Annotated in this window: 57 protein-coding genes, 2 tRNA genes and 2 rRNA genes; 4 read left to right on the top strand and 57 right to left on the bottom strand. The window is 43.6% G+C overall.

The annotated features are described in order from the left end of the window. The 19 genes from AM506_RS18550 to spoIIE all read right to left on the bottom strand — a co-directional run. Nucleotides 1–162 (bottom strand): 16S ribosomal RNA (locus AM506_RS18550); the annotation flags it as partial. A gap of 423 nt (nt 163–585) precedes the next feature. After that, nucleotides 586–2,082, bottom strand: a complete 1,497-nt coding sequence (gene lysS / locus AM506_RS18555) for a lysine--tRNA ligase (RefSeq protein ID WP_200908467.1) — start codon at nt 2,080–2,082, stop codon at nt 586–588. 238 nt (nt 2,083–2,320) lie between these two features. After that, nucleotides 2,321–2,545, bottom strand: coding sequence for a helix-turn-helix domain-containing protein (locus tag AM506_RS18560; RefSeq protein ID WP_060674178.1), 225 nt, complete (start codon nt 2,543–2,545; stop codon nt 2,321–2,323). Next, nucleotides 2,497–3,021 (bottom strand): 2-amino-4-hydroxy-6-hydroxymethyldihydropteridine diphosphokinase, encoded by a 525-nt coding sequence (gene folK / locus AM506_RS18565; RefSeq protein ID WP_060674179.1) that lies wholly within the window; start codon nt 3,019–3,021, stop codon nt 2,497–2,499. The genes AM506_RS18560 and folK overlap by 49 nt, the downstream gene beginning before the upstream one ends. Before the next feature lies 1 nt (nt 3,022). Then, complete coding sequence (gene folB, locus AM506_RS18570) at nt 3,023–3,382, bottom strand: dihydroneopterin aldolase (RefSeq protein WP_060674182.1); 360 nt, start codon at nt 3,380–3,382, stop codon at nt 3,023–3,025. Continuing rightward, a complete protein-coding gene (gene folP / locus AM506_RS18575; protein ID WP_082386446.1) occupies nt 3,375–4,148 on the bottom strand; it encodes a dihydropteroate synthase in 774 nt (257 codons plus the stop codon). Before folP ends, folB begins: the two co-directional genes overlap by 8 nt. A 52-nt stretch (nt 4,149–4,200) precedes the next feature. Then, nucleotides 4,201–5,070 carry an aminodeoxychorismate lyase gene (pabC, locus tag AM506_RS18580; RefSeq protein WP_060674186.1) on the bottom strand — a complete coding sequence of 290 codons (870 nt, stop codon included), beginning with the start codon at nt 5,068–5,070 and terminating at the stop codon, nt 4,201–4,203. A gap of 3 nt (nt 5,071–5,073) precedes the next feature. Continuing rightward, nucleotides 5,074–5,658 carry an aminodeoxychorismate/anthranilate synthase component II gene (gene pabA / locus AM506_RS18585; RefSeq protein WP_060674188.1) on the bottom strand — a complete coding sequence of 195 codons (585 nt, stop codon included), beginning with the start codon at nt 5,656–5,658 and terminating at the stop codon, nt 5,074–5,076. Further along, on the bottom strand, nt 5,655–7,058 hold the full coding sequence (gene pabB / locus AM506_RS18590; RefSeq protein ID WP_060674190.1) for an aminodeoxychorismate synthase, component I: 1,404 nt from the start codon (nt 7,056–7,058) through the stop codon (nt 5,655–5,657). The genes pabA and pabB overlap by 4 nt, the downstream gene beginning before the upstream one ends. 158 nt (nt 7,059–7,216) lie before the next feature. Further along, a complete protein-coding gene (gene cysK, locus AM506_RS18595; protein ID WP_060674192.1) occupies nt 7,217–8,146 on the bottom strand; it encodes a cysteine synthase A in 930 nt (309 codons plus the stop codon). A 231-nt stretch (nt 8,147–8,377) separates the two neighbouring features. Continuing rightward, complete coding sequence (locus tag AM506_RS18600) at nt 8,378–9,259, bottom strand: peptidyl-prolyl cis-trans isomerase (protein WP_060674193.1); 882 nt, start codon at nt 9,257–9,259, stop codon at nt 8,378–8,380. A gap of 24 nt (nt 9,260–9,283) precedes the next feature. Further along, nucleotides 9,284–10,165, bottom strand: coding sequence for an Hsp33 family molecular chaperone HslO (gene hslO, locus AM506_RS18605; protein ID WP_060674195.1), 882 nt, complete (start codon nt 10,163–10,165; stop codon nt 9,284–9,286). Between the two features lie 19 nt (nt 10,166–10,184). Then, on the bottom strand, nt 10,185–10,952 hold the full coding sequence (locus AM506_RS18610; RefSeq protein WP_179126166.1) for a type III pantothenate kinase: 768 nt from the start codon (nt 10,950–10,952) through the stop codon (nt 10,185–10,187). Nucleotides 10,953–11,217: 265 nt separating this feature from the next. Then, the gene (gene ftsH, locus AM506_RS18615; protein ID WP_060674197.1) at nt 11,218–13,179 is read right to left on the bottom strand and encodes an ATP-dependent zinc metalloprotease FtsH; all 1,962 of its coding nucleotides are present in this window, start codon (nt 13,177–13,179) and stop codon (nt 11,218–11,220) included. Between the two features lie 103 nt (nt 13,180–13,282). Then, the gene (hpt, locus tag AM506_RS23195) at nt 13,283–13,831 is read right to left on the bottom strand and encodes a hypoxanthine phosphoribosyltransferase (RefSeq protein WP_034762998.1); all 549 of its coding nucleotides are present in this window, start codon (nt 13,829–13,831) and stop codon (nt 13,283–13,285) included. 3 nt (nt 13,832–13,834) lie between these two features. After that, complete coding sequence (tilS, locus tag AM506_RS18625; RefSeq protein ID WP_060674199.1) at nt 13,835–15,238, bottom strand: tRNA lysidine(34) synthetase TilS; 1,404 nt, start codon at nt 15,236–15,238, stop codon at nt 13,835–13,837. 68 nt (nt 15,239–15,306) lie between these two features. After that, entirely contained in the window at nt 15,307–16,314 is a 1,008-nt protein-coding gene (locus AM506_RS18630; protein WP_060674268.1) for a protein kinase domain-containing protein, read from the bottom strand. Next, a complete protein-coding gene (locus tag AM506_RS18635; protein ID WP_060674201.1) occupies nt 16,283–17,023 on the bottom strand; it encodes a VWA domain-containing protein in 741 nt (246 codons plus the stop codon). Before AM506_RS18635 ends, AM506_RS18630 begins: the two co-directional genes overlap by 32 nt. Nucleotides 17,024–17,114: 91 nt before the next feature. Next, nucleotides 17,115–19,601, bottom strand: coding sequence for a stage II sporulation protein E (spoIIE, locus tag AM506_RS18640; protein WP_060674203.1), 2,487 nt, complete (start codon nt 19,599–19,601; stop codon nt 17,115–17,117). 290 nt (nt 19,602–19,891) lie between these two features. Here spoIIE and AM506_RS18645 point away from each other — a divergent pair. Together AM506_RS18645 and AM506_RS18650 are read left to right on the top strand one after the other, a co-directional pair. Beyond that, a tRNA-Met gene (locus AM506_RS18645) sits at nt 19,892–19,968 on the top strand. A gap of 9 nt (nt 19,969–19,977) precedes the next feature. Further along, nucleotides 19,978–20,049, top strand: a tRNA-Glu gene (locus tag AM506_RS18650). Between the two features lie 52 nt (nt 20,050–20,101). On the opposite strand, the gene AM506_RS18655 is transcribed toward AM506_RS18650, so the two are convergent. The 27 genes from AM506_RS18655 to metG all read right to left on the bottom strand — a co-directional run bounded on the left by AM506_RS18655 (nt 20,102) and on the right by metG (nt 46,984). Next, nucleotides 20,102–20,572 (bottom strand): DinB family protein, encoded by a 471-nt coding sequence (locus AM506_RS18655; protein WP_060674205.1) that lies wholly within the window; start codon nt 20,570–20,572, stop codon nt 20,102–20,104. A gap of 165 nt (nt 20,573–20,737) precedes the next feature. Further along, nucleotides 20,738–21,163 carry a S1 domain-containing RNA-binding protein gene (locus tag AM506_RS18660; protein ID WP_060674207.1) on the bottom strand — a complete coding sequence of 142 codons (426 nt, stop codon included), beginning with the start codon at nt 21,161–21,163 and terminating at the stop codon, nt 20,738–20,740. Nucleotides 21,164–21,237: 74 nt separating this feature from the next. Then, nucleotides 21,238–21,627 carry an FtsB family cell division protein gene (locus AM506_RS18665; RefSeq protein ID WP_060674209.1) on the bottom strand — a complete coding sequence of 130 codons (390 nt, stop codon included), beginning with the start codon at nt 21,625–21,627 and terminating at the stop codon, nt 21,238–21,240. A 43-nt stretch (nt 21,628–21,670) separates the two neighbouring features. Then, a complete protein-coding gene (gene yabQ / locus AM506_RS18670) occupies nt 21,671–22,324 on the bottom strand; it encodes a spore cortex biosynthesis protein YabQ (protein WP_060674211.1) in 654 nt (217 codons plus the stop codon). Continuing rightward, complete coding sequence (yabP, locus tag AM506_RS18675) at nt 22,321–22,620, bottom strand: sporulation protein YabP (RefSeq protein ID WP_060674270.1); 300 nt, start codon at nt 22,618–22,620, stop codon at nt 22,321–22,323. The genes yabQ and yabP overlap by 4 nt, the downstream gene beginning before the upstream one ends. A 99-nt stretch (nt 22,621–22,719) precedes the next feature. Further along, nucleotides 22,720–22,986, bottom strand: a complete 267-nt coding sequence (locus AM506_RS18680) for an RNA-binding S4 domain-containing protein (protein ID WP_034763029.1) — start codon at nt 22,984–22,986, stop codon at nt 22,720–22,722. A gap of 22 nt (nt 22,987–23,008) precedes the next feature. Continuing rightward, entirely contained in the window at nt 23,009–24,469 is a 1,461-nt protein-coding gene (mazG, locus tag AM506_RS18685) for a nucleoside triphosphate pyrophosphohydrolase (RefSeq protein WP_060674213.1), read from the bottom strand. Between the two features lie 13 nt (nt 24,470–24,482). Continuing rightward, the gene (locus AM506_RS18690; protein ID WP_235576155.1) at nt 24,483–26,099 is read right to left on the bottom strand and encodes a putative polysaccharide biosynthesis protein; all 1,617 of its coding nucleotides are present in this window, start codon (nt 26,097–26,099) and stop codon (nt 24,483–24,485) included. A gap of 157 nt (nt 26,100–26,256) precedes the next feature. Next, nucleotides 26,257–26,793 (bottom strand): stage V sporulation protein T, encoded by a 537-nt coding sequence (gene spoVT / locus AM506_RS18695; RefSeq protein ID WP_060674215.1) that lies wholly within the window; start codon nt 26,791–26,793, stop codon nt 26,257–26,259. A gap of 298 nt (nt 26,794–27,091) precedes the next feature. After that, nucleotides 27,092–30,622, bottom strand: a complete 3,531-nt coding sequence (gene mfd / locus AM506_RS18700) for a transcription-repair coupling factor (protein WP_060674217.1) — start codon at nt 30,620–30,622, stop codon at nt 27,092–27,094. An 85-nt stretch (nt 30,623–30,707) separates the two neighbouring features. After that, nucleotides 30,708–30,938: an anti-sigma-F factor Fin family protein gene (locus tag AM506_RS18705; protein WP_034762976.1), complete on the bottom strand. Its 231-nt coding sequence runs from the start codon at nt 30,936–30,938 to the stop codon at nt 30,708–30,710. Nucleotides 30,939–31,051: 113 nt separating this feature from the next. Further along, the gene (gene pth / locus AM506_RS18710) at nt 31,052–31,609 is read right to left on the bottom strand and encodes an aminoacyl-tRNA hydrolase (RefSeq protein WP_060674219.1); all 558 of its coding nucleotides are present in this window, start codon (nt 31,607–31,609) and stop codon (nt 31,052–31,054) included. Nucleotides 31,610–31,692: 83 nt separating this feature from the next. After that, on the bottom strand, nt 31,693–32,346 hold the full coding sequence (locus AM506_RS18715) for a 50S ribosomal protein L25/general stress protein Ctc (RefSeq protein WP_060674221.1): 654 nt from the start codon (nt 32,344–32,346) through the stop codon (nt 31,693–31,695). Between the two features lie 238 nt (nt 32,347–32,584). Beyond that, entirely contained in the window at nt 32,585–33,544 is a 960-nt protein-coding gene (locus AM506_RS18720) for a ribose-phosphate diphosphokinase (RefSeq protein ID WP_060674223.1), read from the bottom strand. A gap of 13 nt (nt 33,545–33,557) precedes the next feature. Then, nucleotides 33,558–34,931 (bottom strand): bifunctional UDP-N-acetylglucosamine diphosphorylase/glucosamine-1-phosphate N-acetyltransferase GlmU, encoded by a 1,374-nt coding sequence (glmU, locus tag AM506_RS18725; protein WP_060674225.1) that lies wholly within the window; start codon nt 34,929–34,931, stop codon nt 33,558–33,560. 619 nt (nt 34,932–35,550) lie between these two features. Next, nucleotides 35,551–35,844, bottom strand: a complete 294-nt coding sequence (gene spoVG, locus AM506_RS18730) for a septation regulator SpoVG (RefSeq protein WP_032085215.1) — start codon at nt 35,842–35,844, stop codon at nt 35,551–35,553. 170 nt (nt 35,845–36,014) lie between these two features. After that, on the bottom strand, nt 36,015–36,389 hold the full coding sequence (locus AM506_RS18735; protein ID WP_060674227.1) for a RidA family protein: 375 nt from the start codon (nt 36,387–36,389) through the stop codon (nt 36,015–36,017). A gap of 15 nt (nt 36,390–36,404) precedes the next feature. Further along, nucleotides 36,405–37,241, bottom strand: a complete 837-nt coding sequence (gene purR / locus AM506_RS18740; protein ID WP_060674229.1) for a pur operon repressor — start codon at nt 37,239–37,241, stop codon at nt 36,405–36,407. Nucleotides 37,242–37,312: 71 nt separating this feature from the next. Then, nucleotides 37,313–38,167, bottom strand: coding sequence for a 4-(cytidine 5'-diphospho)-2-C-methyl-D-erythritol kinase (gene ispE / locus AM506_RS18745; protein ID WP_060674231.1), 855 nt, complete (start codon nt 38,165–38,167; stop codon nt 37,313–37,315). A 231-nt stretch (nt 38,168–38,398) separates the two neighbouring features. Then, nucleotides 38,399–38,581, bottom strand: coding sequence for a small, acid-soluble spore protein, alpha/beta type (locus AM506_RS18750; protein ID WP_060674233.1), 183 nt, complete (start codon nt 38,579–38,581; stop codon nt 38,399–38,401). 119 nt (nt 38,582–38,700) lie between these two features. Further along, complete coding sequence (gene veg / locus AM506_RS18755) at nt 38,701–38,970, bottom strand: biofilm formation stimulator Veg (protein WP_032085220.1); 270 nt, start codon at nt 38,968–38,970, stop codon at nt 38,701–38,703. 802 nt (nt 38,971–39,772) lie between these two features. Next, entirely contained in the window at nt 39,773–40,666 is an 894-nt protein-coding gene (yabG, locus tag AM506_RS18765; protein ID WP_060674237.1) for a sporulation peptidase YabG, read from the bottom strand. Between the two features lie 226 nt (nt 40,667–40,892). Beyond that, entirely contained in the window at nt 40,893–41,771 is an 879-nt protein-coding gene (rsmA, locus tag AM506_RS18770) for a 16S rRNA (adenine(1518)-N(6)/adenine(1519)-N(6))-dimethyltransferase RsmA (RefSeq protein ID WP_060674239.1), read from the bottom strand. Then, entirely contained in the window at nt 41,764–42,324 is a 561-nt protein-coding gene (rnmV, locus tag AM506_RS18775) for a ribonuclease M5 (protein WP_060674241.1), read from the bottom strand. Before rnmV ends, rsmA begins: the two co-directional genes overlap by 8 nt. A gap of 118 nt (nt 42,325–42,442) precedes the next feature. Next, nucleotides 42,443–43,678, bottom strand: a complete 1,236-nt coding sequence (locus tag AM506_RS18780) for a G5 and 3D domain-containing protein (protein ID WP_152968632.1) — start codon at nt 43,676–43,678, stop codon at nt 42,443–42,445. A gap of 250 nt (nt 43,679–43,928) precedes the next feature. Then, nucleotides 43,929–44,696: a TatD family hydrolase gene (locus tag AM506_RS18785; RefSeq protein WP_060674243.1), complete on the bottom strand. Its 768-nt coding sequence runs from the start codon at nt 44,694–44,696 to the stop codon at nt 43,929–43,931. A 326-nt stretch (nt 44,697–45,022) separates the two neighbouring features. Continuing rightward, nucleotides 45,023–46,984, bottom strand: a complete 1,962-nt coding sequence (gene metG, locus AM506_RS18790; protein ID WP_060674244.1) for a methionine--tRNA ligase — start codon at nt 46,982–46,984, stop codon at nt 45,023–45,025. Nucleotides 46,985–47,475: 491 nt separating this feature from the next. On the opposite strand from metG, the gene AM506_RS18795 reads away from it, so the two are divergent. Further along, nucleotides 47,476–47,757 carry an AbrB/MazE/SpoVT family DNA-binding domain-containing protein gene (locus AM506_RS18795; RefSeq protein WP_034762946.1) on the top strand — a complete coding sequence of 94 codons (282 nt, stop codon included), beginning with the start codon at nt 47,476–47,478 and terminating at the stop codon, nt 47,755–47,757. Nucleotides 47,758–47,813: 56 nt separating this feature from the next. Here the strand turns inward: AM506_RS18795 and rsmI are convergent, their stop codons facing one another. From rsmI to AM506_RS18845, 10 genes are all read right to left on the bottom strand, one after another. After that, nucleotides 47,814–48,686: a 16S rRNA (cytidine(1402)-2'-O)-methyltransferase gene (gene rsmI, locus AM506_RS18800; RefSeq protein ID WP_060674246.1), complete on the bottom strand. Its 873-nt coding sequence runs from the start codon at nt 48,684–48,686 to the stop codon at nt 47,814–47,816. 26 nt (nt 48,687–48,712) lie between these two features. Further along, nucleotides 48,713–49,468 carry a tRNA1(Val) (adenine(37)-N6)-methyltransferase gene (locus AM506_RS18805; protein WP_060674249.1) on the bottom strand — a complete coding sequence of 252 codons (756 nt, stop codon included), beginning with the start codon at nt 49,466–49,468 and terminating at the stop codon, nt 48,713–48,715. 124 nt (nt 49,469–49,592) lie between these two features. Then, nucleotides 49,593–49,967 carry a DNA replication initiation control protein YabA gene (gene yabA, locus AM506_RS18810; RefSeq protein WP_060674250.1) on the bottom strand — a complete coding sequence of 125 codons (375 nt, stop codon included), beginning with the start codon at nt 49,965–49,967 and terminating at the stop codon, nt 49,593–49,595. A 14-nt stretch (nt 49,968–49,981) separates the two neighbouring features. Further along, on the bottom strand, nt 49,982–50,809 hold the full coding sequence (locus AM506_RS18815) for a PSP1 domain-containing protein (protein ID WP_060674252.1): 828 nt from the start codon (nt 50,807–50,809) through the stop codon (nt 49,982–49,984). Nucleotides 50,810–50,816: 7 nt separating this feature from the next. After that, nucleotides 50,817–51,800: a DNA polymerase III subunit delta' gene (holB, locus tag AM506_RS18820; RefSeq protein WP_060674254.1), complete on the bottom strand. Its 984-nt coding sequence runs from the start codon at nt 51,798–51,800 to the stop codon at nt 50,817–50,819. 17 nt (nt 51,801–51,817) lie between these two features. Then, nucleotides 51,818–52,258, bottom strand: a complete 441-nt coding sequence (locus tag AM506_RS18825) for a YaaR family protein (protein ID WP_060674256.1) — start codon at nt 52,256–52,258, stop codon at nt 51,818–51,820. Between the two features lie 17 nt (nt 52,259–52,275). After that, nucleotides 52,276–52,605 carry a cyclic-di-AMP receptor gene (locus AM506_RS18830; protein ID WP_034762933.1) on the bottom strand — a complete coding sequence of 110 codons (330 nt, stop codon included), beginning with the start codon at nt 52,603–52,605 and terminating at the stop codon, nt 52,276–52,278. Nucleotides 52,606–52,739: 134 nt separating this feature from the next. After that, entirely contained in the window at nt 52,740–53,372 is a 633-nt protein-coding gene (gene tmk, locus AM506_RS18835) for a dTMP kinase (RefSeq protein ID WP_060674258.1), read from the bottom strand. A 15-nt stretch (nt 53,373–53,387) separates the two neighbouring features. Then, nucleotides 53,388–54,806 (bottom strand): aminotransferase class I/II-fold pyridoxal phosphate-dependent enzyme, encoded by a 1,419-nt coding sequence (locus AM506_RS18840; protein ID WP_060674260.1) that lies wholly within the window; start codon nt 54,804–54,806, stop codon nt 53,388–53,390. 164 nt (nt 54,807–54,970) lie between these two features. Beyond that, nucleotides 54,971–55,171 carry a sigma factor G inhibitor Gin gene (locus AM506_RS18845; protein ID WP_060674262.1) on the bottom strand — a complete coding sequence of 67 codons (201 nt, stop codon included), beginning with the start codon at nt 55,169–55,171 and terminating at the stop codon, nt 54,971–54,973. A gap of 211 nt (nt 55,172–55,382) precedes the next feature. On the opposite strand from AM506_RS18845, the gene AM506_RS18850 reads away from it, so the two are divergent. Next, complete coding sequence (locus tag AM506_RS18850) at nt 55,383–55,643, top strand: hypothetical protein (protein ID WP_152968633.1); 261 nt, start codon at nt 55,383–55,385, stop codon at nt 55,641–55,643. Nucleotides 55,644–56,333: 690 nt separating this feature from the next. Here the strand turns inward: AM506_RS18850 and rrf are convergent. After that, nucleotides 56,334–56,445 (bottom strand): 5S ribosomal RNA (gene rrf / locus AM506_RS18855); the annotation flags it as partial.

The following is a 56,445-nucleotide window of genomic DNA, read 5'->3' on the forward strand; positions in this document are numbered from 1 at the left end:
CGGTTTCCCGGAGTTATCCCAGTCTTACAGGCAGGTTACCCACGTGTTACTCACCCGTCCGCCGCTGATATCAGGGAGCAAGCTCCCATCAATCCGCTCGACTTGCATGTATTAGGCACGCCGCCAGCGTTCGTCCTGAGCCAGGATCAAACTCTCCGATAAAAGTTTGAATAGCTCTTTAAAAATAAATCTAGAATTAACGTTGACGTATTGTCTTGTTTTGTTCAGTTTTCAAGGTTCAATGTGTATGTGCTTCTGTTTGAAGCGACCCTTTAAATATTACATTATCGACTCTTCTAAGTCAATAACTTTTTTTAAAAAGTTTTTCGTGTTGTGTGTCGCGTTTTGCGGCAACAGATAATACTATACCACCATAAAAACCTTGGGGCAAGAGTTTTTATGATTCTTTTTTAACTTCTATAGAATATCAGTCTAATGACATTGTTTCCTTTCATTTTTGCGTAAAAGAAAGAGTGCCTTTAGTCCCGATAGAGTGTTTGCACCAAATTATTATCTGCCATCCTTTTCGATACGATTCAAAAAAAACAGCCGAGGCTGAAACCCCGGCTGTTCCTATATATCTTATTAGTCACGGTGACGCATTAATGGGAATAATAGCACGTCCCGGATGGATGGGGAATTGGTTAACAGCATAACAAGTCTGTCGATACCGATTCCGAGGCCACCAGTTGGAGGCATTCCGTATTCAAGAGCCTCGATGAAATCATTATCCATCATGTGGGCTTCGTCGTTTCCTTCTTCTCTTTCTTTTAATTGTGCCTCAAAGCGTTCTCTTTGATCGATCGGATCATTGAGCTCCGTGAAGGCATTGGCATGTTCACGGCCAACGATGAATAGTTCAAAGCGGTCTGTAAAGCGTGGGTCTTCGTCATTCTTCTTCGCAAGTGGAGAAATTTCCACGGGATGACCATAGATGAAGGTTGGCTGAATTAACTTATCTTCCACCTTTTGTTCGAAGAATTCATTGACGACGTGACCATATTGCATATTGTCTTTGATTTCGATGCCGTGTTCTTTTGCAAGGGCCCGTGCATCTTCATCGGACATTTCCTGCCAGAAGTCAACACCCGTTTGCTCTTTAACGGCATCTACCATATGAAGGCGAGTCCATTCCGGCTCAAGATTGATTTCATTGTCAGCGTATTGAACCGTAGTAGATCCGAATACTTCTTTCGCAATGTGAGCAACAAGGTTTTCAGTCAAAGCCATGATATCACGGTAATCTGCATACGCTTCGTAAAGCTCGATCATCGTGAACTCAGGATTATGTCTTGTTGAAACTCCTTCGTTACGGAATACACGTCCAATTTCGTATACTTTTTCAAGTCCACCGACGATCAGGCGTTTTAAATGAAGCTCGATGGCGATACGCATATAAAGCGGCATATCAAGAGCGTTATGATGTGTATTGAACGGACGGGCAGAAGCCCCACCTGCGATTGCGTGCATCATTGGTGTCTCTACTTCCAGGTAACCGTTGTTATCCAGGTATCTTCTCATAGATTGAATGATGCGGCTGCGGGCGATGAACGTTTCTTTGCTTTCCTGGCTTGTAATCAGGTCCAGATAACGCTGACGGTAACGTTGTTCAACGTCTTTTAATCCGTGAAATTTTTCAGGAAGCGGGCGAAGTGCCTTCGTCAGCAGGTGGAATTCTTTCGCTTTAACAGAAAGTTCCCCTACTTTTGTTTTGAATACAGTACCTGTGATCCCTACGATATCACCAAGGTCTGCTGTATTGAAAACCTCATATGCTTCTTCACCGATGGCATCTTTACGAACATAGATTTGAACTTGTCCAGCCAGGTCCTGAAGGTGGGCAAATCCCGCTTTTCCTTTTCCACGCTTCGTCATGATACGGCCTGCAATCGTGACGGTGATATCTTTCTCTTCCAGTTCCTCTTTAGAAAACTCATCGAATTGAGATTTGATATCCGATGAACTGTGTGTACGATCATATCGTTTACCGAATGGATCCTGTCCTTTTTCACGGATGGCTTCCATCTTTTCGCGTCTTACGCGAAGCTGGTCATTGATTTCTTCGTGACTCATGTGTTTCACTCCTATTCTATCTGCTTGCTTTAGTAGACTAATACGGTTATATACCATACTATTTTACACAATATCTATGTTTGTAACACCCCTAAAGTACGAGTAATTTCAGAAACGTACGTCGAGATGCACGAAAACCTATCGAGAAATCTAAAAAAGGCCGATCCAATTGGGTGACAGTGTCACATATTGGTTACAGCCTTATCTAGAATAACATAAAAAGGAATACAGGTGAATCAAGGGGCATTTACTGACTACGGCCGGTTTCTTCTTGGGGGATAAGATCGTCCAGGGGGATGTTCAGTACTTCTGCAACATTCACCAAGAAATCCTCTTTCGGTATCCGACTCCCTCTTTCCACTTCTCCAAGGACCGACACGGAGATGGAAAGCTCCTTGGCCAAACTTTCCTGAGTATATCCTTTTAGCTTTCTGAATGCACGAATGCGTCTTCCCCATTTATCTGTTTCCATAACCGAACTCCTTCTTTGTCAGGTATTTCGTCCAGAAATTCAGCGAACGGGGCATTAAAAGAAGGATGCTCAATCCGCGGAGCCACCTCTAATAACGGGATTAATACAAATGCTCTTTCTTGCATCCTTGGGTGAGGGATGAGTAGATTCTCTGTTTCGACCGTATCACGATTAAAGAGTAGGATGTCCAGGTCTATTATTCTCGGACCCCATTTGAACTCCCTTTCCCTTCCAAGGTCGATTTCCACCTGCAAGCACTGATGTAATAGAGTTTCTGGACTTAAACTGGTACGAATTTCGATGACCATGTTCAAAAATTCATCTTGTTCTGTAAATCCTACCGGGTCTGTTTCATACAGAGAGGATTGTTTCGTTACCTCTATCTTACCATGACTGCCTAAGATGTTTATGGCTTTTTCTAAATAACCCGCCCTGTCTCCCATATTGGAACCAAGTGAAATATATGCAGTATTCATCCTATCGACTCCTATTAATCTCCACCGCCACCGATTGGTAATGACCTGGAATGGGTGGATCAGGCTTGATTAGTGTGATTTTACAGCTCTTGACAGCATTGAATGTTTCCAGGATTCGGGAAGAGATGTCTTCAGCCACGGCTTCGACTAAATTCCTTGGCTCTCCCTCCACAACCGATTTAGTGATGGAATAAATCTCCGCATAGTTAACGGAGTCTTCAAGCTGATCGCTTTGACCGGACTTCCTTAAATCTAAATGCAACTCTACACTAACACGAAAACGTTGTCCAAGTTTGTTCTCTTCCTGGAATACACCGTGATAGCCGTAAAACTCCATTTCATTTAACAGAATCTTATCCATATATTTTCTCCTTTCCTACGAGGACATCCATCATTTTTGCCATACGTGCCATCTCCTTTACATCATGAACACGTACGATGTGACAGCCTTTTTGAATACCGTAGCAAACTGTTGCCCCCGTCCCTTCCATCCTTTCCTCGACAGGGAGGTCAAGGACATGTCCGATGATGGATTTCCGTGACGTTCCAAGCAGAACCGGATAGCCAAGTGAGACGATGACATCCAGATGCCTCATCATATCTATGTTCAATTGTACTGTTTTGGCAAAACCAATGCCAGGATCGAGGATGATTTGTTCATCCTTTACTCCCGCTTCCTTAGCGATGAAGATGCTCTCCTGCAAATCTTGAATCGCATCCCGTACGAAATGGCTGTATTCCCGATTATCCCGGTTATGCATGAGAATGATCGGGGCACCGGTATCCGCCGCTACCCGTGCCATTTCAGGGTCCTTTTTCGCACCCCATACATCATTAATGATACTTGCGCCTGCTTCAAGCGCTTTTCTTGCCGTGGCAGCCTTATACGTGTCAATGGAGATTGGTACGTTCACTTCCCGGGAGATTGCTTCAATAATCGGCACAACCCGAGAAATCTCTTCTTCGGCAGGTACGACCTCATGGCCAGGCCGGGTCGACTCACCACCTATATCAATGATGTCTGCACCCATCTCCACCATTTCTTTCGCACGTTCCACAGCCCGGTCCAGCTCATTGAAAGACCCGCCATCCGAGAACGAATCGGGAGTGATATTAAGTATCCCCATGATAAGCGTCTTCTGTGTAAAATCCAGTTCGTATTCTCCGCACTTCACTGCGTCATCCCCCTCGCTTCATTTCCTGTATTGAATTCAAGTGTCGTTTATATATTGTGTACTGCTCATGAAAGAGTCCAACAACCTTTCCATGTCGTCCCGGTAACCGTATGGAATCCATTTTGTTTACCGGTATGATCTCTTGAACGGAATTCGTGAAAAACACTTCATCCGCTTCAATCATTTCCTTTTTTTCAAACATCCCGACCTGTACCGGTATATTCAATCGATCGGCAAGAGCCAGGATGAACTGCCTGGTGATCCCGTTTAACAGTCCGGTTTCCACCGACGGCGTATATAATTCTCCGTCCTTTACCCAGAAGAGGTTGGAGGTGATCCCTTCACAGAGGAACCCTTCTTTTGTCAGAAAGATGCCTTCTTTATCTGGCGATGCTCCGATTTCCCTTTTTGCCGCCATATTGTTCAGGTAATGATGGGATTTGAGACGTTCTCCCGTTTCCGGAGTGTTTCTTCTAAGCTTTAGGAATACCCCTTCTTTTTCCTTTAAAGGGGAGGGTGGCGGTAATTCCTTTTGAAAAAGTATGACGGTTGCATCCTCATAAGGAGTCGTCTTCAAGCCGATTTCTCCAGGCCCACCTGACACATTGAAACGGCAATACGCATCCTTAAGGTCATTTTTCTTTAACAGCTCCGAGATGGTCCGCCTGATCTTTTCCTCTTCCAGGTCGGCTTCAATATTCAATTCCTTTAACCCCCGGGAAAGTCTGTTCAGATGATCCTTTAGCAAAAATGGATGGCCGTCATAGGTGCGAAAGGTTTCAAACACTCCCATGCCGTACAAGTAGCCGTGATCAAATGGAGAAATGGCCGCTTCTGACTGGTGAACGATATCCCCGTTAAGATATAGATACATGGGTCACGCCATCCCTACTTTTTTATACGCGTTCAGAAAGTTGAGGAGCAGCCGCTTCCCCTGCTCAGTCATGATGGATTCTGGGTGGAACTGCACTCCCTCCACGGGAAGGTATTTATGTCTGATCGCCATGATTTCTCCCTGCGCGGTTTCGGCAGATATGTCGAAGCAATCCGGAAGAGTCTCCCGTTTAACGATCAGGGAATGATACCTCGTTGCATTGAAAGGTTTCGGCATCCCTTCAAATACGGTTTTCCCGTCATGTATCATCGGGGAGACCTTTCCGTGCATCAACCGTTCGGCTCGAATGACGTCTCCTCCGAAAACCTGGGCGATGGACTGATGTCCGAGACAAACGCCGAAGATCGGAATCTTCCCGGCAAATGCCCGGATCGCTTCCAGGCTGACACCCGCTTCGTTCGGGCTGCACGGACCCGGAGAAATCATCAAATAATCCGGGGACATAGCTTCAATTTCATCGAGGGTGATCTCATCGTTCCGCTTCACGATCAGTTCTTCCCCAAGTTCCCCTAAGAATTGTACAAGATTATAGGTGAATGAATCGTAGTTATCAATCATGAGAATCATAGATTTTCTCCTTCCGCCATACCCTTCGCTACCCAGAGGGCTTTCGCTTTCTTGAGGGATTCTTTGTATTCGTAGGCTGGATTTGAATCAATCACCACTCCTGCTCCTGCCTGGATGTGACCTTTTCCTTCTTTCACAAGCATCGTCCGTATGACGATGTTCAATTCCATATCGCCATTGACCCCGATCCAGCCAATTGAGCCTGTGTAAATCCCCCGCCTGACCGGTTCAAGCTCTTCGATGATCTCCATCGTCCTCACTTTAGGCGCACCTGTGATCGTCCCCCCGGGAAAAACAGAACGAATGACGTCCGCCCCCGTTTTGGTTTCATCCAGTTTCCCCCTGACATTTGATACGATGTGCATGACATGGGAATATTTTTCGATCACCATGAACTCGTTGACTTCGACTGTCCCGTATTGGCATACCTTCCCCAGGTCATTCCGCTCCAAATCCACAAGCATCACATGCTCGGCTCTTTCTTTTTCATTATGGATCAGTTCCAGGGCAAGTCTTTCATCCTCTTCGGCATTCTCACCACGGGAACGGGTACCTGCAATCGGCCTTGTGCTTACTTCCGTTCCTTTTTTCTTCACGAGCAGCTCAGGTGACCCGGACACAATCTGGAAATCCGGGCTGTGGATATAACTCATATAGGGAGAGGGGTTTAATTCCCGAAGCTTTTTATAAACCTCATATGGCTCTGTTCTCAACTGTTGAGACTGGCGGACAGATAAATTCACCTGAAAGACATCCCCCTGTGAGATATAAGATTGAATTCTTTTCACTGCCTCTGAAAACTCTTCCTCATCCATCGACACTTCAATATCCGCCCTGTCTAGAGGCAGAGGATTGCTCTTCGTATCATTGATGGAGGAGAGGGCACCCGTCCAGGAGGATGTCCAGCGTGAAAGCTCCACCTTTGCCGATTCCGTCTCTTGATCGGATAAAATCATCGTCCATAAACAATTCTCCTGATGATCGAAAACCGCCCACTCCTTCAGGTAATAAAAATACAGGTCGGGGATCTCCAGATCATCCCGCCACAGTGAAGGAAGTTTCTCGATCTTTCTTGCATAGTCATAACTAAGAAAACCGATCACTCCCCCCTGGAAGTCAGGGAGATCCTCTTTTCTTTCCGTTCGATAGGGGGTCATCCATTTTTCCAACTCAATCAACGGATCTCCTTGGATCACTTCAGTGCCAGATGAGTCTTTTATACTCAAGCCCTCCGGAATACTGTGTAAAATGACGTCAGGTCGCAGTCCAGCCACACTATATCGTCCACCCCGGCCACTTTCCAACAAAATATGATGTGTTTGATGCTGACTAAGCTGTTCGTATGCTGAGAAGAATTGTTCTTTGGTTGTATGGTTTTTATGAAAATACAGGTGCTGCACGGACCCCTCACACTCCTAATGTTTATCTCCTTTCATGATACATGAACTTCGAGGAGGTTTCATCGTTAAAAATTTGAAATCATGTGCGGTCTGATCGATTTTTCAGCATTAAAAAAGATCCCGAAGCAACTTACACTTCAGGATCCTGCATTTACATTCTATTCTTCATCAAATTGGTAAAGAGGGGTGCTTAAATAGCGTTCTCCGTTACTAGGGATGATGGCCAGCACTTTTTTTCCCTTCCCTAACTTCTTCGCTACTTCAAGAGCGGCGTAGATGGCGGCCCCGGAGGAAATTCCGCCAAGGATCCCTTCTTCTTTTGCCGCTCTTCTTGCAAAGTCAAATGCTGAATCCTTATCGACCTGTATGACATGGTCATATACATCAGTATCTAAAATCTCAGGGATGAATCCGGCTCCGATTCCCTGGATCTTATGAGGACCCGGCTTCCCTCCTGATAAAACAGGGGAATCCGACGGCTCGACTGCGTATAATTCAACCGATGGATAATGCTTTTTCAACACTTCCCCAACGCCTGTAATCGTTCCGCCCGTCCCGATACCTGCGATGAAGGCATCAAGCTGATCACCCATCTGTTCCACGATTTCCGGTCCGGTCGTTTCACGATGAACCTTAGGATTAGCTTCATTTTTGAATTGCTGCGGCATGAAGAAGCCTTTTTCTTTCGACAGCTCTTCCGCTTTGCGAATGGCGCCACCCATTCCTTCAGAACCCGGTGTCAATACAAGTTCTGCACCGTAAGCCCGTAACAGATTGCGCCTTTCTGTACTCATCGTGTCAGGCATGACGAGCAAAGAACGGTATCCTTTAGCGGCAGCGACCATGGCAAGGCCGATGCCCGTGTTACCGCTTGTCGGCTCAACGATCGTATCTCCGGGTTTGATCGTACCTGCAGCTTCCCCTGCTTCAATCATTGCCAGGGCGATCCGGTCCTTCACGGAACTGCCCGGATTCATATATTCTAATTTCAAATAAACATCCGCACTATTCTCATCCACTAATCGATTCAGTTTTACCACTGGAGTCTGACCTATTAATTCTGAAATTGAATTGGCTACTCTCACCATTCGTTCATCACTCCTAATTCCAAGTAAATTTGTTGGTTTTAATAAAATGTAACAATATTCAATATATTTGTCAACGATAATGCTTTTCTTTCCAGGGCACTTCTCCATGTGCACACTTCCGCGATTGCACACCCTCACTCACCTACATTTATATGCACCTTGCACTTATCCTATGTTTCGTTTAAAGGAATCGAAGTATGTAAAAGGAGCTGACCGAAGCCAGCTCCTTCATTATTCCTGTTTGCCATAAAACCACTCGACGTTCACTTCATCCCAAAAGGATTCAGGCTTTAACGGTGTTTCGACTTGTTCTAAAGCAATCTGTCTGCGAATTTGTGATTTTACTTCCTTAAACGAAAAATCTCTCTCCTTCAGGATACCGTCTACGTAATAAAACACATATTCTGAATCCTGTTGAATCGGGGAGGTCCATTCACCCTGTGATAACTGTTCTACCTCCGATTTCGCTTCCGGAGAAAGAATATCCCCATCAATGGGGACATACCCGATGTCCCCTCCTAAATGTGCGCTTTGCTCATCGGTAGACCGCTCCATGGCCAATGCTTCAAAGTTAGATCCGCCATCGAGTTCCTTCAGAACCTGTTCCGCTTCTGTTTGATCCGCTACCTTCAGCTGCTTCAGCTTATACATTTTAGGGATTGAATACTGGTCCTCGTTCTGAGTATAGAATTTTTTCATCTCTTTTTCAGGAACCTGGACATCCTTCGTGATGAGCTCCTCTAATAATAATTCAGATTTGATCTGCTTTTTCAGCGTATTTTCATCTTCAAGGTTTTCTTCATCATAGGCATTATAAACGGATTGAATAAGATAGTATTCCTGTTCTACTTCTTTATTTGAAACAGAGATATCGTATTTCTTTGCTAAGTGGTCAATCACTTTTTGATTGACCATAGTTCTCAGTTCTTCTTTTCCATGTTGCTGCTCCAGTTCATATAACCAATCCTCACGGGTCACGGATTCTCCGCCGACCGATGCGACTACTTCCGGAGTACCGACTTTCCCTGAGGACCAGTTCCACACAAGCGTGATCAGATTCGTGACAAGCAGTACCCCTATGATCACCATGAGTACAGACCGTTTAATTCTCATTCTCCCATTCTCCCTGGATGTAATTTATTCCTTAGCGCTTGATTTCAGTTCTTCTAATTCTTCTTTAGAAAAAATATAGGCTTCATTACAGAAGTGACAGCTTGCTTCCGCACTTCCATCTTCATCGATCATCTCTTGAATTTCCTGTTCCCCTAAGCTGATGATCGCATTCGAAAAGCGCTCTTTGTTGCATTGGCACTTAAATGCCACCGGAAGCGTTTCAAGTACCTTGACTTCCCCTTCTCCAAGCACTTCTTCCAATACCTCTTCAGGTGTCAGGCCTTTTTCGATCAATTTAGAGATTGGAGGGATCTTCGCCAGACGCTCCTCAATCTTTGTGATTGTCTCATCTTCCGTTCCCGGCATAAGCTGGAGGATGAATCCTCCTGCAGCAAGAATCGAGTTGTCTGGATTGACCAACACTCCGACCCCTACAGAAGAAGGCACTTGTTCCGACGTGACGAAATAATAGGTGAAATCTTCCCCAAGTTCCCCCGATACAATGGGAACCTGACCTGAGAAATAATCCCTCATACCGATATCTTTCACCACCGATAACGTACCTTCCGTACCGACCGCCCTGCGGACATCAAGCTTTCCATGCTCATTCAAATCAAAGTGGACATGGGGATTGGTCACGTATCCTCTGACCTCGCCTTTTGCATTGCTGTCCACAAGGATGGCTCCGATCGGACCGCCGCCTTCTACTTTGATCGTTAATTTATTTTCACCTTTGAGCATGGCGCCCATCATCACACCGGCACTGATGCTTCGACCCAGTGCTGCAGATGCAGTCGGCCATGTACCATGTCTTCTTTGTGCTTCCCCTACTGTATCCGTGCTTTTGACAGCATACGCACGTACTTGCCCGTCATAAGCTAACGCCTTTACTAAATAATCACTCATGGTTGCAGCCCCTTTCACTTTAATTCATATTTCTCTTGTAAATTAATTTCAGCCCTTTTAACGTCAGGAATGGATCTACTACGTCTATGCTATTGGATTCTTTCGAAATCAGCGTGGCTAATCCTCCCGTGGCAATGACCGTTGGTTCTTTCTTACTTTGCGCTTTCATTCTTTGAACGATACCTTCGACTTGTCCGACATATCCATAAAGAATACCCGCCTGCATAGCTGTTACGGTATTCTTTCCAATGATCTGTTCTGGACGAGCGATTTCAATCCTTGGCAGTTTGGCAGCCTTCGAGTACAGCGCCTCCGTTGATATTCCTATTCCCGGGGCAATCGCGCCACCCATATATTGTCGTTCTTCATTGATATAGCAATACGTCGTCGCTGTACCGAAGTCAACGATGATGAGCGGGCCGCCGTATTCATGAATGCCGGCGACTGCATTGACGATTCGATCCGCTCCGACTTCCCTGGGATTTTCATACTTGATGTTCAAGCCTGTCTTAATCCCGGGTCCAACAACAAGTGGAGTAATATGAAAATACTTCTCACACATGCGTTCCAAACTGAACATGATCGGAGGGACAACAGAAGAAATGATGATTCCGTCAATTTCCTCAAACGTCAAATTCACATGCTCAAATAGATTCTTTACAAGCATGCCGAACTCATCTTCGGTTTTATGTCGATTCGTTTCAGCTCTCCAATGATATTTTAAATGGTCATTTTCATATACACCAAACACAATATTGGTATTCCCTACATCCATTACAAAAATCAATATCCTCACCTACTAAGCCAATTGTTTTCACACTGCCAACATCATACCATAATTTATTTAGAATAGGTACAAAAGCGGAACCGGCTTGGTCAGACCCGACAAGCATAAGGCGACTTCACCGGAAAGGCGTTTTTTGCCTTTTTGGTGAAGTTGACTTATGACCTCGAGGGGCTAGCCGGTGGAGCTGGATGAGTATAAAAGCAACCGGCTGGTCAGGATTCCACAACAAAAAGGATGCACCCATAAATGGATGCACCCTTCATTATTATGTGCGATCAGAATTAGTGTCGTCTTCTTTTGAAGTCGTGTCTTCTACAATCGCAGTGTCTTCATTTTTCTTTTGGATGTTCACCTTCACGTCACTGTTTTCCTGATCGGATTCATATGTGCGTTCAGGCAATTTGCCGTGATCCATCAGAGACTTGATTTGCGCTGCGTCTAATGTTTCTATATCCAATAAAGTTTTGGCAATGAGTTCAAGCTTTTCACGATTTTCAGTAAGAATTCGCTTCGCTCTCTCATAGCTTTCTTTGATGAGACGCTGCATTTCTAAGTCAATTTCATACGCGATGGCATCTGAATAGTTTTGTTCACTATTGATGTCACGTCCAAGGAACACTTGACCACCCTGGGATTGACCGAACTGAAGTGGTCCGAGCTTATCACTCATACCATATTCAGTGACCATTTTACGGGCGATTCCAGTTGCACGTTGGAAGTCATTGTGTGCACCAGTGGATACATCTCCGAAGATGATTTCCTCTGCCACACGACCACCAAGTAATCCGGTAATCTTATCAAGAAGCTCAGGCTTCGTCATGAAGTAACGATCTTCTTTAGGAAGCATGACAGCGTAGCCGCCAGCCTGCCCACGAGGAACGATGGTTACCTTATGTACCATGTCAGCTTCATCAAGGACTAATCCGATCACGGTGTGACCCGCTTCGTGGAATGCCACGATTTTACGTTCTTTTTCAGATATGACTTTGCTCTTCTTGGCAGGACCTGCAATGACACGGTCCGTTGCTTCGTCGATATCGCGCATATCAATTTTCTTCTTATCTTCACGAGCCGCCACAAGTGCCGCTTCGTTCAGAAGGTTTTCCAAATCGGCTCCGGAGAAGCCTGGTGTTCTCATGGCAATCGCTTTTAGATCCACTGAATCATCAAGCGGTTTATTATGAGAATGTACTTTAAGAACAGCTTCACGACCTCTAAGGTCAGGACGATCTACTGTGATTTGACGGTCGAAACGTCCTGGACGCAATAATGCCGGATCCAGAATGTCAGGTCGGTTCGTAGCAGCGACGATGATGATACCTTCGTTCGCTCCGAAACCGTCCATTTCAACAAGTAACTGGTTCAGGGTTTGTTCACGCTCATCGTGACCTCCGCCCAATCCTGCTCCACGTTGACGACCGACTGCATCGATCTCATCAATGAAGATGATACAAGGGGCGTTCTTCTTCGCGTTTTCAAATAAGTCACGTACTCGAGATGCACCGACACCGACAAACATTTCAACGAAGTCGGAACCACTGATTGAGAAGAAAGGAACTCCCGCTTCTCCAGCTACAGCTCGTGCAAGTAGGGTTTTACCTGTACCAGGAGGTCCCACTAGAAGGACACCCTTCGGAATGCGGGCACCCACTTCAGAGAACTTGCGTGGATCCTTTAAGAATTCCACTACCTCTACAAGCTCCTGCTTTTCTTCATCTGCACCCGCTACATCTTTAAAGCGGACTTTCTTCTTCTCTTCACTGTAAAGCTTAGCTTTACTCTTACCGAAGTTCATGACACGGCTTCCACCGCCTTGAGCTTGGTTAAGTAAGAAGAAGAACAGGATGAAGATGATGACAAACGGAATGATGGTTGTGAAGAAAGATACCCAGCCGCTTGTTTCCTTGGCCTGTAATACTTCCACATCGATACCTTGCTCCGATGCCGCAGTATTGATCTTATCCATCAGCTTTCCATCTGTGGTAAGGACATAGGTCAAGAAGTACTCTCCTTCTTTAGCCCCTTCCATTTGTCCTTTTACTTCATAAACACCTCTGCCGGGCTGAATTGAAAAAGAAGAAACATCTCCGTCTTCAAGGTTATTAATAAATGTACTGTACTCGATATTTTTGGTTGGCTCGTTGTTGTTACTGAAATAACTCACCACACCTATAATCACTAAAAAGACTAGTAAATAGAATATGGTGTTTCGAAAGATCCGGTTCATCCCTTACCTCCTCCCACGGGTAAACAAACTAAGTAAAATAGTATCATAGAAAATCATGGCATTACAACAAATTGCACTTACAAGATTCCTCTTTAGAATATACTTATTCTCCAGTTGTATACACTCTTGGTTTTAAAACACCGATATACGGCAGATTACGATATCTTTCAGCGTAATCGAGACCATATCCGACGACGAACTCGTCAGGGACAATAAAGCCGACGTAGTCCGCTTTGATATCTGCTTTACGACCGGTTGGTTTGTCAAGCAGAGTCACAATGCTGATGGATTTTGCCTTACGATAGCGGAAAAGCTCCACCAGATAGCTTAACGTCAATCCGCTGTCGATGATATCTTCAATGATGAGGATATCCCGGCCTTCCACTTTTGTATCTAAATCTTTCACAATCTTTACTTCTCCTGAAGAGACAGTAGAATTCCCGTAGCTGGATACATCCATGAAATCCATTTCCATATGAGTATCCATGCGCTTGCAAAGGTCAGCCATGAAAGGCATCGCACCTTTTAAAACGCCAATTGCCAAAGGAAAACGATCTTGATATTCCTCTGTTAATTGTGCACCTAATGCTTTAATTTTTTCTTGAAGTTCTTCTTCTGAAATTAACACTTTCTCAATATCTTGGTTTAACAATGTTCAACTGCCTCCTAGAAGATGATTGCTTGTAAATTGTAGTACTAAACTATTTTCCTGCTCTTCTCCCAAATCGTAAATAGACTTCTTCATTCCCGGAACCCAGAGGATCTGTTGTTCAGCGTCCACTACAACCGGCCACTCCTCACGAAGGTGAGCGGGAAGTTTATGATCGATAAAGAGGGTTTTCAGCTTCTTGGAGCCTGCCATCCCCTTCACTTTCATTCTATCCTCTTTTCTTCTCGTTCGCACGTAAAGAGGGAGGGACACAGCACTTGGATCAAGATAGATCACATCACTGGTACGATCCGGAGTGTGCGGGGAAGAATAAAGATGAAACTGATATTCACCTTGAATGTCCAGCCCCTTATCAACCTGCAGCTCATAACAATATGGACCCTCGGTTAAGGCTAATTCTCCAAAGTGAAAATAGCATGTATGATACGCACGTGTTACCTTAAGCCCCTTTGGTAAGTCTATGCTGGCATTCGGCGCTTTTCCTTTTAAAATACCCAATACACCGTAAATATGTATAGACGATAAGGAAGATGGTCTTAATTTGTAAAGATAGTTTAATATTAGATTAATCCCTCTTCTTTGTAAAGGCTGAGCCATTGCAAGAAAACCATCGATATGTATTGAGGAGTGATCCCCGGTGTTATTCCATACCTTATTCAACTTTTCCTTTGTTAATTCCTCTAAATATGCCTCATCTTCTGCTATTTCTTCACTAAATCGTTGAAATTGAAGATGGACATGAGGGTTTTCCTGTTTTAAGAATGGAAGGATTCTCTTTCTAAACCGATTCCTTGTATAAACTTCCTTCTGGTTACTGGGATCTCTCCGCGGTTCTAGATCATGTCTAACACAATAATCCTCGATCTCCATTTTAGTCACAGCGAGGAACGGCCGGATTATGTCACCGTCAGCAAATGATCGTTTCAGGGGAATGCCGGCTCTACCCGCCCCCGATGCCCCTCTTGTCAACTTCATCAGGATCGTCTCCACTTGATCATCCCCGTGATGACCCAAGGCCAGTTTGGTGGCTGACACCTCTCTCATGACATCCTCCAGAAACCTATAGCGAGTCTTTCGGGCGATATCCTGCATGCTTCCATTTGCGGCTTCGATTTCTTTCGAAACATTCACCCGTTTTCCGTAGAAGGGGATATTTCGCTCGTGACAGAAATCCTCGACGAACTGAAGCTCCTGAAAGGATTCGTCCCCCCTGAACATATGATCCAGATGGGCTGCGGCCACTTCCACTTCTAATCCTCCTTTGTTCGACTCAAGAAAATGCAGCAGCGCCAGGGAATCTGGACCGCCTGATACCGCTACCAGAATGCGGTCGCCCTTTTGAATGAGCTGGTGATCTTGAATAAATCGTTTTGCTGTATGCTCTAACATTGTGCTTCCTCTTCCTAAAACCATTTTCCCCATTGTATCAATTTCTATAGATTTCTCACACCGTTATGCTACAACAATTCTCCATAAATATACAAAACGTATAGGAGCGAGACAATGATCACAACAAGAACAGTCTCCAGAAAGTGACTTGATTTATTATTCCGCTTGTTCTGGTATCTGCTTGGATGGGGGGAAGATGTTCTTAAAGTAGCACTTTGCGGCACTGTTCGTTGGGCCTTCGGTTTCGGTTTCAGCTGCTGCACCGGTTGAGCATGCGAGAGTCCATGTAAAAGACTCTCTCTCATTTCGCTGGCGGTTTGAAATTGGCCATCGAGGGCATCCAGGATCGTCCCTGCGAATTTTTTCAGCTGATCCTTCGAATCCACAGCCTGCCTCAGTTGTTTTATATTCCCTTCCCCGGTCTTAGTGAAACGCGTTGGATAGGCCAAATTGATAAGGATCATCCCTACTGAGAAAAGATCATAGGAAGGTTCCGCCCTCCTGGATCCCCCAATCCAATACCCCCTATCAAAAAACTCCGTAAACTCTTTGATCGCCCGGCCATTAAGGGTGGTTCCCCCAACATCAATACAGCGAATCCTGTAAGGGGGACCTGTCACAATCAAGTTTTCAGGTTTTAGATCCCCAAAAACCCATCCTTCCTTATGAATCCTCTCCAAGTCTGTCAGGAGCTGAGCAACGAGGACACCTGTCCAGGAGAATCCCTTCGATTGAACAAATGACAAGAGATCGGTTCCCTGTATATATTCCATCACGTAGAAATGGATTTTCTGCCCCCTTAATTCCCAATCGTCCACATCAAGAAGCTTGGGCCCAAGGGGAGAACCTTGGACCTTTGAGAAAGCTTTTAATACATTGACTTCAGATGTAATCGACACATTGCTGTCACTCATTTTTAACGCCTGGTATCCTGAGGACCCTTGCACAAGATAGACAATCCCGTTCGCCCCGTACCCCAATTCTTTTACAATCGTATAGATATGTTTATACCACTTACCTCTTATAACTGTTCCAGGGGGGAAACTAAATGGTTTCTTCGAAGTATTGTTCATCATCGCCACGAGAGAGCAATCCCCTTAATGAACGTTTTTTCTTAAAGTGTGTAATGGCTTCTGAGATCGCCGGTCCGGTTGGAGTGATTCCGCCTGGAGACAATTTAGAGAAAATACTCGTCAGTGTTTCGAGTCTTGGTGTCCAATCCAGCAATTTTTCGACATCTTGTCGTTTCCCGGGAAATACAAACACAGAAAACTTGTTATCACCCATCCGTGCATTCAAGCTTAATGATAGATCCAGCAAGGCTTCTTTAACCGTCGGAAGCTTGTGCTTCATGCTTGCAGACGTATCGACAAGAATCAACACTTCCATATCGACGGATTCACCCAATTCATCCACTACTTCCATAACCTCTCCACGCTGTTCGGGAGGAAGTTCTTCCATGGAGGCAGATTTCCCGAGGATTTGTTTCAACTCTTTATTCACGACTCCCTGCAAGGTCTGTGTCATGGCTTTACGAGTGACCATCTGTACCGTTTGGGAAAGCGTTTCTGCATATACGATCTGGCTCACCCCACCCCCCGATAGAGCAATCCCTTCAATTTCCTGCATTCCATTATCATCTATGACGTCATTATCCATTACACCAATTACATTGACCGAGATTCCCTGCTCCTTGGCAAGGGCTGCCATCGCAATTGGATCTTCTCCTTGATTTGAGCAACCATCCGTAATTAAAAGAATTTGACGAAGTGTACCTGGCTTCATCAGAATCCCCTCCTCATTCTAAAGTTGATATCATCTTCGCCGAATAAGGAGGGATTTATACTCTAGTTAACTATTTTAAAGGGTGCTTACCCTAGGAAATTTTATCTTTCGTCTTCGATTTTTGCATGGGGATGGATGACCACTTCGGTATGTTATGTTTGATTTTTGAAACCACAATCGTCATATCATCCTCTATTAAACCTGAGCTCGACCTGATGACCTCCTCCATTAGTATATCTGCCACTTCCTGTGGATCATCGGTTTCGAGTTCCTTTATCTTTCTCTTCATCCACAGGTCATAATTTTCTACATGTTTCGGCCCCTCAAAGGCACCGTCACTCATCATGATGAGAAGATCTCCTGCTTTCAGCTGCTCCGAGACGACATCGACATCAAAGTCCTGCTGAAGCATTCCCATCGGCAAGTTGCTGGCTTCCACCTTGAGGATTTTATCCCCCCGCTTAATGAAGCTTGGTGTCGAACCTATTTTTAAGAACCTTGAAGACGCATTCTGCAGGTCGATCATGGCTAAATCCAATGTGGAGAAAATTTCATCATTCGTTCTGAGGGAGAGAATCGAATTGATGGACTTGATCGCCACCTGTTCTTCAATCCCCGACTCGAGGATCTTTTTCAATAGTCTCAGTGTTTCATTGCTTTCGTAATGGGCCCGTTCTCCGTTCCCCATCCCGTCACTGATCGCAACGGCATACTTCCCCCTTCCCAATTCAATCATGGAATAACTGTCTCCTGAAACCAGTCCGCCTCCTTTTGCCGCATGGGATGCCCCTGTATCGACGACAAATTTCTTGGCAGATTGAAAGGTTACATGACACTGACCATTCGGAAATTGAGCACATTCCTCCTTTTGTACAACGATGTTTTCACCCAGAATATCGGATAACATAGGTGCGATGAGCTTTTCCCCCTGTCCGTGACCTCCGCAATAAGGCATCGTCATATCGATATCGACATTCCCTTGCTCCAGGTTATAGATTTCAATGTTTTCGATCTCGATCCCGAACTCTCCGATACTCGCCAGGATCTGCTCTTCCTGAATATGATGATTCTCCCTTTCCCTCTGGATTTCTTTCGCGAAATTCCCCATGACTTCGGACACACCAAGCAGCTGGTCAGCCACAAGCTTCCTGCTTTCCTGAACCTGTTTCTTCAATTTCAGATTGGCCTGATAGAAAGTGAGCTCCTGATAGATCGTATCCTTCAATTTCTTCTCTCTCGTACAATGCTTCTCTACTTCTCTTTCAAGTTTCGGGGAAAGGGGGACCCTTCCCTGATCGTACTCGGTCATCACATCTTTCATGAGATTATAGGTTTTATCAAAATTTCGCGCCCAGCACTGATCCTTCTTAAAGCAGGTTTGACACGTTTTCTCCGTGACATTGCTTAGAAAATAGTCGAATTCTTTATCTTCCTCCTCTTCAAACCGGTCTTCAATTTGTTGAAAGCTATTTGAAAGAGCCTGAAACACTGACGAAAATTGAGTGACCCGGTGAGCGGTCACATCCCTCACCCGGCGCATATAGCCCTGCTGGTCCTGCTGATATTCAGCTGTACCAGGTATATGCCTCGCAATTTTAGACGTTAAACTTTGAGGGGTCAGAAATAGAAGTAATATGGCTACCCCAGATTCATAGAGAGTTTTCGTAATGACTGTATCCGAATCCCCGTACATGCCCATTAGTAATGTAGCGATTAACAAACCGATTGCCGCTCCGAATTTCTTCCCCTCTTTCATGAGTCCGCCCAGAAGACCGGAAAAAGCAAGCAAGCTCATTTGATAAAAGCTCGAAACGTTGGCTAAACTGAAGACGAGGCCGGTCACGACCCCTACCGTCGAGCCCATTGTAGCCCCTGCTATAAAGGAAAACAGCAGTACCAGATATCTTGATAACACATGTTCCACAGACAGATTGTATAATGACCATCCGATCGTTCCCGTCATGATCGAGGCGAGGAGGATGATCAAACTGACCACTTCTTCTGTTTTCAGTGATTTCCTTCTGCGCTGAACCGTTACAAGGGGGATGCTCTGGATGAAGATATAGGTTAAGAGAAACGCAAGGCTCGCTTCAATTACCGCCATGACCCCGTTATAGATCGTCAAGGCTTGTCCCTGTTGGACATAATCGAACCCAAGCTTGGCAGCCATCACCGTAAAGAACACATAAAATGCGACAGCCCTCACATTATTCTTGTGATATTTCTGCGATAATCGATACGTTAACAGGAATAATACCGCACTGACAAACGTATAACTGATACTAGGAATGGATAAGGTGAGCGCTCCTGCCAGCAATCCGATAAGTGCGATCGGTGACTTCTCTCTCCTGATGATATAAACCGACGCAAAGAACGGCAGAGCAAAAGGTGTCAGATGTGAAAGGATTAAGGCTCTTCCGAGGAGAAACCCGATGACGAATAAAGCAACCCCCTTTTCTACGAATAGCCACTCAAGCTTTGAATAAATGGACCGGATCCCCTTGGACAGTTCCACCTTCGTTTGTTCAATGTCAACGTTCTGAACAGGTTCGATGATCGACTGATCGACTTTCCCCATGTATGAAACACTCCCCATTTCTTTTTTGTTCAGTATAAATGGTACAGGCTCAAAACTTTGTCAAAATGAGGGAATGCATTCCAAGAATGTTTCGACGTCTTTCTATGGTTTCCGGTAAAATATTCAGAATATTCAAGCTCCCTTTCCTTTCGAGTTTGGATTTTTTCTTTTCAAATGCTTATGCAACCGTGCTTAAGGGAATTTTGACAATTTCTTTTATAATTGGTTATTGACAAGCAAACCCTTTCTGGGTATCATAGTTTTTGTGCCAAAAAGGCGCATATCCATATGGCGGTGTAGCTCAGCTGGCTAGAGCGTACGGTTCATACCCGTGAGGTCGGGGGTTCGATCCCCTCCGCCGCTACCATATTGTTCTGGCCCGTTGGTCAAGCGGTTAAGACACCGCCCTTTCACGGCGGTAACACGGGTTCGAATCCCGTACGGGTCATAGAAAAAAGACTATCATGATGATAGTCTTTTTTGTTTATTCTATTATCCGGTCAAACCTTTTCGGCAGATACCACTTCTTCGATCTGCTCTTGATGGTGCTTATCGTGACCGATGAAGTCTTCAAAAAATTCTTCCAGGGTAAAGCTTTGATCCCCGACTTTAAATGATTGTTCAAAATCATCTTCCGAGAGGCTTTTTACATATGTGATCATGCGTTCCCTTGTTTTGATCCCTTCTTCAATCAAATCTTCCTTGTTCACTACGCGATGGGCATATTCTTCCGCTTCTCCATTGAATTTCTGAAAATCAGGAAAAGGTGAAAGTTCCGTCCCTTCTGCAACATGAGGGAGAATCTCCTGTAAAGAATATTGATCCCATTTAATGATGTGGGATACATTGGCAGCGATCGACCATTTATCTTCCTCCATAGGCTTGAACCATTCATATTCACTGAGCAGCTTCAATTCCTCCAACCACGTCTTAAATGACTCATAATGATCGATAATCTGTTCGTTTTTCATCCATCCTGCCCCCACTAAAGTTATTTATCTCTAACTATTCGATAGGAGCAGGTGAAATTCCTGTGTAATGGTTTCTATCCAAATATAAAAAAACAGGCATACTCATCAAAATGAGTATGCCTGTTTTCCGTTCACAACCTGCTATATGGGTTAATAGACAGCAAGTTAACCTTTTTTCGCCCCTTTTCCACCACGACGAGATTCAGTGTTCTTCTTTAAAGATGATAAACGATCCTCACTGTCTTTCAAGAAACGTGCCATCTTTTGTTCGAAACTTTCTTTCGTACGTGTGTCGTTCGGTTTGTTATTACTACGCGGGCGTTGAGGACGCTGAGGGCGCTGAGGGCGTTGTGGTTGCTCTTTCGCTTTACGGATGGACAAACCGATTTTTCCATCTTTCTCAACATTAATAACCTTAACTGTTACTTCGTCGCCGACTTTAAGGTGTTCGTTAATATCCTTAACATAGTTGTCTGCAACTTCACTAATGTGAACTAAACCTGTTGAACCTTCCGATAATTCCACGAACGCTCCAAAATTTGTAATACCTGTTACCTTACCCTGTAACTTGCTGCCTACTTCGATTGACATAAAAGAAATGCTCCTCCTTAAAATTATAAAAGATAAACCTTATTATATATTATAGCCAATTAAAAAAAAGAGTGTCAATAAGACACCTCTTCTTCTTTCTCTTTATCTGGTTCAGGTATGTTGAAAATAATCTCACCTTCATCTGATAAAAAGTAATCCCGGCGCGCCAGTTTGGCTATATATTCATCATCGTTAAGCTTCACAATCTCTTCTTCCAAGGCAGATTGCTTATCTTTCAGGTCTTCTAACTTTTTTTCTAATTGCGCTTTTTCCGTTTGTTTATCTTCTAAAACCTGGGCTCTGGAAATGAGGGTCGAGATTAAAAATCCACTAATTGCCAACACTAAAACAAAGAAAACCGCTAATCGACGGACCAAACGCTTTTTTCTCTTAGAAGAAGATTTATGCATATGCTCCTGATGACGGACATATTCATTTTCCATTGGTGTCACGTTTTTTCTCATTCCCAAACCTCCTTTACAATATGGAGTGGCAAAGCCTTAAGCCCTATTCTTTATCTTTAGGTTTCTTTTTGAACTTTTCTACCACTCTATATACTTTTTTGATGTACGCTTTAAAAATTCCTGCCACTTTATTATATAACTTCTCGACTCTTTTTGTAAGATTTTTCGGCAATAAATTCCAAATACCCTTCAATATCCACCATATTGGTGTGGTTACGAGCTTAATCGCCCACTGCACCACCTTCAAGATTACCTTTAAAAGGAATAATATGACGGATAAGAGCCCTTTTCCTATAGATAATACAATCGTGATCAGAAGCACGATCATCCATTTTATCGGTGAATAAATCAATCTTTTCACCATTTTCACTCCGAAATTATACAGGGAGATAAAAAACAATATCAGCCGTTCAAGTAACGCCAAATAATGCTGCTTGATCAACGCCTGGTAAGCGGCAAAACCGCATAGGAGTGCAATGAAAATATAAAAACGGATCTCACCGAAATTCACGATGAATAAAATATAAAAAATCGCCAGTGCCTGTAAAACCCAAAACATGATGTCATTGATGAATACAAGCCATCGTTTTCTCTCGGACCGGTGTAAAAACCGGGAATACGTGTCCAACGTCATACCAAATAGTGCCCCCATGCCGATCATGGAGAGCATGGTATAGAACTGGGTCGAGAGGGTCATCGAAACAGCTTGCTAAAGAAGCCTTTAGCCTTCTCCCCGTTTTGTTCATCCAGGTAAACGAGATCGAACACCTTTCCTTTTATAGAGACGATGCCTTTATCCACATCCAGGTTTTTCATTTGAAGATTCTGGCCCCTGACAGAGAGGAATCCCATGACGGTTTCAAGGAGAAACTCTTCGTTATCGAAGCTTTCCACTTGCTTCACTCCTGTAATATCGAGAAGCTTTCGGCCCCTCATCATCACGTCATGTTCTTGAAAGGTCGTTTTATCTTTGTTTCCATCATATTGATTCATATCCATCCCTCACATTCCCATAGTACAAGCTTTGTAACTATGTTTATGTGTACAGGGGAAAAATAGAACCAAATAACGGACCAAATGCTATGTATCCCTTTACTCTGTTTCCTCGACCCTTTCCTCTGAAAGGACAGAATAAAGCCCGCTCGCTTCTTCTTTTTTCGTTGTTTCAAGAAGCCTTTCAATCTTTACCCTCATAATTCTTTGGCCAAACCTTACGCTTAACTCATCCCCGACTTTTACATTGGAGCTTGCTTTGGCCTGCTGTCCATTCACGGTGATACGTCCCTGGTCGGCGATCTCTTTCGCCAGTGTTCTTCTTTTAATGAGTCTGGATACTTTCAAAAATTTATCTAATCTCATAGATACCATTGTACATTTCCCCTTATTCTATATTCATCTTTTTTGCTTCGTTCCAAAATCGGTCTAACTCTTCCAATGTGAAATCCTCAAAGCTCTTGCCGGATTTCAGGACCTGCTCTTCAACATAAGAAAAGCGGCGGTAAAATTTCGTATTCGTCATGGCCAATGCTTCCTCAGGAAAGATCTTATAGAATCTGGCGACATTAATGAGCGCGAATAACACATCTCCAAATTCTTTTTTCATGTCGTGTTCACTATTATTCTCGACTTCTCTTTCAAATTCCTTTAATTCTTCCCACACCTTTTCCCATGCCCCTTGAGGGTCTGCCCAATCAAAGCCTGATTTCGCGGCCTTTTTCTGGTATTCATATGCCTTCATGAGAGCAGGCATCCCTTTCGCCACCTTCTTGAGCATCGGTTCAGTTCCACTCTGCTTTTCTCGGCTTTTGATTTCCTCCCAGTTTGCTTTCACCTGTTCGGTGTTTTCCACTTGAACGGTACCAAATACATGAGGATGTCTCCGGACCATTTTGGAGGCAAGGCCTTCTATTACTTCTTCCATTGTGAACATGCCTTCATCCTCGCCTATTTGCGCATGGAGCATGATTTGAAGGAGGACATCTCCCATTTCTTCGATCATATGATCAATATCTTCTTCCTCGATGGCTTCCAGTAATTCATATGTTTCCTCAAGGAGATATTTCTTGAGTGAGTGGTGGGTTTGTTCTTTGTCCCACGGGCAGCCATTCGGTCCCCGAAGCGTCGAGATGATTTCCCTTAGTGTCGCATATTGCTTAAAGGAAGATTCCATATCTTTCACTGCCGGCACATAAAGGCTCGTCAAATTGCTAAGACCGGCAACCCGGTCAAGCTCCACCAGCGGAATCCGTTCCACCTTCTCTTCCCCACTTCCCGCAGCCGTGACAAGTGCAACCTCATAATCATACGGATAAAGCTCCATCAGAGTGAGTTTTACTTCAGAAGCGATGAATGCATCATACACCTGCCCGATGATGAGCTGCTGATTCATGTGAATATCATGAAGCTTTAAGCTGGTACCATCAAGAAGCTGGAAACCATCAATCGGGTCCGCTCCTACAGAAGCAAATAAAGCATCGATAAAGCTCTGTCCCCCACCGATCTCGACGTGAATCTTCCCTTCTTTATGAAGTTCCAGAAGCATTTGGACAGCTTTTTCAGCGACCAGCGGGTGACCCGGAACGGCATAGACAAGGGAATGCTGCTCTGATGCCGCGATCAGTTCTTGAACAATTTCTTCATATACGAGATTGAACTGATCATATTTTTCATAGACAGCATCGAAGGATTGATACGTGATCCCTTCTGCTGCCAAATCCTTTATGACGGGATGCTGATCCGTCCTTAAGTAAAGATGTGAACTGTTTTTAATCCTTCTATATACTCCCAGCGCCAGCTGTTCCATATCTCCTGCGCCTAACCCGACTATCGTTATCGTATTCATGTTAATCTCCTCGCTACTTATTATTCGGCTGAACTTTATTCATCAACCACACCCATTTACTCCCAAATGGCAAGAAACTGATGTCTTCTCTTGAAAGGACATTCCCTCTTAAAAACACGATCAAAAAAATGACGCCTCCGATACAAACGCCTCCTAATGAAAAAAGGACGGAAAGTGGACGACCGGGCATTCCATTATCCAGAAGTGTATCATATATCCACAAAAGTCCCTGTAATCCAATTGTCATGGCCGCTCCGCTAAGCAGCAATGTTTTATAAAAAGAGTACGTGAAGAAACGGATCGGGAACAGCTTTCTAAGCTTTATTACCATCATAATGGCAATTATACTTAAAGAGCCAACAGTCGAGACAGATGCCCCCATGACTCCCATCATTGGGATGAGACAGGCATTGCCCAGGTATTTCACTAAAATTCCCGTTACTATATAGAATGCCGGGTAATAAATCCTCCCGATTCCTTGAAAAATGCCTGCAAACGTTAAAATGAGACAGCTGAAGAAAATCGATAGACAGAAGACAGCGATGACTTTTGATCCGAGGGCATTTTCAAACAGCATCGTATTGGTCGGTACCATGATGTTGATGATGCCCAGTGTGGCAGCAAATCCGATGGTAATACTGATCTTAAGGGATAACTGACTGTACTCCCTTACTAACGATTCTCTTCTTTTGAGATAGGCATTCGTCACCAATGGGACGATGGTCAGTGAGATGGATGTAGCCACTACCGTCCCCAGTTGTACAAAGGGCTGGCCCCGGTCATAAATCCCCTTCCACGTCTTCGCGCTTTCCGCTTCCATCCCTGATGACAGAAGGAGGGAGTATACATTTAATGAATCAACAAATTGGAGTAAGACGAGCAGCATGGCACTTACACAGATAGCTGTTCCGTTCTTGAATAACCGGGACCAGATCTGTACGTAATCGTCTGGCAGAGACAGGTATTTCCGTGAGAACAGATTTTCCCTGCGTGCAGTAAGGAAGGAAAGAAGAACCAGAAGTCCGCCCAGACCACCGGTAATCGACCCGAACAGTGCTCCTTTCCCTGTCATATATAAAGAGAACCCCTGGGTTACCAAAATGGTCGAAAAGATCAGAATCGTCGCCACCCTGATTACTTGTTCCGTCACTTGAGAGACAGCCGTTGGCACCATATCTTCTTTCCCTTGATAATACCCCCTGATGACGGAGAGGGGAGCTAATAATAGGAACGATAAAGAAATTACTTGAAGTAACGGCTTTAGCAGGGGATCTCCCATCCAACGTGCGATTATTCCTGCACCGAAGTATACGAGGAGAAACCAGGAAACACCAACGAGACAAAGAAATAGAAAAGAGGTGACGGCCACTCTCTTCGCGCCTTCTTCATCATCCCCTTCTAACTTCTCTGCTACCATCTTTGAAATGATGACAGGGAATCCATATGTGGATAGGGCGATGGCAATCCCGTAGAACGGATACACCTGCTGATATATATAAAATCCGATATCTCCAACAATATTTTGAAAAGGAATCCGGTAAACTGCACTTAATACTTTTGTTACCAATGCCGCAAGTGTTAATACCATGGCTCCTTTTAAAAATTGACTGGAGGAGTACTTCTTACTCAACCCGTTTTCCTGCCTTTCTGACCCACTTCCTTCAATCTGATCAGACCGAAGAAAAAATCAATTATGTACTGGTCATTTTACCATAAAGGGCTATAAGTTTTCTCTAGTGGGGTTGACGGCAAAAAAAAGAAGAGCGGCTATTTGCCACTCCTTTAGTTTATGACTCCATTTGTCTTGCTAAAAAGCCAGCTGCCGTTTCTACTGCCTTTTGTTCCACTTCGCCTACTGTACGTTCCTTTGAGAAAATCGCAACGGCACCAATCGGATCTCCATTTGCGACAATCGGAGCAATCGTATAGGAAGCAAGATCCTCACCGTGTCCATCAACAAGCTCAGCTTGTCCCTGTTGAGTGTGTAATAGAGACGTGCGGTCATCCATTACCTTCTCAACGAGTTCACTGATGTTCTTATTTAAATACTCTTTCTTCGAAGCGCCGGAGATGGCAATGACAGTATCCCGATCACAAATTAACACGGCACTTCCAAGACTGTCGTATAATGCTTCGCCATATTCCTTAGCAAAGTCACCAAGTTCACTGATTGGGGAATATTTCTTTAAGATGACTTCTCCGTCACGATCAACGAAGATTTCCAGGGGATCTCCCTCGCGAATCCTTAATGTCCTGCGAATTTCTTTCGGAATGACGACACGTCCTAAATCATCAATACGACGAACAATACCAGTTGCTTTCATCTATAGTTGCCTCACTTTCATCAGATGATTTTTATTTGGCAATGTATTCACCTTTGTTGAATACTTACCATTGTTGAGTTTAGTATCTTACAACTTAGAAGTTCTATACACATTCAGTTATTTTTTCTGTAATTTCACTAAAATTCTAATGCAGGTATCTTTTTCCATTGTTGGCAGCTGCATAAATACTAATACCCTTATCATAGTAAAGTAAAACAATCCGCGCGTTTACATTTTGGTTACATTATTATAACGAAGGGAAGAAATGCCACTGGTTTGTGTCGAATTGATGAAATGATCATACGCTTTCTTCTATTTTCACCGCTTCATCCAGGTGTTTGATGATGTCATATGCCATATTAAACCATTTGGATGCTTCCAAGCGTGCTGTGTTGATCGATATTTTAAGCTTGGAGCCTTCCATTCCAAGTCCGACAGCACGGCCGTGTTTGTTGCAAAGATTGAATACTTTGGAACCGTCGATCTGTGCAGTTCCTTCCGGTGACATAAAGATATTCACCGTTTTCTTATCCTGCTTTATGGATTCGAGCTTTGTATTCTTGGCATAAATCTTCATTTCAGAGATAAGGAATAAGTATCCCACTTCTTCCGGATATTCCCCGAATCGGTCCAGGATCTCTTCTTCGAGCTCCTCGATTTCAGGAAGGGAAGAAAGGGAGCGGAATCGTTTATACATTTCGATCTTTTGATGACCATCTTTAATATAATCATCCGGAATATAAGCGTCGATCTCAATGTCCACTTCAAAGCTTGACTCAGGCTGCTTCGGAAGATCCCCTTTTCTTTCTTCGATGGCTTCCTTCAGCATTTGGGAGTACAGGTCGAATCCGACAGAATCGATGAATCCGTGCTGCTGTGCCCCGAGGAGGTTACCCGCTCCACGGATCGTCAAGTCACGCATGGCAATTTTGAATCCGGATCCTAACTCCGTGAATTCTTTGATCGCCTGCAATCGTTTTTCCGCCACTTCTGTCAGGACCTTATCTTTCCTATAGGTGAAATAGGCGTAAGCCACCCGGTTCGAACGCCCGACACGTCCCCTTAGTTGATAAAGCTGGGACAAGCCCATCCGGTCGGCATCAAACACAATCAACGTATTGACGTTCGGGATATCCACACCCGTTTCAATGATTGTGGTGGTGACCAGCACATCATATTCTCCTGCAAGGAAGCTTAAAATGACGGCTTCGAGCTCGTTCTCGCTCATTTGACCATGAGCGTAGGCGATCCTGGCATCAGGCACCAGCATGGAAATCTCATCGGCTTTTCTTTCGATATCTTCTACACGATTATAAAGGAAATACACTTGGCCATTCCTCGCCATTTCCCTTTCAATCGCTTCTTTAATCAGAGCACCGTTGTACTCCATGACATAGGTCTGAACCGGGAACCGGTTTTCAGGTGGTGTTTCAATAACCGATAAATCCCTTACACCGAGCATCGACATATGAAGGGTACGGGGAATCGGTGTGGCCGTTAAGGTCAGTACGTCAATATTGGTTTTTAATTGTTTGATCTTCTCTTTATGCGTGACACCGAACCTTTGTTCCTCATCGATGATCAAGAGTCCTATATCCCGGTATTGAATGTCTTTTGAGAGAAGTCGGTGGGTTCCCACTACAATATCCACCGTTCCATTCTTGAGCCCCTTCGTCGTCTCCTGCTGTTGCTTTCTCGTTCGGAAACGGCTTAATAAACCGATCTCCACCGGGAAGTCCTGAAAACGCTCCTTGATCGTTTCAAAATGCTGTTGAGCAAGGATGGTGGTCGGCACGAGGATGGCCACTTGTTTTCCATCTGCAATCGCCTTGAAGGCGGCCCTGATCGCAACCTCGGTCTTACCATAGCCTACATCCCCACACAATAACCGGTCCATCGGACGTTCTCTTTCCATATCGAGCTTGATTTCACTGACAGAACGCAGCTGATCATCCGTTTCTTCATAAGGGAAAGCCATTTCAAACTCTCTCTGCATGTCCCCATCTGGAGAAAAGGCATAACCTTTTGCCGCTTCCCGTTCAGCATAAAGCTTAATCAAATCATCGGCGATATCCTGAACAGAAGATTGAACCTTCGACTTGACCTTCTTCCATTCACTTCCACCCAGTTTATAAAGCTTTGGATCCTTATTTTCGGATGCGACATATTTCTGGACCAATTCAATTTGATCGACCGGTACATAAAGTTTGTCATTCCCTTGATACTTCACATGGAGATAGTCTTTGTGGACCCCGTTGATCTCCAATGTTTCAATCCCAAGGAATTTACCGATCCCGTGATTCACATGAACCACATGGTCCCCAACTTTCAGTTCAGAGTAACTTTTGATTCTCTCTGCGTTTGAAAGTTTCTGCCTTCTCGGCTTCTTTTTGGTTTTCTTATTGAACAATTCTTCTTCCGTAATAACCGCAAGCTTCTGAAGGGGGAGCTCGAACCCGCTTGTCAGGCTTCCATTGATCATCTGGATCGTTCCCGACAGGAGCTTATCCCCGTCTTCAACAAAGGCAATCTCAATTTTGTAATCATCCAGTACCCTTTGAAGCTTCTTGACGCGCTCTTGATCCGGTCCTAACAAGACAACGGTATATTTTCCTTTTTTCCACCTATCCAACTCTGCCTTCAGTACGTTCATCTGCCCATGGAAATTCTGCATCGGCTTCGTTGAAACATTAAAGATATTTTGTGGACTGGTATTCGGAATATGACGGAGGAACAATGAGAAATATACCTTTGGCAGCTTCGTCTTACTGACTAACGATGAAAACGTATGGGAGACATGTACGTCATGAATGATCTGTCCTTCCTGAAGCAGGGAAGTATACCATTCCGCTTCCTCTTTCTCGAGGGATTCACTCATTTCCTGGACGCGACTGTACTCATCAAAGAACAGAACCCCGTCCTCGGGTAAATAATCTAGCAAACTACTAGGCTTATCATATGCGAGGGACAAGTACTTAAAGATTTGCTCAGGAACCTCCCCGTTCTCAAGCTGCCCCACCTCATGACCTATGTACTCTGTCATCTTCTCCTTTACGGCCGCCGATTTGACCTTCTTCAAGCTTGTGGAAAGACCTGCGTTGATTTCATGAATGAGCCTCTCCATATTTTCATACTTCAATAAGACCTCTGTGGCAGGGCCAATTTCTATTTCATTAAGTTTATCAATCGAGCGCTGGTCTTCAACCGAAAAGAGACGTATCGAATCAATTTCAGTGTCGAATAATTCGATACGGACAGGGTTCTGCGTTGTTAATGGGAAAATATCGACAATTCCCCCGCGAAGGCTGAATTCGCCAGGTGTGCTGACCATCCCTGTCCGTTGATAGCCCATTTGCACCAATTGATTTAATACTTCATCCAAGTCGATATCTTCACCCATTTGAAAACTGATCTGATTCGTTGCCCACATCGACTTAGGTGGAAGGATCTTACGCAATCCGGCAACAGGTACAATATAGACACCCTGCTGATGGTTGGAAAGCTTATTCATTACTTCGATCCGCTGTGCCCTCAACTCAGGGCTTGCCACACTTAGTTCAGCTGCGATCAGCTCATTAGCAGAATATAAATATACTTCGTCCTCAGACAAAAATTGTATGAGATCGTCATAGACTTTCTGGGCTTGAAACAAATTATGCGTCACCACTACGGTGGATTTATTCGTTTGTAAATATACATCTGCTATATAAGCTGTCCGGGATGAGCCGGACAATCCTGCCACAAGTTGTTCAGACAGACGCTCCTCCACTCCAGCGATGATGGACTGTAGCTCTTCACTTTGGTGAACCTGCTTTAAAATACCTTTCAAGTGTACGCTCCTCCCCTGTGGTTCTTTCTATAAATAATCTAAAAGTATAAACAGAAAAATGCTTTGGCTCTTCACCAAAGCGTTCTTACTGAATGATATGATCTAATTCATGGTAGTCAGGATTTCTTTCCAGGCTCTCCTGACAATCTTCACAGATCGTTTTCACTTGGATGTCCCCGTTGTCCTGATAGTGAACCATATGTAACCGCTCTTCGTCCGTCAGCATATGAATCCCGAGCTGCTCGGAATGCACGGATACATTTGAAAGAGTCCCGACATTTGTCCCGCAATGCCGACACTGGTAATGGATAGCCATATCTTTCCCTCCATACACATTTATACTGTTAGTATGAACCTGTTAGAAGGGAGTTATTCAAAGCGGTTAAAGGATTGAATATAGGAACCCTGGAAATTCAGTATATGACACGGTCAGTTGAATTTATTCATGACCTCAAGGAATGGTTTATCCAACCAGGCTTCACATGCTTCCACGCTTGAACAAATAGCTTTATCCAGTTCCGTCTGCTCTTCCTTCGAAAATTTACCCAGGACGTAATCCGGGACGCTCATTCCATTGGTCGGACGGTCGATGCCCACCCGCAGTCGATTAAATTGCTGGGAACCTAAATGGGCAATGGTCGATTTAATGCCATTATGCCCCCCGGCACTTCCCTTTTGCCTTAGTCTTAATTTTCCTACAGGCAAGTCCAGGTCATCATAAATGACAAGTAAATCTTCATCTTCAATTTCAAAATAATCCATCAGGGGTACAATGCTTTCTCCTGACACATTCATATACGTAAGCGGCTTTAACAGAACGACTTTTTCACCCTTATGATGATATGTGCCGTAAACCCCTTTAAACTTGGACTGATTTAACGAAACGCCCAGTCGATCGGCTAGTGCATCTATAATAACGAAACCGATATTATGTCTCGTTTTCTCATATTGAGATCCCGGATTCCCGAGCCCAACGATTAATTTCATTTCTAACACCTCTTCTGACCTTATACCTCTAGAATAACGTAAAAAGCGCAACCTGCAAAAGGTTACGCCAAAAAATATTGATTTTACTCTTCCTTCGATTCACTTTCGTCACTGGCTTCCGATTCTCTTCCTTCTTCATTCTCAGGCGTGCCAGCTTCCTGCTCTTCACCACTGTCGATTTCTTCTTCTTGTCTTGGAGCAAGAATGGAAGCAATCGTGCGGTCATCCTCTTCATTAAGAGTGACGCTGTACTTATCACGGATATCGCTGATCGTTACCGTTTCTCCCACTTGGAGTTCGGTTACATCCACTTCTATGGATTCCGGAATATCCTTCGGTTTGGCTGTTACAGATACCTCATGCAACGGTTGCTGCATTACGCCACCGTCTTTTACGCCGGCTGCTTCTCCTACAAGCTCGATACGAACATCAGCATCGATTTCTTCTGACATATTCACAGCAAGGAAATCAACATGTGTGACTGCATCCTTCAGGTGATCCTGCTGGTAATCACTTAAAATGACGTTTTGTTTATTGCCATCTACGTTTAAAGAAATGATTCCGTTTCTTCCGACTTCACGAATCGTTTTAATAAATGTAATGGCGTCTACCATAACTGGTGTATTATCTGCTTTGTAGCCGTATACGACTCCAGGGATATTCCCCTCATGTCTCAGCTTTGTTAATGAAGATCGTTTAAAATCTTTCCTCGTATTTGCTTTTAATTCTGTTGCCATGTCTAATCCAACACCTTCCCTAATCTTTTATGTTAGTTAAAGTTCTATATATAGTAATTACCCCAATCACATTTGAAATAAACATAGAAAAAGATTTTGGAACGGCAGGATCGTTCCGTGAATGTCGCCATAAGAGCATTCATGCCTCCTTGAAGGGTGGAGGGAAATACAAAAAAGAGCCTGTCCCAACCGAAGGGACAAGCTCTTCTTCCTATGCACAAACTACAAATATTAATTCTTAATCAAAAAGAGTGCTGACAGATTGTTGCTCGTAGATGCGGATGATCGCTTCGCTGATCAAAGGAGCCACTGACAGGGACTTCACTTTACTGATCATCTTCTCTTCCCCGAGCGGGATGGAGTTGGTTACAACCAGCTCTTTGATATTCGAGTTCTGGATGCGCTCGATGGCAGGGCCGGATAAAACCGGATGCGTACAGCAAGCAAAGACTTCTTTTGCTCCGTTTTCAACCAACGCATTGGCTGCCAGGGTAATCGTACCTGCAGTATCAATGATATCATCGATCAGGATCGCGATTTTCCCGTCGATATTCCCGACGATGTTCATCACTTCCGCCACATTCGGCTTCGGACGACGCTTATCAATGATCGCAATAGGAGCTTTCAGGCGTTCTGCAAGCTTACGTGCTCTTGTCACTCCTCCATGGTCCGGGGATACGATAACAAGATCTTCCGTGTTGAATCCTCTTTCTTCAAAGTAATCCGCTAAGATCGGCACACCCATGAGGTGATCGATCAGGATATCGAAGAAACCTTGAATTTGAGGAGCATGAAGATCCAATGTGATGACACGTGTAGCACCCGCTGTTTCTAATAGGTTCGCCACTAATTTAGCAGTGATCGGCTCACGCGCTCTCGCTTTACGGTCTTGTCTGGCATAACCATAGTAAGGCATCACGATATTAATCGTCTTGGCAGAAGCACGTTTCAGGGCATCCACCATGATCAGAAGCTCCATCAGGTTTTCATTTACCGGCTGACAAGTAGATTGAATGACAAATACATCACAACCACGGATACTTTCTTCGATATTGATTTGGATTTCACCGTCACTAAAACGTTTAACGGACGATTTACCTAATTCAACTCCTACTTCATCAGCAATTTCCTTTGCAAGATGGTAGTTTGAATTAAGAGAGAAGATTTTCAACTTGGAATTAATATAAGAGTTTGGCATTGTGGACCTCCCATTATTTCTTATGATTTAGATTTTGAACATAATTTTCTTTATTTACTTGGCGAGCTCTCGCAATGGAAAGAGACTCACCGGGAACATCCTCGGTAATGGTAGAACCAGCTGCAATGTATGCACCTTTCCCTACGTTGACAGGGGCAACCAGATTAGAATTGCAGCCTACAAATACACCATCTTCAATCTTTGTCAGGTGCTTATTCTTCCCATCATAGTTCACTGTGATCGAACCACACCCGATATTGACGTCACGTCCCACTTCAGCATCACCAATATAGCTTAAATGTGAGGCCTTACTCGCTTTACCGAATGTCGCTTTCTTGATTTCTACAAAGTTACCGATCTTCACTTCATCTTCAATGGTAGAAGCAGGGCGGATATGAGCAAATGGCCCAATTTGAACATCCGCGCCGATCGAACTGTCATGAGCCACAGACTGCTTCAGGACTGTACGGTCCCCGATCTGACAATCCTTTACCTCGGAGTTCGGTCCGATCAAGGCATCTTCACCGATTGATGTGCTGCCTTGAAGCACTGTGCCGGGAAGGATCACGGTATCTCTTCCGATCGTTATATCCGCATCAATATACGTATTGTTTGGATCTTTGATCGTTACACCATTGCGCATATGGAATTCATTGATGCGCTTTTTCATTGTGATCTCTGCTTGAGAAAGGGCGACACGATCGTTGACACCAAGAGTCTCATCAAAGTCACTTGTCTGATATGCACTGACGATTTCACCTTCCGATTGAAGGATCTCAATGACATCGGGCAAATAATATTCCCCTTGTACATTATCATTCGAAACCTTCTTAAGGGCATCGAATAACGCTTTATTATCAAAACAATATGTGCCGGTATTAATTTCTTTCACGCTTCGTTCTTCTTCACTTGCATCTTTATGTTCCACAATGCGTTCCACTAATCCATCTTGGTTGCGGATGATCCGTCCGTATCCATCAGGGGATTCCGTATGACCCGTTAAAATAGTCGCTTTGGCACCCTGTCCTTCATGATGCTGCACAAGCGCTTCCATCGTCTCTCCTTTAATGAGTGGTGTATCACCACATACCACTAAAGTCGTACCTTCCAAGTCACCCAGGACATCTTCAGACTGCATCACAGCATGAGCTGTCCCTAATTGCTCAGCCTGAAGAGCGAAATCACTCTTGCCTTCTAAATGCGACTTCACAAGCTCAGCACCATGACCGATGATTGTGACAGTCTTCTCTATATGTAGTGTTGATATTTGGTCGACCACATGTTCCACCATCGGCTTGCCACACACAGGATGAAGAACTTTATAAAGCTTCGACTTCATTCTCGTCCCTTGTCCGGCAGCTAATATAACGGCATATCTATTTGTCATTTTTGGTCCTCCAATAACCTTTTTATCCATAACGAATATATCCTAAAAACTCTACCATTTCAAGGATTCATATAAAAGTACATATATTTGACAAACGAAAAGCGGAAGGGGCTCGCACTGGGGCGACAAGCATAAGACGAGGAACCCGGAAAGGCGTTCTTTGCCTTTTTGGGTTCCTCGGCTTATGACCTCGAGCCCCAAGCCCCTGGAGCTGGACATCACAGAAAAGCGGAGGCGGCTTGCTCAGGCCCGACAAGCATAAGGCGAATCAACCGGAAAGGCGTCCTTTGCCTTTTTGGTTGATTTGACTTATGACCTCGAGGGACTAGCCGCCGGAGCTGGATATCGCAGAAAAGCGGAGGCGGCTTGCTCAGGCCCGACAAGCATAAGGCGAATTACCTTACTTCCATTTCCCAGCCCAAAACACCAGCTTTCCAAGAACAAACCTTTGTCGATTTTTCTTTACCTCAAAAACACAAAAAATCTATATTTAAAGGTTTCAACTCTTTAATGGCCTGGGTATACAAAAAACGTAAGAACCAACATTTTTGAAAATAGGGCTTTAAAAAGACAAAAAAAAGAGCCTTACAAAAGTAGGCTCTTGATGCTATAGATCCTATTAGGAAGCCCCAGCTTCTTCTAACTCAACTTCTTCAAGCTCTCCTAAACGATGGTACTCAGCTAAAACGGCATCTTGGATCTTGCCGCGGGTACCCGAATTGATTGGATGAGCAATATCACGGAATTCTCCATCCGGAGTCCGCTTACTTGGCATCGCTACAAATAAGCCATTGTTCCCATCAATAACGCGAATGTCATGAACAACAAATTCATTATCCAGCGTAATAGATGCGATAGCTCTCATGCGACCGTCGGTGTTTACTCGGCGTAATCTTACGTCTGTTACTTCCATTCTGTTCACCACCTTTTTCCCTAGATGAAATCTACTCTATGTATTCAACGAATTATTTAGATATTCCTTCTTAAATTGTAAAATTTTTTGAAAAATTTTATTTTTCTCATCTTTATTTCTATTTCGTTTGAACTATACTTCTTTTTGATACAAAAAAACACCCGTGAAGATTACTTCACGAGTGCGATTACTTCAATTTCAACCTGGGCATCTTTAGGTAACCGGGCTACTTCCACACAAGAACGGGCCGGCTTGTGGTTGCTGAAATATTCCCCATACACTTCATTGATCGCCCCGAAATCATTCATATCCTTGATGAAGACCGTTGCTTTGATCACTGTTTCAAATGTGGCCCCAGCTTCCGTTAATACGGCTTGAAGATTGCGAAACACTTGATGAGTCTGCTCCACTACATCTCCTTCGATCATTGAACCTTCAGGCGTTAATGGGATTTGTCCTGAACTATAGAACAAATTATTAACGACAATACCTTGTGAATATGGACCAATTGCTGCTGGTGCTTCCTTAGTAGAAACTACACGCATAGTAGATGCCTCCCCTTATGGTAGAAATGTTAGATTGGATTGAAAATAATTTCCTTCCGTTAAGGAAATCTGTTTATCCTTTTCATTTACATCAGACAATTTTAACAATGAAACATAATCATCCACCAGTCGACCGTCCATGCTATTGGATTCAACCAAAACCCCGATTCCCGACAAGGTGGCAGAAAACTCTTCCAACAGGTTTTTCATTCCATTGATGGTTCCGCCTGCCTTCATGAAATCATCTACAACCAATACTTTAGATCCTTCCTTCAAGCTTCTTTTAGAAAGAACCATGGATTGGATTCTCTTCGATGAACCTGACACATAATTGATACTCACTGTCGATCCTTCGGTTACACGGCTGTCCCGTCTGACAATGACCACTGGAACATTCAAATATGAGGCAATCGCATTGGCAATCGGAATTCCCTTCGTTGCGACCGTCATAATGACATCAATATCTTTTTCAGCAAATGCAGATGCCAGTAATTTCCCGACACTCTTCATGAGCTGAGGATTACCAAGCAGGTCAGTCATATATAGATACCCGCCCGGTAATAGACGATCGGAGCTTTCCAAGTGAACACAAAGCTCTTCAATCATAGCCATAGCTTCCTGACTGTTTACCTTTGGTACATATTTCACTCCACCTGCTGCCCCGGGAACGGTTTGGACCTTACCGACACCCCGTCCTTCAAATGTTTCCTTTACAATCGTCAAGTCCTCACTGATGGAAGATTTGGCAGAACCGTACCGTTCAGAGAAAAAAGTCAAAGGAACAAGTTGGTGGGGCCGTTCTAATAAATAGTGCGTCATATCAATCAATCGTTCGCTGCGCTTAAACTTCACCAAAGAAACCTCCTAAATCCGAATATTATAAAGTAAATATATCATTAATATACGGATTTCGGCAAGAGCTCTTAATCTCCAAGCATACGCACTGCGAAAACTTGATCACAAAACCCTCTTAAACCATTGTAGATTCGATGAAGTCTTGATTCATATTGCACCAATCCATATACCGTAGGGCCGCTTCCGCTCATGAGGACGGCATCGGCACCAAACCGCTCCATTTGATCTTTTATCTGAGATACTTCCGGATGCATATCCAATGTAACCGATTCGAGTACATTCCCGAGATTGGAGCAAATATCACGATAATTCCCATGTTCTAAAGCTGAAACCATTGCGTTCGTATCCGGATGTTGAATGTTTTTCAAATCCAGATTTTTATACACATCGGCTGTGGAAACGCCTATCGTCGGCTTTGCCAGGATCACCCAGCAGTTCGGCGGAGCAGGAAGATGTTTAATCTTCTCTCCTCTTCCCGACGCTAAAGCTGTCCCTCCATAAACACAGAAGGATACGTCCGATCCTATTTCTGCGCCAAGCTCTGCCAGTTCGTCCATACTAAGACCTAAATCCCATAAGCGATTCAGCCCTTTCAAGGTTGCGGCTGCATCACTGCTTCCCCCTGCCAACCCTGCAGCTACAGGGATCACTTTGTCGATGGAAATCGCTACACCCTTCTTGATGTTCAATTTCTCTTTCAACAGATGTGCAGCCTGATAGGCAAGGTTTCTTCCATCGTCCGGCACAAATCGATTGTGAGAAAGAATTTTGATCGTATCGTCTGAAAGATTCGTCAGTTCAATTCTATCCGCTAAATCGATTGTCGTCATAACCATTTCAACTTCATGGTAACCATCTGAACGTTTATGTAAAACATCAAGTGATAGGTTAATTTTTGCCGGCGCCTTTACTAATAACCTCATATCATCACCTTCTTACCAATACTCTTTGTTATATTGTATCATACACTTATTATAGAGAGTGTTAACTTCTAAACATACTCATATAAGTATGTTATTTTATCACGTAAAGTACTGATAGGAAAGATGGTCTTGCCCCCTATAAACAAAGGCCGCCGGAAAAGCATGACACTTTTCAGGCGACCCTTTGTATATGGCACTGATAAAAGATGTAATCCATATGTGTAAAAAGAGTTAGTGTGGATGGTTTTCTGAAAGCTGCCGGCTTGCGCGCTCAACTGCACGCTTTACCATATTCCCCGCGTCCCGGGACGTGATGCCGCCCCAGCCATCCTTCTGAACAACGTCATAGAATCCTAATTCCTGAGCGATTTCCTCTTTTAATTGATCAGACATGATCCCTCTTCTTCTACTCATTGTCTACCTCCTTTAGATGCACCACATGGTTAGTATGTGTACGTAAAGGACAAAAAATGTTGATACATCATATGTAAATCATGTATTTTTAAGCAAATAAAAAAGCAGCAAACAATTGTCTACTGCTGGCTAAAGATGATATTTCCTGTTGCTTCATCATAAAATGTTAATTGAACTGTCTCAGTGAGAACATCTGCATAGCTGTAAGAAACTCGTTCGAACGCATTCTCTTCTTGATCCAGTTGAACCACGAATACAGAAGGATACGTTTCGGCTAGAACACCTGAACGCTCAATTGTTTTTCGACGTCCACCGTTTGCTTTAAGCATTAAACGTTTCCCCAGATTAGAATCAAGGGATCTTTTAATGTCGGCTAATGTTTTTGGCATTTCGCTTCCACCTCACTGTTATTAAATATAACACATTATGTAATTTTAGTCAAATAAATTTATTATTTTAACAAGAAGTATGAACACCTGTCAATATATTTTATTCAACAAAAAGTACGTTTTTTCTACAACCCTAACATTCCCCAAAGGTTGAAAAATTATGTAAACACTAAAAGCGGAGGCGGCTCGATCAGGCCCGACAAGCATAAGATGAATGGGCTGAGAAGGCGTTCTTTGCCTTCTTGGACCATTTAGCTTATGACCTCGAGGGACTAGCCGCCGGAGCTGGATAGTACTAAAAGCGGAAGGGCTTTGCCCAGAGGCGACAAGCATAAGACGAGCCTGCCGGAAAGGCGTTCTTTGCCTTTTTGGCAGGCTTGGCTTATGACCTCGAGCCTCTAAGCCCTGGAGCTGGATAACACTAAAAGCGGAGGCGGCTCGATCAGGCCCGACAAGCATAAGATGAATGGGCTGAGAAGGCGTTCTTTGCCTTCTTGGACCATTTAGCTTATGACCTCGAGGGACTAGCCGCCGGAGCTGGATAGCACTAAAAGCGGAAGGGCTTTGCCCAGAGGCGACAAGCATAAGACGAGCCTGGCGGAAAGGCGTTCTTTGCCTTTTTGGCAGGCTCGTCTTATGACCTCGAGCCTCTAAGCCCTGGAGCTGGATAAAATAAAAGCGGAGGCGGCTCGATCAGGCCCGACAAAGCTAAAAACCACCACCCAACCAGTATATGTCACATCAAAAGAAAATAGACCCTACAATTAATTGTAAGGTCTTTGAAGGTTTTGTCGAACCTTCCCTATTCTTCTTCTGTTATCTTGTACGGCATTCCCGTACGAAGAACACCTTTCGTCTCGATTCCACCCAATCCTTTATCTCCTGTCAATGTATTGCGGATGACATCCCAGACATTCACAGAATCTTTAAATCCGGTGAAACAGATCTTCGCTACGATATAAACGGGATCCAGGGCATGGATATTGACTCTCGAAGGGGAACTCGCAAAGTTGGCACCTGCATGGATCAGGGATTCAAAGTGGGATTGACAAGCTCCGGCAAAGATCACAAGCTGATCCAGATGGGGGGATTTACTGCGGGCCTCTCTTACTGCCTGAACAAAATACTTCGAATGGCGGTAAGCATTGATATCTGCCTTGGCCCCTTTCGACTTGGAGTACGCATCGTGACCAGTCAGTACAATAATATTCGGTCTATATTTATCGATAAGGGATCCGATTTGGTTAGGCATCTCTGTTTCGCTGCAGTGAACGCCTTTTACCGGAACACCAATTTTCTCATAAAGATCTAGGCATTTTCTTAAATAGCTGGGATCTCCATCAAGATGAAGCACTTTCCCCGGGACTTGGAAATAGTTGTAATCGTCTCGATAAGCATTTGTTACTCTGTATTCCTGCTTATACTTGAGAAGCTCTATATCCTGGCGGAACAGGTCCAGGGATTGTTCTTCTTTCGAACGAAACTCCTGTGTGATACGGTCCTGTTCTCTAGGGTCCATCTTCTTCAAATCATGAAAAGGAGCATCCGCTATTAATCGAAAATCTTCACCATACAGTATTGCCGTTTTAAGACCATCTATCATGCGGATATCTATTACCCTGAATAAAATATCACATCGATATGAAAGGCGACCTACGACATCATTGATTTCGATATTCACATCAGTCACTCCCATGGGCTAAACATTCGTTGATAAAACAAAATAGGAAATCAACAAGCCGAGGAGGGTCAGCATCTGCCCTTCTCCAGCCTTTCCTTATCATCCATTAAGTAAATATTCCCTGTGATAACCTATGCATTCCCGGAATATTCGGTGTCAATAAAATGGGATTCGACTGTTCCCTTTACATATACAAAAAAATGGCTAAACGCTCTTTCACGTTTAGCCATCGATCCTTGCTTTATTTAAAATTCGGATACAGCTCATCGCTTAATCGGCCGAATTCTTGTATTGTCAGGGTCTCTCCCCGGCGGGCAGGTTCAATGCCTGCTGCAGATAAAGCATCCAGGATTAACTCTTTCTTTTCTTTCCCTTGAGGTAACTGACTCGTTAAGTTATTCAAGATCGTCTTTCTTCTTTGAGCAAATGACGAACGTGTAACGGTAAAAAAGAAGTCTTCACTGATGACGTCTACAGGAGGCTTCTCACGCTTCGTTAGACGGATGACGGCAGAGTCTACATTCGGCTGGGGCATAAAGACCGTTTTCGGGACAGTCATGACCATCTCAGCCTCTGTATAATACTGAATGGCAATGGACAGTGATCCATATGCCTTTGTCCCGGGCTGAGCCGAAATGCGGTCCCCTACTTCCTTCTGAAGCATGACGCATATTCCCCTGATCGGGAGACGCTCCATCAATAACTTCAGGATGATGGGTGTGGTGACGTAATACGGAAGATTGGCTACCACCATAATATCGTCGAATCCTTCAAATTCTTCGTTTATGATCGCTTCAACATCCGCCTCCAGGATATCTTCATTTATAATTTTCACATTATCATAAGGAGACAAGGTGTCCCCCAGGATCGGGACCAGCCGCTGATCAATTTCAAAGGCTACAACCTTTCCTGAAGTACGGGCAAGGTGTTCTGTCAGTGCTCCGATTCCAGGTCCTATTTCAATGGCGGCCGTTTTCTCGGATAGCCCCGCATATTCCGTTATGTTCCTTAAAATATTGGGATCAATTAAAAAATTCTGGCCAAGGCTTTTTTTAAATGAAAAGCCGTACTTTGTAAGGATTTCCTTCGTTCGTATCGGGGTTGCAATATCTTTATGCATGTTCTTCCTCCTGAATGATCTCCATTAACGCTTTTTTGAACTCTTCTTTTTGAATATTAAACATCCGTAATCGTTTCTGCAGTTGTTTCCCATTAGTGTATCCGATTCTAAGCTTCTCACCAAGGGCTATTCTCCTGTCTTTTGACTGAGGGCTTCCAATTAAACCGGCATCGATCAGATCTTCCTTTGAAATGATTTCTGCCTGATCGGCATCCAACAAATGAGCTTCTTTTAAGGACTCCCTAATGACATCTGGGCTTGCATGTTCTACACCTATCCCCCTGCCTGATTTAGGCAGCGCGTCTTTCTTATGTACAAAGGCGTGCTTGCATCCGGGTACCGCTTCACTCACAATCTTTCGAATTCGCTCTCCCGGATAATCGGGATCCGTAAATATGATAACGCCCCTTTTTTCCTGGGCGTGCTTGATTTTCTCTAAAGTAGCTGGAGACACCGCAGACCCATTCGTTTCAATCGTATCTGCATTGACGGCACGCTGAATGGCTACCGTGTCATCCTTCCCTTCCACTACAATGATTTCTTTTATTTTCATAATTCCTCCAAAAAAGTTGAAACATTTTTGCATTTCAATTCGTCTAATAAATGAAGACTTAAAGTTATTATAACGGTTTTAACCGAGAAATAAAAAAAAGCAGGAAAACACCCTGCTCTTAGTTCAATATTTTCACTTTGATGGTTTTTCTTCCCCAACGATACGCATCTGATTTGGATGAGAAGAATACATCGATTTTATTCCCTTTGATCGCTCCGCCTGTATCCGCCGCAACAGCATATCCATAGCCTTCCACATAAACCTTTGAACCTAAAGGAATAACTGAAGGATCGACTGCGATCACTTTTACATTCGGATTCGATTTTAGGTTGATGCCTGTAGCCGTATGGCCGGAGCATCCATTACAAGAAGCGGTGTACGCTGTAGAACTGACATAGAACTCCTGCCCGCCACTAGGAGCGGCTGATGCTTCTGCGCTGGATGAGGAGGTTGATGAACGTCCACGTGAAACCTGGGCCACTAAAACCTTCGTTCCGACATTCACGATTTTATCCTGACTTTCTTCCACGACTTTTTCACTCACTAGTTTTCTGGAAACCTCTTTGCCATTCTCTTTTACGATTTCATACTTCTTTTCAATTTTTCCGTTTTTGCCTTCTTGAACGACTTTCTCATTTCCTTTTGAAAGGTCGGAGTCCTTCTTGGAAATAACGGTGAAATTCTTTGTCTCTTCCACTACATCGGTGACTTTTTCAACTCGAACGACATTTACGACATCATTTGCTTTAACAATTTTGTCTAAACTTGGTTCAACACGGTCTGAATCTTTTAGTGTAATTCCTTGTTGCTTTAAAAAGTCAGCGACCGTAGTCGAAGTAGACCATACTTTTTGCTCTTTTCCACCGTTTACAAGCTTAAGTGAAAATGCAGGATCAATCTTTACATTCATGTTCCCTGTTACTTTTTCTGATAAGCCGGGTTGGACCTTATCATGCTCTCCTACATGAATTTCATTTTCAGAGAGTAACTCTTTTACTGTTTCAGCAGTCGTCCAGATTTTTTTCTCCTGGCCACCTACTGCTATCCCTACCTGTTTTGCCGGTTCCCAAACAATATTCATGTTATTTGAAACCTTCGTATTCCCCGAGGGGTACAAATAGTCTTCTGAGCGGGGTGAAATCTCTAATTCTTTTAATATATCTTGAATCGTGTTTGCATGCGTCCTAATCTCTTTTTGCTCGCCGTCTAAGGTCAATGCTACAGTGTTCTTGGATCCTTCATAAAAAAGAATTCCGAATACAGCTGCCGATGTTACGATAGTTCCGATTGTAACAATCCATTTCCTTCGACTCAAAGACTTGGAAAACAGGCTTTTCATGGCTTTAAAGTTCATGAAAAACGCCTCCTTTTCTCGGAGTGATTATATAGAGTTATCCAGTGACTGTCAACCCTTACTTCTTCTAACCTAATCTAGCAAAATATTGCAACCCAGGGAACACAAAACATATTATGCAGAAAATGCAAGAAAAAGAAAAGAGAGAGTTATCGACACGTTTATCCTATGAAACACGATTCCTATGTAGAACTTTTTGTTTTGATTTACTATTTGGACAAGCTCTCTCAATTCTCGACAATATATTATGTCACTTTATGTTGAATAATTTCATTGCATTTTCTGTTGTAATCTTTTCTACTTCCTCTAAAGACACTTCTTTCAGTTCAGCGATTTGTTCCGCTACAAGCTTCACGTAAGCCGGTTCATTTCTCTTCCCTCTATATGGATGAGGGGCCAGATAAGGACAATCGGTTTCAATCAGAAGCTTCTCAAGTGGGATTTCTTTAGCCACATCTTTTGGTTTCTTGGCATTCTTGAACGTTACCGGACCTCCAAGGGAAATATAGAAATTCATTTCTACACATTCTTGAGCGATTTCAGGACTTCCACTGAAGCAGTGCATGATCCCTCCGACTTCCTCCGCGCCTTCTTCCCTGAGAATATCCACTATATCCTGTGTGGCTTCACGGTTATGTATCACGATCGGGAGTTTTACTTTCTTAGCTAGTTGAATCTGTTTTCGGAATACTTCTTTCTGAACATCCTTGGGGGATTTATCCCAATGATAGTCAAGCCCCATTTCCCCTATCGCCACTACTTTAGGGTGTTGTGAGAGTTCTTCTATCCAAGTTAAATCCTCATCATTCATATCAATTGCATCCACTGGATGCCATCCGATTGCGGCATATAGAAAATCATATTGACCAATGAGTTCCATGGCCCTATTAATGGTCGGACGGTCAAAGCCGACAACCACCATTTTTTCGACTCCAGCTTCTTTTGCCCTTGACAATACCTCCTCCAGATCTTCGTCAAATTGTTCAGCATTCAAATGAACATGTGTATCAAATAGCATATAAGACACTCCTTGTAATAAAGATAAGTTTAATATAAAAACACATGACAAGCATCACATTCATGTAACATTCATATTACATATTATGGTTTCTTTGGATATTTTTTATTTACAGAGTTCCAATTACAGTCACACTTCATTTTATCCATTTTAGTGACAGAACCAAAATCATCTGTTTATCGCTCTATTTTAACTATATTGAAATAATTAATAACAAACATATTTATTTCATCATCATTATTTTTCACGATTCTTTCATTATATTTATATAATAAAGGGATGTTCCACGTGGAACATCCCTTTATTGATATATCACAAAGAATTATTTATTTAACTTTTGTTCCATTTGGTAAGGACTGATCGATGGAAGCAAGAGACAGGGTTCCATTTTCTTCTCCGGCAAGGATCATTCCTTGGGAAAGTTCCCCACGAAGTTTTACCGGCTTCAGATTTGTTACACAGATCACTTTTTTCCCCACGAGTTCATCGGGCTGATAGAATTTCGCAATCCCTGATACGACTTGACGTTTTTCAAAACCGAGATCCAATTGCAGCTTTAGAAGTTTATCGGCTTTTTTAACCGGTTCCGCTCCAAGTACTTCAGCTACGCGAAGCTCGACTTTCATGAAATCATCGATACCGATTTCCTCTGAGGCTTCCGGTGCAGAAACTTCCTTCTTCTCTTCCTCAACAGGGGCAGATCCCTGCATTTTTTCTTTAATAAAGGCTACCTCTTCCTGAAGTTCAAGACGCGGGAAGATAGGTTCCCCTTTTTTGACTACTTCGGTGCCCGCCGGGATTGCTCCGAAACGCTCAAGACTTTCCCATGTGTGCATCTTTTCATCATGCAGATTCAATTGCTCAAAGATCTTCCCAGGCGTTCTTGTCAAGAAAGGCTGTAATAGGACTGCCACTCTTCTCAACGATTCGGCCAAGTGACTCATCACACTGCCAAGATCTTCTTTTTTACTTTCATCTTTTGCAAGAGCCCATGGCTGTGTTTCATCAATGTACTTATTCGTGCGGCTGATCAACTGCCAAAGGCTGGATAGCGCAACTGAAAACTCCATGTTTTCCATGGCTTCTTCATATTTCTTTACGGTTTCATCATTCATATCCAGGAGTGTTTGATCAAATTCCCCTTTGGAATCAACATAAGTTGGAATGACTCCATCGAAGTATTTATTGATCATAGCCACAGTACGATTTAATAAATTCCCTAAATCATTGGCCAGGTCAAAGTTGATTCTCTCTACAAATCCTTCCGGCGTAAAGACACCGTCAGATCCAAATGGCACTTCTCTTAACAAATAGTAGCGAAGAGAATCAAGACCATATCGATCAATAAGGGTAACGGGATCCACGACATTCCCTTTGGATTTGGACATTTTCCCGTCTTTCATCAGAAGCCATCCGTGGGCGAAGACCTTCTTTGGAAGCGGAAGATCTAAAGCCATCAGCATGATCGGCCAATAGATCGTATGGAAACGAACAATCTCTTTTCCCACCAGGTGGACGTCGGCAGGCCAATATTTCAAGTAGTTTGCATCATGTTCGCTGCCATATCCTAAAGCCGTGATGTAATTAGAAAGAGCATCGATCCATACATAAATGACGTGCTTCGGATCTCCAGGTACTTTCACTCCCCAGTCAAAGGTCGTACGGGAAACTGCCAGGTCTTCCAAACCGGGCTTAATGAAGTTGTTCACCATCTCATTCTTACGGGATTCAGGTTGAATGAACTCAGGATTCTCTTCATAATAAGCAAGAAGGCGATCGACATATTTACTCATCTTGAAGAAATACGACTCTTCCTTTACTTTTTCAACCGGGCGTCCGCAATCCGGACAATTCCCGTTCTCTAATTGTCTTTCCGTAAAGAAGGACTCACATGGCGTACAGTACCATCCTTCATACTGATCTAAATAAATATCCCCCTGCTCTACAAGCTGATTGAAGACCTTTTCCACGATATCCTTATGACGCTTTTCCGTCGTCCGGATAAAGTCATCGTAGGAAATATCCAACTTCTCCCACAAATCTTTAATGCCGCTTACGATACCGTCAACATAAGCCTGAGGTGTGATTCCTTCTTCCTCGGCTTTTCTTTGGATCTTCTGTCCATGTTCGTCCGTCCCTGTAAGGTACATGACATCGAATCCACGCATTCTCTTGTAACGGGCCATGGCATCACCGGCAACCGTGGTGTATGCATGTCCAATATGTAAATTTCCGCTTGGATAATAAATCGGCGTTGTAATATAGAAGGTGTTCAACTTTTCTTCCACTTCCTGTTCCTCCTCATTTTTTCACTTACCCCCATAAAGCCAAGTCAGACTCCGTATGGTTTATAGTGGTAGGTCTGTTATATACATCCATTCTTGACCTTACCTATCATCTTAACCTCTTATCTCATCAAAATATACCTAAAATAAAGGGTTTCTGCAACTATACAATGTTGATTTTAGGATTTGTAGAAATGGATAGAGATATTTGTCGAACTTTGTCGAACTAATACCATTGATAAAGAAAATTCGACACTCTTATTTTTTATTACTTTCATTACAATAATATTCAATTGGTAATACATTTTTTTACAACAAAGCGTAAAGCTTATTATAACAAGACTTAATCATCCATTTATTATTAATAATTTACAGATTTAATTATTGACGAGATTCCTAATCGTTGGTATSATAGTATCAGCAAATGAAATTTGTCGAATATTGACGAAACAGATAGAGATAAATAATAATATTTATTTGGAGGAGATTCTCAAATGAAGTCTACAGGTATTGTAAGAAAAGTTGATGAACTGGGCCGTGTCGTTATCCCAATCGAATTACGTCGTACATTAGGTATCGCTGAGAAAGATGCTTTGGAAATTTATGTGGATGACGAAAGAATCATCTTGAAGAAATATAAGCCAAGCATGACTTGCCAAATTACTGGTGAAGTTTCTGATGACAACATCAAGCTTGCAAATGGTAAATTAGTTCTTAGCCGTGAAGGTGCAGATCAGTTACTGAAAGAAATCCAGGAATCTTTACAATCAAAATAATTCATTGCTATATGACAGGCCTGAGTCCATTTGACTCAGGCCTTTTTGTTTTGCCGTTATTCCACGTGATAAGCCTGGTACACTTCCCGTTTCGGTAGGGACCTCTCTTTTGAGACTTGTTTGATGGCTTCCTTTGATGACATGCTTTCTTCATCTACGTAATGCTGGACATGATCCTGCAAGGAATAGCTGCTCCACCAAGTGTCTTCTTCTTCTTTTTCTTGTGGACCTGCCCCTTCGATCAATAAGCAGAACTCTCCCCGCACTTCACCTTCAATCGCCCATTCGATCACTTCCTCGATCGAACCGCGGATGAACTCCTCGAACTTTTTCGTGAGCTCTCGGCAGATGACGATTTGTCTATTTCCTAAAGCCGCATATAGTTCTTTTAAGGTTTCTTTTAATCTGTGGGGTGATTCGTAAAGAATAAATGTATCCTCCAACGACTTTAATGTTTCAAGCTCAGCTCGTTTGTCTTTTTTTCCTCTATGTAAAAAACCATAGAAATAAAATGGCTGAGGTGCTAAACCTGAAGCGATGAGAGCCGTCAGAGCGGCATTCGCCCCGGGCAATGGAATGACGGCAATGTCATGTTCGATAGCTTCTTTCACCAATTCGTAACCTGGATCTGAAATCGATGGCATTCCTGCATCGCTGACAAGGGCCACGAGCTCCCCTCTCTCCATTCGCTCAATCAGCTTCTGCCCGCTCGTTTCTTTATTATGTTCATGGTAACTGATGATTGGGGTATCAATTTCAAAGTAATTGCAAAGTTTCTTGGTATTCCTCGTATCCTCGGCCGCAATCACCGTCGCTTCTTTCATCATTCGGATGGCTCGGAACGTCATATCCTCGAGATTTCCGATCGGTGTCGGTACAAGATACAGGCTTCCTTTTTCACTGTCCTGAAAACTTTTCTGCTGATTCATGGTGAAACTCACCTCCCGGGTCATGTTTATTGGTTTGTTTTATGATGTCCAAATAGCATATCATGTACTTCTTTGGAATATTCACCCTGCTCATCGTACACATATAAAGGAGGAAGGATTTTCAGGTCCGGTTTCCCATCTTTGATTCCTTCTATTAATATTGTGTTTGCCTCTCTCCCGGGCTTTGGATAAACAAATCGTAGCTGCTTGGGCTCAAGACGATGCTTTCTCATCAAAGAGAGGATGTCCATCAACCTGCCCGGCCGGTGAACGAAAGAAGCTTTACCGCCTTGTTTCAACAAATAGCTGGACGCTTTGATGGTATCCTCAAGGGTGCATAATATTTCGTGACGGGCAATCGCATAGTGCTCGTTCACATTTCGTTTATCTCCTGGCGGCGTATTGAAATAGGGAGGGTTGCAGGTTACCACATCATAGTGAGAATGATGGAGGAGTTGATCAATCTCCTTTACATCCCCCATTTTCATTGTGATCTGATCTTGCCGGTCATTATACTCGACGCTCCGCAGTGCCATATCAAACAGCCGCTCCTGAATTTCCACACCTGTTATGTGGACATTCGTTCTTGCACTAAGTAACAAGGGGATGATGCCGTTCCCTGAACATAAGTCAACGACTTTACCCTTGTGAATCGGTAAATAGCTGAAGTGGGCCAAAAGGACCGCATCTGTTGAAAAAGAGAACACGGAAGGACTTTGAATGATCCTCATGTTTTCAGCTAATAGATAATCTAAACGCTCATCTTCTTTTAACTCGACCATACCTTTCCTCCATTTTTCTTCTATTATATGTTGTTACCGGTATAATCACTAAAAAGGACCAATCCCACTTATAAGTGGATCAGTCCTTTTTATCTGTATTCTATTCAGAAGAATGAAGGGTCCTTTATTTCTTGTTTAAGAAAGAAAGGCAGAATAAGCAGTCTTCATCCTTCCGGGGACTTCCGAAATGTATGTTACAAATATGAAATCCTTCCTGGTATAGTCGAGCAAGGTTGTCATAGCCTTCTCCAATATCCAGTGTTTTATCTTCTAAGTCTGACTCACTCGTCGTACCCGCATCGCTGTTTGATTGTACCTTTTTTGGTGAGTTCTCTGTTTGTTCCAGTCTACGGCGCAAATGTTCATTTTCTAACTTTAGAGAGTTATTTTCCTCTAACATTTCAGCTAGGCATTGTTTGAGCTCACCTAATTGATGATATAAGTCACCAATTTGTTGTTCCATGTTACTGACTGAATCAAAGAACTCTTTCTTATCCACGACACTACACCCCGTTACTCTGTGGCTTGGAATGATACGGCACCTTCGTTCATAATTTCATCTAATGTGAATTCCAGAACCCGCTCTTCTTCTTTGATTTCGACCTGAAGAATACGTTCCAGAATATTAAGACCTACCACTTTACCTTTTCCATGAGGTGTCTTAATCACTTCTCCGATATCAGGTAATTCTTCTTTTGCTGCTTCATACTCGTCATTCTCGTATTTCAGACAGCACATCAAACGTCCACATAAACCTGAAATCTTCGTGGGATTAAGGGATAGATTTTGATCCTTTGCCATTTTGATGGACACAGGTTCAAAATCCCCTAAAAAGGTTGAACAACACAGCATGCGGCCACAAGGACCAATACCACCAAGCATTTTTGCTTCGTCTCGAACGCCAATCTGACGAAGTTCAATGCGCGTACGGAAAATGGAGGCCAGATCTTTCACCAGCTCCCGGAAATCAACACGTCCATCAGCCGTAAAATAGAATATGACTTTATTTCGGTCGAATGTATATTCGACATCCACCAGTTTCATATCCAATTGATGCTGATTAATTTTATCACAACATACGTTATAGGCTTCCGTTGCAGACGACCTGTTCTCGTCAACGATCATTCGATCTTTTTGATCGGCGATCCGAATCACTTTTTTCAACGGAAGAACTACATCATTTTCTCCTACTTGCTTTCTCTCTACGACTACTTTACCAAATTCGACTCCGCGGACCGTTTCAACGATTACATAACAATCTTTTTGAATGTCCAATTCACCCGGATCGAAATAATAGATTTTACCCGCTTTTTTAAAGCGAACTCCTACAACATCGTACAAAGGACCATCACCCCTGCAGTTTTAGCATAAGCTGTTCTACTAGCAGCTGCGAATTCATATTGGCGTTTAATTTGCGTTTTGCTTCAAGGATCACCGTCATATTAGTAGAAAGACGATTGGTTGATACCTGAAGTGCGTTGGATTTCCAGTTTTCCTTTTGGTCCGGGTACACGAGCTGCTCTTCTTTTCCTAACTGGATATGAAGTAAGTCTTTATATATTAGAAGTAAAAGATCCAATGCTCGATCGACTTGATCTTTTTCTTTGAAGTGCTGTACAAAATCCTCTTGTATTTTGACCATTGCTTGGAAGGGACTTTTCTGGAGGACTTCATATAATTTTAACACTATTATTCTTGCTTGTGCAAACCACTCATTTTGACATATTTCTACAGCTTCCTCATAATGGTTCGTCAAGTTGGCTGCAAGAGTGGCAAAGTGAGGGGGGATCCCCTCTTCCAATAACTTTTTTGTCAGCTGTTCTTTCGGTAATGGCTTAAATGAAACCGTCTGGCACCTGGAAAGAATGGTTGGCAGGATCCGATGAATATTTTCTGTGATGAGAATCGCGGTTGTATCCGCTAACGGCTCTTCAAGAAACTTTAATAGGCTGTTAGCAGCATTCGCTGTCATCTTATCACCGTGAACGATGATGTAAATCTTCTTCTTGGATTCTACACCTGTTTTCGAAAATTCTTCTTGCAGACTTTTAATCTGATCCTTCTTGATAGATAGACCATCAGGCTCGACCAGATGCAAATCCGGATGATTCCCGTGATTGATCCGTTTGCAGTTGGAGCAGTCTTCACACGGCTTTCCATCTACCCGGTTCAGACATAATAATGCTTTGGCAAACAGGATGCTCATTTCTTTCTTTCGTGTCCCTTTTTCGCCCTCGAATAAATAAGCATGAGCGACACGATCCTTCAATATACTATTCTGTAGCATCTGAAGGACGACTGGCTGAAATGGTTGTATCTCTTCAAACAACATGTCCTAACATCACTCTCTTACATATAAAGATTAATAAGCAGTCCTTTAATTTCGCCGATTTTCCCTAATATATCAATGGACTTCTTTTCTTTATCCAATACATCTTCCGTTAAACCGACAAGATGCTGATCCACCGTCTCGACGATATTCAGCTTTCGTCCCTCACCATATTGATTCCAAGTATGGGACTGCTTCAGGTCCATTCCGAAGTCGACTGCTTCCCGTACAAACTTCTTGACCAATGTTTTATACTTGGCCAGATCTTTGAACGTCCTTGACTGAGCTAACCGGGTGCCGGCATCCTCTATAGTTCCAAGAAGCTTATTGAGCTGGTCCATCTGCATTTTCTGATCATGTTTCTGAACCAGCTGGCCGAACTTAACTTGACCCGTACCGCCAGTTCTCTGATCTTTCGCCACGCTATCTAAGGACACGCGGTGGTCCTGATTAATTTTCATAGTGATCCAACCTCACTTTAAAACTGATGGAACTGTTCTACAGGGAGAACGAATACCGTCGCCCCGCCTACGGCCACTTCTACGGGATAAGGCACATAGGAATCTGCATTTCCACCCATAGGGGACACCGGAGCCACCATCTGATCACGTGACTGACAGTTTTCTTTAATGACCTGCAATGCTTTCTCCACACGAATATCTTCTGTACCAATAATGAATGTCGTATTGCCGGATTTCAAAAACCCGCCGGTACTCGCTAATTTTGTCGAACGAAAATTGTGTTCCATCAGGGCATTAGACAAACGATTACTATCCTTATCCTGTACAACTGCCATAATTACCTTCATGAATGAATTCCTCCGTTATAAAGCCATTTACTTCCTTCTATTATATCATTGAACAGACTTCAATGCTTCATCTAAAAAAGAGACGGAATACCAAGCAACGAATTTTGCCCGGTATTCCGTCTCTTCTATTAGCCTCACTTGTTTAAATAACCCTTCACGATTTCATACGCATCAGCAAATACCGCTTCTTTACTCTTACTGGCATCGATGACTTGAATGCGATCCGGATATTGTTTGATTAACTTCTGATACCCTTCACGCACGCGGGTATGAAAATCAATCGACTCGAGATCCAATCGATTCACTTCTCGGCCATTATGCTTCGCAATCCTCTTTAACCCCTCTTCGGGAGCAATGTCAAAATACAGTGTGAGATCCGGCATCTTATCTTCAATCGCAAATTGATTGATATCCATGACTTCTTCCATCCCGATTCCACGGGCATTTCCCTGATAGGCAAGGGAACTGTCAATAAACCGATCACAAATCACAATCTTTCCTTCTTCAAGTGCCGGGATCACTTTCTCCACCAGATGCTGACGTCTCGCAGCTGCATATAACAGCGCTTCCGTCCGCTTATCCATCTCCGTGTTCCTTGTATCTAATATCACTTCCCTGATCTGCTCAGCTATGGAAATGCCTCCAGGCTCCCTCGTCTGGATTACATCCCTTCCGTCCTCTAGCAGTTGTTGATATAACTCTGATAATATCGTTGATTTTCCGGCTCCCTCGGGGCCTTCAACGGTAATGAAGATTCCTCTTGTCATCTATTTCCCTCCGCTTTATCGATACACATACACACAGTGGTTAGCCAATCGGTGGTGCCCCTGTATGTTCGCCTTATTCTCTATATATTCGTTCAACCGCCGGATAACTTCAGCCGTGATCCGTTCACCCGGCACCAACAACGGAATGCCCGGTGGATAAGGTGTCACCATCCCTGCGGAAACTTCTCCTTCTGCATCGTCCAGTGAAATCAACTTTTCCACTTTCCCGTCCATTTCCTCCAAGGTTAATGCCAGGGTAGAAAAAGGGGGTGTCCTTCTCGAGGAGGTGCTTACCCCCTCCACAGGAATGACTTCCACTACAGGCTCATTCTCAAGCGCCTTATTTATCCTGTCGATCGCTTCTTTATACGGAAACGAAAGACCCTTCTTTACTAAAGGAAGAATCAACAGTATCTGATTCGGATCAGCAAGCTCCGGATAGACACCCACAGACTCTAATAGCTCCTGGAGTGCATAACCCGTTCGCCCTTCAAGCTTCATGATAAGTTTCAATGGATCATGTGCCTGTTGAACCATGAGCTGAGGATGGATCCGTTCAATCCCGCTTATGAATTCACGGATGCCCTCCAATATTTGATCCAAGTCCTCTTTTAAAAACGTCCCGACATAGGATCTCGCATAATCAAGGGATGCCATAATCGGATACGAAGGACTACTTGATTGTAGCATAGTTAAATAGTCTTTTACCTTATGCGCATCCACCCGTTTACTCCCAATATGTAAATACGATCCCATCGTCATGGCCGGGAGCATCTTATGAGCGGAATGAACGACCATATCTGCCCCACACTCCATGGCAGATTCGGGAAAAGGCGGACCCAATGTAAAATGAGCACCATGAGCCTCATCTATGATACAGATGACATCATGCTTATGACATTCATCTATGATTTCTTTAAGATTGTATGTAAACCCATAATAAGTCGGATACGTGAGTACACATGCTTTCACCTGTGGGAATGCCTTCATCGCTTCCTTGACAGCATCCAAACGTATCCCAAGGGCCGTCCCTGCGTCATCCCACTCTGTTTCTATAAAAACCGGCACAGCCTTCCGAAGCCTGATCCCGTTCAGCACCGACTTATGACAATTCCGTTGAACAAACACTATATCACCGGTTTGACAGGAAGCAAGAATCGCCGCAATATTTCCTACCGTACTTCCGTTCACCAGAAAATGACTCTCCAAAGACCCATACACATCCCCAAGCAATTCCTCCGCTTCCCGAATCGCCTCATGGGAATCATGTAAATCATCCAAGCCACTTAATTCTGTAAGATCCGATTGATAAAAGGGATGATCCTCCACCAATAAACCATTCTTATGCCCCGGCACATGAAATGAAATAGGATGTATGGACCTATGCCTCTCGATCGCCTCAATCAGCGGGGTTCTTGTATGATCTCGCTTCATTCCATCTATCTCCTTAATGTAAATATCCACTCATATCGTATCATAACCACCCGCTACAATGCTTCAGGGAATCCAAATCTTACTTGTATTACGGTGAATCAACGAAACTCATAAAACACCGGACTCTGACAGCAAAAAAAATCATAACCATGTATACCTTCTGGTTATGAGTAGATTTGAGGAGTATTCACTTTTTTCAGCCTTTGTATGAACGTTTTATACAGAGGATCATTCGTTTCTGTGTGAACCATTTCCTTCTCACATTCTGTGCAGATAAACGATGTGTATAGATGGATTCCAACCTTCTTCTCAACGTGACAAACGATGCACTCTTCCAAAGCCGCCTTACGTTCCTGATTTAACATAGGGCCCTCCACCTCCATACAATCTATTCTGCCTCAAAACCACCAATTGTATACATAATTATAAACATTTCAACTGACAGAATAATCAAGTGTACTTTAATCTTATGTTGCTCTTACCGAGTCTGTGTATGTCTCTATAAAAAAGATTGTGAAAAGATGTTGGTATATCTTTGGTGTGCTTTTGGAGAGTTATAGACTGGGAGATACGGAGGTGATGGATAATGGTGGTGGATTGGGGCAGGGGATCACGGGCAATCATGCAGCTGCGATGGAAATATGCAAAAAATATGGTCAGGATCAGCGGCTATATTGGCGGATTGATGATATTGGAGCTTTTAGCGGAGATTTGGAGGAACAATTTATGATTAAAATAGAGTCGCTGGTTCGTGATTGCGTCGTTTTTGACTTTATTGCGTCATTTTCGAGGGGGATTGCGTCATTATTTTTTTATTTGCGTCTTCTTCAGCCTTAATTGCGTCATTTTTTCTTTTATTGCGTATTTTACCAATTAATACCTTTTATTATCTTACCGATCATCCATTTATAACAACTAAACAAAAAAGAGCAACTCCTAAGAGCTACTCTTTCTTCACATTTGCCTGGCGGCGTCCTACTCTCACAGGGGGAGCCCCCAACTACCATCGGCACTGAAGGCTGCGGCTAGTGATGAGCGGCGAATCTCTTCGTCCGCTTCACTCGTTCAGATCCTCGTGTGGGAACCACACTCCGGTCTTCACTCCCTCGCGTCCTCGACCTTCTTGCTCCTCCCTACCCTCGCACTGCGGTCGAGGAGAGATCGGTTAAATTATTCCTTATGTTCTTCGAACAAAAAAACAAATCAAAAAAAGAGCAGCCCCTAAGAGCTACTCTTTTACTATTTGCCTGGCGACGTCCTACTCTCACAGGGGGAGCCCCCAACTACCATCGGCACTGAAGGCTGCGGCTAGTGATGAGCGGCGAATCTCTTCGTCCGCTTCACTCGTTCAGATCCTCGTGTGGGGGCCACACTCCGGTCTTCTCTCCCTTGCGTCCTCGACCTTCTTGCTCCTCCCTACCCTCGCACTGCGGTCGAGGAGAGATCATGTCAATCCTAATGTTCTTCGAACAAATTCAATTCAACCCAAAAAAAGAGTAGCTCCTAAGAGCTACTCTTTTACTATTTGCCTGGCGACGTCCTACTCTCACAGGGGGAGATCCCCCAACTACCATCGGCGCTGAAGAGCTTAACTTCCGTGTTCGGCATGGGAACGGGTGTGACCTCTTCGCCATTATCA

Source organism: Rossellomorea vietnamensis, from assembly GCF_001305855.1.
GTDB classification, from domain to species: Bacteria; Bacillota; Bacilli; order Bacillales; family Bacillaceae_B; genus Rossellomorea; species Rossellomorea vietnamensis_A.

Bases quoted from the DNA above. Each gene is read 5' to 3' on its own strand.
- AM506_RS18560 (WP_060674178.1), bottom strand. From the start codon at position 2,545: ATGGAAACAGATAAATGGGGAAGACGCATTCGTGCATTCAGAAAGCTA.
- folK (WP_060674179.1), bottom strand. From the start codon at position 3,021: ATGAATACTGCATATATTTCACTTGGTTCCAATATGGGAGACAGGGCG.
- folB (WP_060674182.1), bottom strand. From the start codon at position 3,382: ATGGATAAGATTCTGTTAAATGAAATGGAGTTTTACGGCTATCACGGT.
- folP (WP_082386446.1), bottom strand. From the start codon at position 4,148: ATGGGGATACTTAATATCACTCCCGATTCGTTCTCGGATGGCGGGTCT.
- pabC (WP_060674186.1), bottom strand. From the start codon at position 5,070: ATGTATCTATATCTTAACGGGGATATCGTTCACCAGTCAGAAGCGGCC.
- pabA (WP_060674188.1), bottom strand. From the start codon at position 5,658: ATGATTCTCATGATTGATAACTACGATTCATTCACCTATAATCTTGTA.
- cysK (WP_060674192.1), bottom strand. From the start codon at position 8,146: ATGGTGAGAGTAGCCAATTCAATTTCAGAATTAATAGGTCAGACTCCA.
- AM506_RS18600 (WP_060674193.1), bottom strand. From the start codon at position 9,259: ATGAGAATTAAACGGTCTGTACTCATGGTGATCATAGGGGTACTGCTT.
- hslO (WP_060674195.1), bottom strand. From the start codon at position 10,165: ATGAGTGATTATTTAGTAAAGGCGTTAGCTTATGACGGGCAAGTACGT.
- ftsH (WP_060674197.1), bottom strand. From the start codon at position 13,179: ATGAACCGGATCTTTCGAAACACCATATTCTATTTACTAGTCTTTTTA.
- tilS (WP_060674199.1), bottom strand. From the start codon at position 15,238: ATGTTAGAGCATACAGCAAAACGATTTATTCAAGATCACCAGCTCATT.
- AM506_RS18630 (WP_060674268.1), bottom strand. From the start codon at position 16,314: ATGATGAACAATACTTCGAAGAAACCATTTAGTTTCCCCCCTGGAACA.
- AM506_RS18635 (WP_060674201.1), bottom strand. From the start codon at position 17,023: ATGAAGCCAGGTACACTTCGTCAAATTCTTTTAATTACGGATGGTTGC.
- spoIIE (WP_060674203.1), bottom strand. From the start codon at position 19,601: ATGGGGAAAGTCGATCAGTCGATCATCGAACCTGTTCAGAACGTTGAC.
- AM506_RS18655 (WP_060674205.1), bottom strand. From the start codon at position 20,572: ATGAAAAACGAACAGATTATCGATCATTATGAGTCATTTAAGACGTGG.
- AM506_RS18660 (WP_060674207.1), bottom strand. From the start codon at position 21,163: ATGTCAATCGAAGTAGGCAGCAAGTTACAGGGTAAGGTAACAGGTATT.
- AM506_RS18665 (WP_060674209.1), bottom strand. From the start codon at position 21,627: ATGAGAAAAAACGTGACACCAATGGAAAATGAATATGTCCGTCATCAG.
- yabQ (WP_060674211.1), bottom strand. From the start codon at position 22,324: ATGACCCTCTCGACCCAGTTCTATACCATGCTCTCCATGATCGGCATG.
- yabP (WP_060674270.1), bottom strand. From the start codon at position 22,620: ATGAATCAATATGATGGAAACAAAGATAAAACGACCTTTCAAGAACAT.
- AM506_RS18680 (WP_034763029.1), bottom strand. From the start codon at position 22,986: ATGAGATTAGATAAATTTTTGAAAGTATCCAGACTCATTAAAAGAAGA.
- mazG (WP_060674213.1), bottom strand. From the start codon at position 24,469: ATGAATACGATAACGATAGTCGGGTTAGGCGCAGGAGATATGGAACAG.
- spoVT (WP_060674215.1), bottom strand. From the start codon at position 26,793: ATGAAAGCAACTGGTATTGTTCGTCGTATTGATGATTTAGGACGTGTC.
- AM506_RS18705 (WP_034762976.1), bottom strand. From the start codon at position 30,938: ATGGCTATCCATTACCAGTGTCGGCATTGCGGGACAAATGTCGGGACT.
- pth (WP_060674219.1), bottom strand. From the start codon at position 31,609: ATGAAATTAATCGTTGGGCTCGGGAATCCGGGATCTCAATATGAGAAA.
- AM506_RS18715 (WP_060674221.1), bottom strand. From the start codon at position 32,346: ATGGCAACAGAATTAAAAGCAAATACGAGGAAAGATTTTAAACGATCT.
- AM506_RS18720 (WP_060674223.1), bottom strand. From the start codon at position 33,544: ATGCCAAACTCTTATATTAATTCCAAGTTGAAAATCTTCTCTCTTAAT.
- glmU (WP_060674225.1), bottom strand. From the start codon at position 34,931: ATGACAAATAGATATGCCGTTATATTAGCTGCCGGACAAGGGACGAGA.
- spoVG (WP_032085215.1), bottom strand. From the start codon at position 35,844: ATGGAAGTAACAGACGTAAGATTACGCCGAGTAAACACCGACGGTCGC.
- AM506_RS18735 (WP_060674227.1), bottom strand. From the start codon at position 36,389: ATGCGTGTAGTTTCTACTAAGGAAGCACCAGCAGCAATTGGTCCATAT.
- ispE (WP_060674231.1), bottom strand. From the start codon at position 38,167: ATGAGGTTATTAGTAAAGGCGCCGGCAAAAATTAACCTATCACTTGAT.
- AM506_RS18750 (WP_060674233.1), bottom strand. From the start codon at position 38,581: ATGAGTAGAAGAAGAGGGATCATGTCTGATCAATTAAAAGAGGAAATC.
- veg (WP_032085220.1), bottom strand. From the start codon at position 38,970: ATGCCAAAAACATTAGCCGACATTAAAAGATCCCTTGATTCTAATCTG.
- yabG (WP_060674237.1), bottom strand. From the start codon at position 40,666: ATGGGAGTGACTGATGTGAATATCGAAATCAATGATGTCGTAGGTCGC.
- rsmA (WP_060674239.1), bottom strand. From the start codon at position 41,771: ATGCATAAAGATATTGCAACCCCGATACGAACGAAGGAAATCCTTACA.
- rnmV (WP_060674241.1), bottom strand. From the start codon at position 42,324: ATGAAAATAAAAGAAATCATTGTAGTGGAAGGGAAGGATGACACGGTA.
- AM506_RS18780 (WP_152968632.1), bottom strand. From the start codon at position 43,678: ATGAACTTTAAAGCCATGAAAAGCCTGTTTTCCAAGTCTTTGAGTCGA.
- AM506_RS18785 (WP_060674243.1), bottom strand. From the start codon at position 44,696: ATGCTATTTGATACACATGTTCATTTGAATGCTGAACAATTTGACGAA.
- AM506_RS18795 (WP_034762946.1), top strand. From the start codon at position 47,476: ATGAAGTCTACAGGTATTGTAAGAAAAGTTGATGAACTGGGCCGTGTC.
- rsmI (WP_060674246.1), bottom strand. From the start codon at position 48,686: ATGAATCAGCAGAAAAGTTTTCAGGACAGTGAAAAAGGAAGCCTGTAT.
- AM506_RS18805 (WP_060674249.1), bottom strand. From the start codon at position 49,468: ATGGTCGAGTTAAAAGAAGATGAGCGTTTAGATTATCTATTAGCTGAA.
- holB (WP_060674254.1), bottom strand. From the start codon at position 51,800: ATGTTGTTTGAAGAGATACAACCATTTCAGCCAGTCGTCCTTCAGATG.
- AM506_RS18825 (WP_060674256.1), bottom strand. From the start codon at position 52,258: ATGAAAATTAATCAGGACCACCGCGTGTCCTTAGATAGCGTGGCGAAA.
- AM506_RS18830 (WP_034762933.1), bottom strand. From the start codon at position 52,605: ATGAAGGTAATTATGGCAGTTGTACAGGATAAGGATAGTAATCGTTTG.
- tmk (WP_060674258.1), bottom strand. From the start codon at position 53,372: ATGACAAGAGGAATCTTCATTACCGTTGAAGGCCCCGAGGGAGCCGGA.
- AM506_RS18840 (WP_060674260.1), bottom strand. From the start codon at position 54,806: ATGAAGCGAGATCATACAAGAACCCCGCTGATTGAGGCGATCGAGAGG.
- AM506_RS18845 (WP_060674262.1), bottom strand. From the start codon at position 55,171: ATGTTAAATCAGGAACGTAAGGCGGCTTTGGAAGAGTGCATCGTTTGT.